Annotated in this window: 56 protein-coding genes and 1 tRNA gene (1 of these 57 running past the window's edge); 29 read left to right on the forward strand and 28 right to left on the reverse strand. The window is 65.9% G+C overall.

Going from position 1 to position 55,517, the window contains the following annotated elements; genetic code table 11:
* Positions 1-415: 415 nt before the first annotated feature.
* Complete coding sequence (locus GVV77_RS15195; RefSeq protein ID WP_159619762.1) at positions 416-787, reverse strand: hypothetical protein; 372 nt, start codon at positions 785-787, stop codon at positions 416-418.
* 707 nt (positions 788-1,494) lie between these two features.
* Between GVV77_RS15195 and GVV77_RS15200 the strand changes: the two genes are divergently transcribed.
* Both GVV77_RS15200 and GVV77_RS15205 read left to right on the forward strand, forming a co-directional pair.
* Positions 1,495-2,412 carry a ribonuclease Z gene (locus GVV77_RS15200; RefSeq protein WP_159619763.1) on the forward strand — a complete coding sequence of 306 codons (918 nt, stop codon included), beginning with the start codon at positions 1,495-1,497 and terminating at the stop codon, positions 2,410-2,412.
* A gap of 374 nt (positions 2,413-2,786) precedes the next feature.
* Entirely contained in the window at positions 2,787-3,701 is a 915-nt protein-coding gene (locus GVV77_RS15205; protein WP_246199858.1) for a glycoside hydrolase family 16 protein, read from the forward strand.
* A gap of 148 nt (positions 3,702-3,849) precedes the next feature.
* Here the strand turns inward: GVV77_RS15205 and GVV77_RS15210 are convergent, their stop codons facing one another.
* From GVV77_RS15210 to GVV77_RS15230, 5 genes are all read right to left on the reverse strand, one after another.
* On the reverse strand, positions 3,850-5,979 hold the full coding sequence (locus GVV77_RS15210) for a glycosyltransferase (RefSeq protein ID WP_159619764.1): 2,130 nt from the start codon (positions 5,977-5,979) through the stop codon (positions 3,850-3,852).
* A 389-nt stretch (positions 5,980-6,368) separates the two neighbouring features.
* Positions 6,369-7,355: a glycosyltransferase family 2 protein gene (locus GVV77_RS15215; RefSeq protein WP_159619765.1), complete on the reverse strand. Its 987-nt coding sequence runs from the start codon at positions 7,353-7,355 to the stop codon at positions 6,369-6,371.
* 499 nt (positions 7,356-7,854) lie between these two features.
* Positions 7,855-8,211: a cupin domain-containing protein gene (locus GVV77_RS15220; protein WP_159619766.1), complete on the reverse strand. Its 357-nt coding sequence runs from the start codon at positions 8,209-8,211 to the stop codon at positions 7,855-7,857.
* Positions 8,208-8,498: a DUF4287 domain-containing protein gene (locus tag GVV77_RS15225; protein WP_159619767.1), complete on the reverse strand. Its 291-nt coding sequence runs from the start codon at positions 8,496-8,498 to the stop codon at positions 8,208-8,210. Before GVV77_RS15225 ends, GVV77_RS15220 begins: the two co-directional genes overlap by 4 nt.
* Before the next feature lie 726 nt (positions 8,499-9,224).
* Entirely contained in the window at positions 9,225-10,571 is a 1,347-nt protein-coding gene (locus GVV77_RS15230) for an MFS transporter (protein WP_159619768.1), read from the reverse strand.
* Between the two features lie 271 nt (positions 10,572-10,842).
* Between GVV77_RS15230 and GVV77_RS15235 the strand changes: the two genes are divergently transcribed.
* The 4 genes from GVV77_RS15235 (at position 10,843) to GVV77_RS15250 (ending at position 14,676) form a co-directional block, all read left to right on the forward strand.
* Positions 10,843-11,439: a TetR/AcrR family transcriptional regulator gene (locus GVV77_RS15235; protein WP_159619769.1), complete on the forward strand. Its 597-nt coding sequence runs from the start codon at positions 10,843-10,845 to the stop codon at positions 11,437-11,439.
* Positions 11,436-12,596, forward strand: coding sequence for an SGNH/GDSL hydrolase family protein (locus GVV77_RS15240; RefSeq protein WP_159619770.1), 1,161 nt, complete (start codon positions 11,436-11,438; stop codon positions 12,594-12,596). The genes GVV77_RS15235 and GVV77_RS15240 overlap by 4 nt, the downstream gene beginning before the upstream one ends.
* Positions 12,597-12,800: 204 nt before the next feature.
* Positions 12,801-13,559 (forward strand): VldE C-terminal domain-containing protein, encoded by a 759-nt coding sequence (locus GVV77_RS15245; RefSeq protein WP_159619772.1) that lies wholly within the window; start codon positions 12,801-12,803, stop codon positions 13,557-13,559.
* An 88-nt stretch (positions 13,560-13,647) separates the two neighbouring features.
* A complete protein-coding gene (locus GVV77_RS15250) occupies positions 13,648-14,676 on the forward strand; it encodes an ion channel (protein ID WP_159619774.1) in 1,029 nt (342 codons plus the stop codon).
* Between the two features lie 72 nt (positions 14,677-14,748).
* On the opposite strand, the gene GVV77_RS15255 is transcribed toward GVV77_RS15250, so the two are convergent.
* The gene (locus GVV77_RS15255) at positions 14,749-16,068 is read right to left on the reverse strand and encodes an alpha/beta fold hydrolase (protein ID WP_159619776.1); all 1,320 of its coding nucleotides are present in this window, start codon (positions 16,066-16,068) and stop codon (positions 14,749-14,751) included.
* A 111-nt stretch (positions 16,069-16,179) separates the two neighbouring features.
* Between GVV77_RS15255 and GVV77_RS15260 the strand changes: the two genes are divergently transcribed.
* Both GVV77_RS15260 and GVV77_RS15265 read left to right on the forward strand, forming a co-directional pair.
* Entirely contained in the window at positions 16,180-17,142 is a 963-nt protein-coding gene (locus tag GVV77_RS15260) for a GlxA family transcriptional regulator (RefSeq protein ID WP_159619778.1), read from the forward strand.
* A 138-nt stretch (positions 17,143-17,280) separates the two neighbouring features.
* Positions 17,281-17,754: a cupin domain-containing protein gene (locus GVV77_RS15265; protein WP_159619780.1), complete on the forward strand. Its 474-nt coding sequence runs from the start codon at positions 17,281-17,283 to the stop codon at positions 17,752-17,754.
* A 53-nt stretch (positions 17,755-17,807) separates the two neighbouring features.
* Here GVV77_RS15265 and GVV77_RS15270 read toward each other — a convergent pair whose 3' ends face one another.
* Entirely contained in the window at positions 17,808-18,206 is a 399-nt protein-coding gene (locus tag GVV77_RS15270) for an MmcQ/YjbR family DNA-binding protein (protein ID WP_159619782.1), read from the reverse strand.
* A 111-nt stretch (positions 18,207-18,317) separates the two neighbouring features.
* On the opposite strand from GVV77_RS15270, the gene GVV77_RS15275 reads away from it, so the two are divergent.
* The 4 genes from GVV77_RS15275 to GVV77_RS15290 all read left to right on the forward strand — a co-directional run bounded on the left by GVV77_RS15275 (position 18,318) and on the right by GVV77_RS15290 (position 21,689).
* A complete protein-coding gene (locus GVV77_RS15275; RefSeq protein ID WP_159619784.1) occupies positions 18,318-19,601 on the forward strand; it encodes an SAM-dependent methyltransferase in 1,284 nt (427 codons plus the stop codon).
* A gap of 259 nt (positions 19,602-19,860) precedes the next feature.
* Positions 19,861-20,601, forward strand: coding sequence for an alpha/beta fold hydrolase (locus GVV77_RS15280; protein ID WP_159619786.1), 741 nt, complete (start codon positions 19,861-19,863; stop codon positions 20,599-20,601).
* Between the two features lie 104 nt (positions 20,602-20,705).
* Entirely contained in the window at positions 20,706-21,380 is a 675-nt protein-coding gene (locus GVV77_RS15285; RefSeq protein WP_159619788.1) for an LmeA family phospholipid-binding protein, read from the forward strand.
* A gap of 120 nt (positions 21,381-21,500) precedes the next feature.
* A complete protein-coding gene (locus GVV77_RS15290; RefSeq protein ID WP_159619790.1) occupies positions 21,501-21,689 on the forward strand; it encodes a bleomycin resistance protein in 189 nt (62 codons plus the stop codon).
* Positions 21,690-21,713: 24 nt separating this feature from the next.
* On the opposite strand, the gene GVV77_RS18540 is transcribed toward GVV77_RS15290, so the two are convergent.
* The gene (locus GVV77_RS18540) at positions 21,714-22,382 is read right to left on the reverse strand and encodes a VOC family protein (RefSeq protein ID WP_343033069.1); all 669 of its coding nucleotides are present in this window, start codon (positions 22,380-22,382) and stop codon (positions 21,714-21,716) included.
* A gap of 210 nt (positions 22,383-22,592) precedes the next feature.
* Positions 22,593-23,096 (reverse strand): hypothetical protein, encoded by a 504-nt coding sequence (locus GVV77_RS15300; protein WP_159619792.1) that lies wholly within the window; start codon positions 23,094-23,096, stop codon positions 22,593-22,595.
* Between the two features lie 201 nt (positions 23,097-23,297).
* On the opposite strand from GVV77_RS15300, the gene GVV77_RS15305 reads away from it, so the two are divergent.
* Positions 23,298-23,897, forward strand: a complete 600-nt coding sequence (locus GVV77_RS15305) for a hypothetical protein (protein ID WP_159619794.1) — start codon at positions 23,298-23,300, stop codon at positions 23,895-23,897.
* An 83-nt stretch (positions 23,898-23,980) separates the two neighbouring features.
* On the opposite strand, the gene GVV77_RS15310 is transcribed toward GVV77_RS15305, so the two are convergent.
* Complete coding sequence (locus tag GVV77_RS15310; protein WP_159619796.1) at positions 23,981-25,522, reverse strand: LTA synthase family protein; 1,542 nt, start codon at positions 25,520-25,522, stop codon at positions 23,981-23,983.
* Between the two features lie 298 nt (positions 25,523-25,820).
* Between GVV77_RS15310 and GVV77_RS15315 the strand changes: the two genes are divergently transcribed.
* Together GVV77_RS15315 and GVV77_RS15320 are read left to right on the forward strand one after the other, a co-directional pair.
* Positions 25,821-26,552, forward strand: a complete 732-nt coding sequence (locus GVV77_RS15315; RefSeq protein WP_159619798.1) for a DinB family protein — start codon at positions 25,821-25,823, stop codon at positions 26,550-26,552.
* An 86-nt stretch (positions 26,553-26,638) separates the two neighbouring features.
* Positions 26,639-27,046 carry a VOC family protein gene (locus GVV77_RS15320; protein WP_159619800.1) on the forward strand — a complete coding sequence of 136 codons (408 nt, stop codon included), beginning with the start codon at positions 26,639-26,641 and terminating at the stop codon, positions 27,044-27,046.
* A gap of 109 nt (positions 27,047-27,155) precedes the next feature.
* Here GVV77_RS15320 and GVV77_RS15325 read toward each other — a convergent pair whose 3' ends face one another.
* Both GVV77_RS15325 and GVV77_RS15330 read right to left on the reverse strand, forming a co-directional pair.
* Entirely contained in the window at positions 27,156-28,718 is a 1,563-nt protein-coding gene (locus GVV77_RS15325) for a multicopper oxidase family protein (protein WP_201293256.1), read from the reverse strand.
* A 23-nt stretch (positions 28,719-28,741) separates the two neighbouring features.
* Positions 28,742-29,167 carry a hypothetical protein gene (locus tag GVV77_RS15330; protein WP_159619804.1) on the reverse strand — a complete coding sequence of 142 codons (426 nt, stop codon included), beginning with the start codon at positions 29,165-29,167 and terminating at the stop codon, positions 28,742-28,744.
* Positions 29,168-29,337: 170 nt separating this feature from the next.
* Here GVV77_RS15330 and GVV77_RS15335 point away from each other — a divergent pair, with 170 nt between their 5' ends.
* Positions 29,338-30,501 carry a sensor histidine kinase gene (locus tag GVV77_RS15335; protein ID WP_159619806.1) on the forward strand — a complete coding sequence of 388 codons (1,164 nt, stop codon included), beginning with the start codon at positions 29,338-29,340 and terminating at the stop codon, positions 30,499-30,501.
* Positions 30,498-31,187: a response regulator transcription factor gene (locus tag GVV77_RS15340; RefSeq protein ID WP_159619808.1), complete on the forward strand. Its 690-nt coding sequence runs from the start codon at positions 30,498-30,500 to the stop codon at positions 31,185-31,187. Before GVV77_RS15335 ends, GVV77_RS15340 begins: the two co-directional genes overlap by 4 nt.
* A 547-nt stretch (positions 31,188-31,734) precedes the next feature.
* Here the strand turns inward: GVV77_RS15340 and GVV77_RS15345 are convergent.
* Positions 31,735-32,172, reverse strand: coding sequence for a hypothetical protein (locus GVV77_RS15345; RefSeq protein ID WP_159619810.1), 438 nt, complete (start codon positions 32,170-32,172; stop codon positions 31,735-31,737).
* 210 nt (positions 32,173-32,382) lie between these two features.
* Here GVV77_RS15345 and GVV77_RS15350 point away from each other — a divergent pair, with 210 nt between their 5' ends.
* The 3 genes from GVV77_RS15350 to GVV77_RS15360 are packed head-to-tail and all read left to right on the forward strand — an operon-like array spanning position 32,383 to position 34,421.
* Entirely contained in the window at positions 32,383-33,090 is a 708-nt protein-coding gene (locus GVV77_RS15350; protein ID WP_159619812.1) for an MSMEG_4193 family putative phosphomutase, read from the forward strand.
* 9 nt (positions 33,091-33,099) lie between these two features.
* Entirely contained in the window at positions 33,100-33,654 is a 555-nt protein-coding gene (locus GVV77_RS15355) for a DUF3090 domain-containing protein (protein ID WP_159619814.1), read from the forward strand.
* Complete coding sequence (locus GVV77_RS15360) at positions 33,654-34,421, forward strand: SCO1664 family protein (protein ID WP_159619816.1); 768 nt, start codon at positions 33,654-33,656, stop codon at positions 34,419-34,421. The genes GVV77_RS15355 and GVV77_RS15360 overlap by 1 nt, the downstream gene beginning before the upstream one ends.
* A 165-nt stretch (positions 34,422-34,586) precedes the next feature.
* Here the strand turns inward: GVV77_RS15360 and GVV77_RS15365 are convergent, their stop codons facing one another.
* A complete protein-coding gene (locus GVV77_RS15365; RefSeq protein WP_159619818.1) occupies positions 34,587-34,808 on the reverse strand; it encodes an LPXTG cell wall anchor domain-containing protein in 222 nt (73 codons plus the stop codon).
* 385 nt (positions 34,809-35,193) lie between these two features.
* On the opposite strand from GVV77_RS15365, the gene GVV77_RS15370 reads away from it, so the two are divergent.
* The gene (locus GVV77_RS15370; RefSeq protein ID WP_246199859.1) at positions 35,194-36,402 is read left to right on the forward strand and encodes a phospholipase D-like domain-containing protein; all 1,209 of its coding nucleotides are present in this window, start codon (positions 35,194-35,196) and stop codon (positions 36,400-36,402) included.
* Between the two features lie 101 nt (positions 36,403-36,503).
* On the opposite strand, the gene ppk2 is transcribed toward GVV77_RS15370, so the two are convergent.
* Entirely contained in the window at positions 36,504-37,376 is an 873-nt protein-coding gene (gene ppk2 / locus GVV77_RS15375; RefSeq protein WP_246199860.1) for a polyphosphate kinase 2, read from the reverse strand.
* A 349-nt stretch (positions 37,377-37,725) separates the two neighbouring features.
* Here ppk2 and GVV77_RS15380 point away from each other — a divergent pair, with 349 nt between their 5' ends.
* Entirely contained in the window at positions 37,726-38,136 is a 411-nt protein-coding gene (locus tag GVV77_RS15380) for a hypothetical protein (RefSeq protein WP_159619820.1), read from the forward strand.
* Positions 38,137-38,374: 238 nt separating this feature from the next.
* Here the strand turns inward: GVV77_RS15380 and nrdF are convergent, their stop codons facing one another.
* The 4 genes from nrdF to nrdH form a co-directional block, all read right to left on the reverse strand.
* Positions 38,375-39,349: a class 1b ribonucleoside-diphosphate reductase subunit beta gene (gene nrdF, locus GVV77_RS15385; protein WP_120168956.1), complete on the reverse strand. Its 975-nt coding sequence runs from the start codon at positions 39,347-39,349 to the stop codon at positions 38,375-38,377.
* Positions 39,350-39,492: 143 nt separating this feature from the next.
* Complete coding sequence (gene nrdE, locus GVV77_RS15390; RefSeq protein ID WP_120168954.1) at positions 39,493-41,658, reverse strand: class 1b ribonucleoside-diphosphate reductase subunit alpha; 2,166 nt, start codon at positions 41,656-41,658, stop codon at positions 39,493-39,495.
* The gene (gene nrdI, locus GVV77_RS15395) at positions 41,655-42,113 is read right to left on the reverse strand and encodes a class Ib ribonucleoside-diphosphate reductase assembly flavoprotein NrdI (RefSeq protein ID WP_159619822.1); all 459 of its coding nucleotides are present in this window, start codon (positions 42,111-42,113) and stop codon (positions 41,655-41,657) included. The genes nrdE and nrdI overlap by 4 nt, the downstream gene beginning before the upstream one ends.
* Positions 42,114-42,156: 43 nt before the next feature.
* Positions 42,157-42,402, reverse strand: a complete 246-nt coding sequence (gene nrdH, locus GVV77_RS15400; RefSeq protein WP_120168950.1) for a glutaredoxin-like protein NrdH — start codon at positions 42,400-42,402, stop codon at positions 42,157-42,159.
* A gap of 660 nt (positions 42,403-43,062) precedes the next feature.
* On the opposite strand from nrdH, the gene GVV77_RS15405 reads away from it, so the two are divergent.
* From GVV77_RS15405 to GVV77_RS15415, 3 genes are all read left to right on the forward strand, one after another.
* Positions 43,063-43,989: a LysR family transcriptional regulator gene (locus GVV77_RS15405; RefSeq protein ID WP_159619824.1), complete on the forward strand. Its 927-nt coding sequence runs from the start codon at positions 43,063-43,065 to the stop codon at positions 43,987-43,989.
* Positions 43,990-44,157: 168 nt separating this feature from the next.
* Positions 44,158-45,135, forward strand: a complete 978-nt coding sequence (locus tag GVV77_RS15410) for an SDR family oxidoreductase (protein ID WP_159619825.1) — start codon at positions 44,158-44,160, stop codon at positions 45,133-45,135.
* Positions 45,136-45,453: 318 nt separating this feature from the next.
* Positions 45,454-46,536: an FUSC family protein gene (locus tag GVV77_RS15415; protein WP_246199861.1), complete on the forward strand. Its 1,083-nt coding sequence runs from the start codon at positions 45,454-45,456 to the stop codon at positions 46,534-46,536.
* Here the strand turns inward: GVV77_RS15415 and GVV77_RS15420 are convergent.
* A complete protein-coding gene (locus tag GVV77_RS15420; protein ID WP_201291432.1) occupies positions 46,533-47,729 on the reverse strand; it encodes an App1 family protein phosphatidate phosphatase in 1,197 nt (398 codons plus the stop codon). The two genes, GVV77_RS15415 and GVV77_RS15420, sit on opposite strands and share 4 nt — an antisense overlap.
* Positions 47,730-47,858: 129 nt before the next feature.
* On the opposite strand from GVV77_RS15420, the gene GVV77_RS15425 reads away from it, so the two are divergent.
* Complete coding sequence (locus tag GVV77_RS15425) at positions 47,859-49,406, forward strand: CYTH and CHAD domain-containing protein (RefSeq protein ID WP_159619826.1); 1,548 nt, start codon at positions 47,859-47,861, stop codon at positions 49,404-49,406.
* Between the two features lie 8 nt (positions 49,407-49,414).
* Here the strand turns inward: GVV77_RS15425 and GVV77_RS15430 are convergent, their stop codons facing one another.
* On the reverse strand, positions 49,415-50,185 hold the full coding sequence (locus GVV77_RS15430) for a TM2 domain-containing protein (RefSeq protein ID WP_159619827.1): 771 nt from the start codon (positions 50,183-50,185) through the stop codon (positions 49,415-49,417).
* Between the two features lie 177 nt (positions 50,186-50,362).
* Between GVV77_RS15430 and GVV77_RS15435 the strand changes: the two genes are divergently transcribed.
* Positions 50,363-51,250 (forward strand): YsnF/AvaK domain-containing protein, encoded by an 888-nt coding sequence (locus GVV77_RS15435; RefSeq protein WP_159619828.1) that lies wholly within the window; start codon positions 50,363-50,365, stop codon positions 51,248-51,250.
* Between the two features lie 62 nt (positions 51,251-51,312).
* Positions 51,313-51,762, forward strand: coding sequence for a GNAT family N-acetyltransferase (locus GVV77_RS15440; protein WP_159619829.1), 450 nt, complete (start codon positions 51,313-51,315; stop codon positions 51,760-51,762).
* A gap of 106 nt (positions 51,763-51,868) precedes the next feature.
* Here the strand turns inward: GVV77_RS15440 and GVV77_RS15445 are convergent, their stop codons facing one another.
* Entirely contained in the window at positions 51,869-52,051 is a 183-nt protein-coding gene (locus tag GVV77_RS15445; protein ID WP_159619830.1) for a PspC domain-containing protein, read from the reverse strand.
* 130 nt (positions 52,052-52,181) lie between these two features.
* On the opposite strand from GVV77_RS15445, the gene GVV77_RS15450 reads away from it, so the two are divergent.
* Positions 52,182-52,442 (forward strand): hypothetical protein, encoded by a 261-nt coding sequence (locus GVV77_RS15450; protein ID WP_159619831.1) that lies wholly within the window; start codon positions 52,182-52,184, stop codon positions 52,440-52,442.
* A gap of 54 nt (positions 52,443-52,496) precedes the next feature.
* On the opposite strand, the gene GVV77_RS15455 is transcribed toward GVV77_RS15450, so the two are convergent.
* The 5 genes from GVV77_RS15455 to GVV77_RS15475 all read right to left on the reverse strand — a co-directional run.
* Positions 52,497-53,273, reverse strand: coding sequence for a hypothetical protein (locus tag GVV77_RS15455; protein WP_159619832.1), 777 nt, complete (start codon positions 53,271-53,273; stop codon positions 52,497-52,499).
* Between the two features lie 209 nt (positions 53,274-53,482).
* Positions 53,483-53,558: transfer RNA gene (locus GVV77_RS15460), tRNA-Ala, on the reverse strand.
* 94 nt (positions 53,559-53,652) lie between these two features.
* Entirely contained in the window at positions 53,653-54,333 is a 681-nt protein-coding gene (locus GVV77_RS15465; protein WP_246199862.1) for a histidine phosphatase family protein, read from the reverse strand.
* Positions 54,330-54,752, reverse strand: a complete 423-nt coding sequence (gene rsfS, locus GVV77_RS15470) for a ribosome silencing factor (RefSeq protein ID WP_120168924.1) — start codon at positions 54,750-54,752, stop codon at positions 54,330-54,332. The genes GVV77_RS15465 and rsfS overlap by 4 nt, the downstream gene beginning before the upstream one ends.
* 18 nt (positions 54,753-54,770) lie before the next feature.
* A protein-coding gene (locus GVV77_RS15475; RefSeq protein WP_159619833.1) for a hypothetical protein crosses the window boundary here: on the reverse strand, positions 54,771-55,517 show its 3' portion. Its footprint extends 618 nt past the window's final position; 747 of the gene's 1,365 nt are visible here — the last part of the coding sequence; the start codon falls outside the window, past its right edge — the gene reads right to left on this strand; the stop codon is at positions 54,771-54,773.

Genomic DNA, 55,517 nt, shown 5'->3' on the forward strand with positions numbered 1-55,517 from the left:
AATCGGCGGCAAATCCCGAGAGTCCGGCGTGGACCGCGGAGAGCAGCTCCCCGGTATCGGAAAGAAACTCCCCGGTGCCCGCATGCTCCTCGACCGGTGCCGTTGCCATACCCCCATTCTATCGAACAGGTGTTCTATTTACCCCTGAGAAGGGCGATTGTGGAGGAAGAGTGGGCCGGAAGATATCCACAGGCGTCCAGCCCACCTAATGCCCGGATTAGGAAGTACCTTCAGGTCCGCCTCGACCAGTTATCGGGAGACGGAGTCGACAACGCCAGGTCCCGTCCCAATGAGAAACTGACGGGAGGAGCACGCCTCCAGTTCGCAGGAAAGTGGTGGATCGGCACCGGCCACTGCCTGTCATGGTTCCGCCTTTGCCGCGCAGCGTGTGAGGGCATCGAACAAGTCACGCAGATTAGCCCGGCTTTGACCGTAGTCCAGAACCGGTGGAGTGATCAACGGCGCCGCCGACGCCGTTGATCCGGGTTCTTGCCGCGTCCATCGGCTCGAACCCCAAGCCGACGACGATGCCCCAGGTCCTGATGCTCGCTCTGGTGAACATTTCAGCGCCACCCGGGTCAGCCGTCTGCAGTTGGAACCGGGGAAGCTCCACCACTGCGGCACGGAGGATCCTCGGCACATCAGCGGCCCTGACGTCGAGCACCAGGTGTCCTGAACTCTGGGCAAGGCGTGAGGAAATCGCAAACCGGTCCCCGGAAACCGCGTACCGTCTCCCCGCCAGCCGCAAGACAATCAGAGCGGCGACGACGGGAACGACGGCGAGCACCGCTGTCAGAATCCACGGCCAGCGCAGGGGTACCCCGTTCGCCAGCACACAGCGCGACGTGGGAAGGAACCGAAGGACCAACGACCACCCTGCCGTCGTGACGTCCGCGGTCCCTAACGTTCATTTGTGCGACGCCGGCGGTCGGCACGCCACTTCACACTGCCTCCAGTCAGCAGCAGGGCGCCGCCCACCAGGACAACGATTGCTCCCTGCGACGTGCCGGGAAGAGCCAGCCACCACAACCCGATGAGCAAAAGGATGAGCCCATTGGTCATCAGCCACGGTCCGGCATTATCGACCCTCACGCGGCCCCGCAGACGCTCGCCAGCGACAGAAAAGGGGAATGAACGGCCCTGCCCCGAGAAGAGTGATGGTAATCCGAAGCCTTCGCTCCTGATCGATCAACTCCCCCTTTTTGCTCGAAATTTCGCGCGGCCCATAAGGCGTTAATCATCATCGCCGCTAGATCCCTATACGCCGCTGCGAATGATACGAGCATCAATCTCCTTCCGGGAGCAAGGGAGGCGCAATACGTGCGGTACGAATTACGGTACGCCCGGTAAACGCCTCCTGCACCCGCAGTTCCATCAGATTTCCTGATACAGGTAAGGGCTGACCAATCGTGGGTGGGCCTTTTGGAACGGCATCAGGCAGGGCTGGGCGGCCCGGCGTCGCAGCGACTACCGGCACGATGGCAGACTGGGGCGATGCGTGAGCTCGTCATTCTCGGCACCGCATCCCAGGTGCCCACCCGGACCCGCAACCACAACGGTTACTTCCTGCGCTGGGAGCGCGAAGGGTTCCTGTTCGATCCGGGCGAGGGAACGCAGCGCCAGATGATCCGGGCGGGCGTATCAGCGAGCCGCATCACGCGGATCTGCCTCACGCATGTTCACGGCGACCACTGCTTCGGCCTGCCGGGCGTGCTGTCGCGCATGGTGCTCGACGGCGTGGCCCACCCGGTCCACCTTCACTACCCCGCATCCGGCGAGGACGTCGTCCGGGCGCTCGTCGCGCTGGCCACGCCGGGTCTCGACCTCCGGCTCCACCCTCACGGTTCTCAGGGCGCTGTTGCGGAGGGCCTCGAGGTGCGGCCCCTGCTGCACCGCATTGAGGCGTACGGCTACCGGCTCACTGAGCCCGACGGCCGCACCCTCCTGCCCGACAGGCTCGCTGCAGCCGGCATTGCGGGGCCCGATGTCGGGGACCTTCAGCGCAGGGGAAGCCTCCGAGGCGTTCGATTAGAGGATGTCAGCGTGCACCGGCCGGGCCGGCGTTTCGCCTTTGTGATGGACACCGCACCATGCGTCGGTGCCGAGGAGCTCGCGGAGGGGGTGGACTTGCTGGTGTCCGAGTCCACCTTCAGGGATGAAGATGCCGCCCTGGCCCTGCAATACCACCACCTCACGGCGGGGCAGGCGGGCGCCCTGGCAGGCACGGCGGGCGCGGGAACGCTGGTGCTGACCCACTTTTCGGCCCGCTACGATGACGCCGGCGTCCTGGCTGCGCAGGCGCAGGACACGGCAGGGTCTGCATCGGTCATTGCCGCCAACGACCTCGACCGAATTCCGTTTCTACCGCGGCGCGGCCCGGAACCCGGCGGCATGGCCGATATCCGCAACTGATCCCCGCGGGGTCGCATCCTTTTCCGAGATACACCGCCGGGGCCGTTGAGCAGCTGAGCTGTGCTTGCCGCTCCATCCGAGTAGGCTCGGATATTTTCCAGTACCGGCCGCTACTGTTCCACTTCGGGCCGCTTCGGTAAATTACTACCATCGGGCCGTTGCAAATCGGCCTGGATGCATCTGCCACGAGGAGCATGACAATGCTCCCCGCGGCACGAAGAGCTCGGGTGGTGCGGGGCGTGCAACACAGGTTGGACGCTCCGCTTCCGCACGATGAGGGAGTCCCTCCCGAGCGACTGGATAATACCAATCGTTTCAGATCGAAGAGATGACCTCCTTTTCGGAGCGGCACCTTGAAGAGGATTGGACATCACGTGCGGGCTCGCATCGTCGTCTTAATAGTCGTTCTGTTCACAGCCACCTACGCCCTGGTCGGTTTCGTCTCGGATTCAATGCCGGGCCAAAGCTCTGACGAGGAAGCAAGGGACCGCCCAAGCGCGGCTTCGAACTCGTCGCAGCCAACCGAAGACCGCCTCGACGACATCTCTGCTGCCACGGCGGCCATGCCGGTCGGTGATCTGCCGGGTTGGAGACAGGTCTTCACCGAAGACTTCACCGACGGAGATGTCCCAATCGGCGAATTCCCTGACCGGACCTACAGGGCGCGATGGAGCGCAAATTATTTCGATGGCACACCGGATACAGCTGCTCAGACTCTCAAGACAAAGTCTGGATATTATCCCTCCAAGGTCCTCAGTGTTCATGACGGTCTCTTGGACGTGTATCTTCACACTGAAAATGGGATTTCGATGGGTGCCGCACCATCTCCTCGATTCGAGAAGGGCGGTAAGCGGCCCTTCAACAGCCAAACCTACGGCCGGTACTCCGTGCGTTTCAAGGCCGACGAATTGAAGGGATTCAAACTAGCGTGGCTGTTGTGGCCTGATAGTAAGCAATGGCCGGAGGACGGCGAGATAGATTTTCCGGAAGGGGATCTGTCGAAAACCATTTACGCTGCCCTGCACGGACCTGGTGAAGAGGACACGATGCTCGATCAGTTCCGTACCACGTCCACCTTCACCTCCTGGCATATAGCTACTATCGAGTGGAGCCCCGACCGCGTGGAATTCTTCCTCGACGGAAAGTTGATCGGCACCAGCACGTCGGCGATACCAGACACCCCGATGCACTACATCCTGCAGACCGAGTCCTGCCTGACGACCTGTCCCGATCCGGACACCCGCGGCCATGTCTACGTCGACTGGGTGGCGATCTGGGCCAAGGACTAGGTGTATCCGGATTTCTCAGGCGTGGACACCGTATCCCTCCGGCGACCTGTCGGCCGCAATGCGCGTCCGGCTGAGCAACCGCACGCGCCGAGGGAGGCAGTCGACTGCGAGGCCCGGCGCCCTCGACTTCTTTCGCATCGTTGCGTTCTCAACCCGTTCGCGCCCCGAAGGCTGAGTCGAGATCTTCTGGGGGACCCAGACGTCCCGTCCCGTTGACCAGACGCCGTAGACGCAACGCGGCAACAACTGCAGCCGACAATTGGGCCAGGAGCCACAGCGCGGCCAGTCCGGGTAGGGCCGAATTTTGAACTACGGCTGCCGCCGGCACCAAGCCGACGGCGGCCGCCAGAACTGCAACCGCCGTGGCTTCCGTGAAGTAGCCATACACCCGGCACACGGCGTAATAGACCTGAGTCACACAGCTCAGTACTACCGCCGGGACCAGCAACGGCAGCAGCACCCATTGCGGGGCATACTGCGGGCCGAGCACTTGCAGGATTGAGGGGCCCGCCGCCAGGAGTATCCCTCCGGCTGTGAAGGTGAGCAACAGGCTGATTCTCAGGGCCCGGTTGATCAGCAAATAGACGGGTCCCGACTCGGCAAGTTTTGCCTGAAGGGAATAACCGGCGGATTGAGGGACGAAAAACACTGCCGTCGTCAGCATCCAGACCACGTACCAGGTCGCCGCGGCCGAGGTGCTGAGTGTCGCGGCGACAATCAGGGGCAGGAGGTAGGCAGGCGCGCGGTCGGCGAGCACGAGGGGATAGTTTCGCAAAGCCGGGCGCAACAGACGCACCACTTCGTCGAACCGGGCGCCGGCCCACCACTGGGGGCCGAGACCGGCGCGACGGATTTGGCGCATGCCGAGTCCCACACTGGCCCCCGCTCCAAGGGCGACGGCGCCGACGACGGCGATCACACTGCGGTACCCCGCCGTCAGGCAGACAATGAGAACCGTGAGCTGGATGAGAGCCTGCAGCACGCTGCGCACCAACACCAGGTCGGCACGCGACAATGCCACACTGATGTGATCAAGCTGGTACGCGGTACTGGCAAAGACGGCGGCAGCCAGGAACGCCGTCGTGACCGCTGGATCGTCCCAGGCCTGACCGACGCCGGGACCGAGGGCACGCGTGATGTTGAGCAGCGCTATAGCAACAATCAATGACGCGAGTCCCACCGTGAGCAGTCCTGTGGCTATCAGCCGGCGCCGCCGGTCGTTCTGGGCAGGCAGCAGCGTTAGCGTGGCCGGGCCAACTCCGAGCATCCCGATCTGTACTGTCAACAGTGCCGACGCCACTACTGCAGAACCCAAACCGAGCTGAGGTGGGGCCAGGAGCAGTGCGGCCAGAATCCAGAAGAGGAAGCCCGCGGCCATGGGCGCGACTCTGGCTGCGGTCAACCACAGTGCGTTGCCGCCGAGGGAGAGACCGCTGTCGGCCGGACGGGAAAGTTCCTTGAACATGGCGCGGTAGGTATAAAAGAGGAACGCCGCCCAATAAGGCAGAAAGCGGGGGGCTCCCAACAGCGCCAGCCCTGCACCACGTGCGGTTGCGAGGAGTGGTGAAGCAGCCAGCAAACCAGCCCAGCGCGGGTGCTTTCGAATGTTGAGAGCCAGTCCAGCGCCATCTTGAAGCCATTGGTCGCGGGCAAAAGCGAAGTCGTCACGAAAGCGGTGTCTCACGAACGTGGAGGTGGACACGCCCAACTGCCGCCCGGCTTCCCGTAGCCGCAACCGCAGGTCTATGTCTTCCCCAGAGGCGAACTCCTCGTCGAAGCCTGCCTGCAAAAGCACATCGCGTCTCAGCAGTGTGGCGCAGACTCCGAACCGCAAGCGGGCCCGGCTGCGATTGTGGTGCCATGCCAGTGCCTCCCCCCAGTACCCGGCTCCATCGGACTCGCTCACCAAGCCCGACTGGAGTCCGTCGTAGCCACCCTGCTCGAATTCAGCGACCAGTTGCTTCAGAGAGTCGCGCGGCAGCACTACGTCGGAATCAATCAGGGCCACAATCGGGCAGGCTGCATTATTGACGCCGAGCATTCTCGCAGCCGACAGGCCGCGTCCCTCGTCGGAAAGGACTAGTGCGCCGTAGGAACGCGCAATCTCCACCGTTGAGTCCTCGGAGCACCCATCGATGACGATCACTTCCCGCGGCCGCTGGGTCCACACCGATTCCAGACATTGGGGCAACCACCGGGCGGCGTTGCGCGCGGGAATTACAACCGAGACATCAAGCGCATCCGGCTTCAAGGCGCACGTCCCTTCCAGATCCTGCATTCAACGCAGCAACCGCGGAACGTGGTTCGAGACACCACCCGCTGGGCTGCGACACGGGCAGAAGCAACCTCCTCAAGGTGAGCCCGAGTTGCTCGGGAGACCAGCACCGGGCAGAAAAGCCGTCCGCGGAGAACGGACAATTACAGGATGCACGGCGAACACCGTTCTGGCTATCGAAGGAGTCTGCCTGCCTGGCGCCGGAGGATTTCGCGTTCCGTCGGAGAATTGCGGGTAAACTGTCCGCTGATGCGGCTCAACGCCATATTCCATCGGAACGCCCGCCCGTGCGCGCAGCCCACCCGGAACCCCTCCCCCGGTGCGCAGTTACGACGTCCGAGCGGTCCGCCGGCGTCACCTGCTGGTACAGCAGTGCTCCGGCTCGGGGCCGCCTACTGCACGTCGCGCCATGGTTGGGCAGGGTGGCGTGGGCGCCTCCTTGACACATGCACAAGCCGGCGGCCCCAGAGGTAACCGGCGGTCGCGGTGACCAGTACCGTGAGGACCACCCCTGCGCGTCCGAGCCCGACGAATTTCCCATGCCGAGCCCAGTCATACAAACCAGCAAGAAAAGCACGGAGCAGGACGCTGCGGACGTACCGGCGTTCGGGACCCAGCGCCCGCTTGTAGCCCACCACATGGCTGACCCGCGCTTTCGAAACGCCCTCGGCCCAGGACCTGGCGAGCACGTAGCGGAAAGTCCCCCTGTTCGCTGGCACATGATGGCGCACCACTGCTGCAGGCTCGTAGACAATCCGGGAACCTGGCGCCCCCATTGTCGACCGTATGCAGATTTCAGTTTCCTCACAGCCCGAGGGGACAGAACCCCGCCGGCCCAGGAAAAGATTGAACCCGCCCACCTGGCGGATGACGCTGAGGCGGAAGGACATGTTCGCGCCGATGACATTACGGACCTCGCAGGCAACCCTTGGCATACCCCGGTGGCTGCATCCCACGATCCAGTCGAGTTCCTGGCCGAAAAAACCAGGGCGTCCTACCTCCCAGATCGGATCCACTCTTCCGCCGACCGCCAGCACGTCAGGGTCGTCATACAGGGCGGTGAGGCGTTCGAGCCAATCCGGCGCGGCCTCAGCATCGTCATCGATGAACGCCACGATGTCGGAGTCCACCGCTTCCAGCGCGGTGTTGCGTGCCCCCGAGAGTCCGCGCGGACGGGTGTTCCTTAGGACGGTGACGTCATCGACGATTCCTGCGAGCCGCCTGTAGAGTGCCTCGTTGTGGTCGATGACCACAACGACTTTTTTTGGGGAGTGGGTTTGGGCGCGTATCGACTCGAGAAGTTTCAGCAGCCAGTCCCAACGCTCGCTCGTATAGGCGCAGATAACCACCGTCACGGTGGGGAATGGAACGTCGGGCATTTCAGCCCGCCCTCATGAGGCGTTCACGGACCATCATCCCCGGCGCCTGCCCGTTCCGGACCGCCCGAAGATTCGCCTCTCCGGAACATGCCGGAGCTCCGGGCCGGGCAGCTATCGAAGACGGGAGCTGGACTGAAACAGGCACATGCCTCACCACTTGCCTCTTTGCCGTATGCAGATCCGGCGAATGTAAACGCCACCCGCCAGGAACACCATGTTGGCGCTCATACAGTCGTCGGATCCCCGGCCCAGCAACTCAGGAGCCACGACGAAGCCGTACTTTTGAAGGTTAAAGCCCGCCACCCATGGCGGTCTAGGACAACTTGTTGCCGCACGGACAAGGAGATGATGTCCTGCCGTCCGGGCCTGACAGACCAGGGATGCATCCCGCATGCTCAGCCGTGATGCTGATGTGCTTTCACCTGCTGCGTGGAGGCCTTGCTACAGCCTGACCGGCGCATGCCGGAGTCAACATGCGGGCACACGGCGGGTGGACGGCCTAGGTTGCACCGGGTGCGGTGGCCACGAACTCCTGGATGATTTCGGGAGAGGCGTGAATACAGATCATCTCCAGGTTTCCGGTACCGCTGCTTCGAAAGCGGTGGTGTGCGCCCGGGTGGACCGTCACAATCGCGCCGGCGCCCGCGCGGAGCTCTTCGCCGTCGGACTCGATGACTGCCTCACCCTGCAGCACCACCCACGTCTCCGTGTAGGGGTGCCAGTGGGTTTCCGGCCCTCCGCCGGGCGGCGTGTCCACCCAGAAGAAAGAAACGCCGGCGCCGTGGTCTGCCCCAACGAACAACGCCGTCCCGGTGGTGTTTCGGCGCAGCTGCTCACGGTCGGTAATCGAGGTCATGAGGGTTTGTTCTCCTTTCCATCGAGCCACAGGGTTTCGGACTCGTCCCTGTGCGTCCCGGTCGTTCCCACGTGCTTTTTGTCGATTCCGGGGCCCTTCTTTAGAACGTGAACCAGCGCCATGCCGTGGCCCCGCCCGAGCCCGTAGTCGGCCTTCAGCCATTCGAGGATCTCGCCGGCCTTCCCGTTCTGCTCGTCGAACCCCTTACTGTTCGCGATGTCCAGCAGCTGGCGGGGCGTAAGCCCAGTCCTGTCTTCGATGGTGTCGAGGTACGCCTGGAATGACATGCCGTGGTCCTTACGTTTGTCTCTCGGCTGGCAGGACGGCCGAGAAAGCTCTGCGCCCAGATTAGGCCCCCATTAGTTGAAGCACAGATGGAGAAATCCCGCCGGCGACGCCTGTATGCGAAGGGTGCGCCCGGAAGACCTGCCTGTCAATGCCGTCCGGTGGATCAGGTACAGATCGACGTAGTCCAGCCCGAGACGCCCGAGGGATCTGGTACACGCCGAAGCCGAGGACCGGCATTTCGGCGCCGGTATTGAGGGGAATGGACTGCAGCTGGTTCTCCTAACGGGAGTCGGAATGAGCGGTTTTCTCGAGGAAGCGGCCCTGCCGCCGGTCCCACCGGTTTGCCCCGTCGTCGAACAGCAGGTACGAGCCGGCGGCCCCTACGGTCAGGAGGAGCGGTCTGCCGATCAACAGGTACCGGGTGTAAGAACCCGGAGCGCCTGCCCGATGCCGTTGTCCCTCACAGGAACGGACCGCCGCTCTGCCCCCTTGCCGACCGTACCCGCCACGTCTCCCCCCCCTTGGTTCGGCTCTCGCTGGGGCCCAGTTTGGCACAAGCGAATTTGGCACAGGCGAAGTGGACCCGGTACTCGGTTGGCTGCTTCCGTACACGCGGGCCCCCGGTCACCACTACCGAGGGCGGCGTGTGCTGGCGCTGTCTGCGCACCCACCGGTCCAGGGTTCCCTGCCTGCTGCGGCCTCAAATGGTCGCCCCACACCCCGGCCTAGGTGGAATTGCCATCATCGGTTCGCTCGGACCGGGCGGCACGCCGTCGTGCTCGTTCCCGCGCCAGCGCCTCACGGAGCGGCGGCACGACCACGCCCTGCTCCGCCATCCGCCGCCGCACGGTGCGCCGGACGATCAGGATCGCCGCAGCTCCTGCCGCAAGGATCACAAGCTGGAAAGCCATCGCGATCCGGAACGAGCCGAGGGCATACAGGTCGCCCCCGGACAGTCCCCGCGCGTACAGGACGTCGAGAATCACCCCGATTCCGTACATCGCGACCAGGGACGCGGCGAATCCGCCGATGTTCACAATGCCCGTGGCCGTTCCCATCCGCGACGACGGGTTGAAGGTGCGTGCGAAGTCAAACGCGATCATCGAGCCGGGACCGCCGAGGGCCAGCGCCACAATGAGCAGTGTGAGCAGCCACAGGGGTGCGGGCCCGGACGCGAACAGGACGGCGAGCCAGCAGCCGGCTATCCCGGACGCGATGGCCAGAACCATGGTCGAGCGGCGCAGGGGGTGCCGAGACACGTAGAGTCCCAGCATCGGTCCCGACACAATGCCCACGCCGACGAACAGCGTCAGGAGCGCCGACGCAGCCACGGGGTCGATCCCTTCGGCCCGCACCAGATACGGGTAGCCCCAGATCAGGACAAACACGGTGCCGGGAAATTGCACGGTGAAGTGGGACCACAGCCCGAGGCGGGTTCCGGGCTGGCGCCAGGCCTGCGCGAGGGAGATCCCGGTCTGGCGCAGCCCGGTCCTTGCCCGGGGTTGGCGCTGCGGGGCATCCCTGATGACGGCCACCGCGAGGACGACGGCGAGCGCCGACAGCCCGGCGGCGGACAGGAACGCTGTGCTCCACCCGGCCGCGCCGAGCAGCGCGGCGAACGGCACCACCGACACCACCTGGCCCAGCTGTCCGATGATGCCCGTGAACTGGGTCAGCACGGGGATCTTGCGGGACTCGAACCAGGCCGGGAGCAGCCGCAGCACCGAGATGAAGGTCAGGGCGTCGCCGGCGCCTACGAGCAGTCTTCCCGCGATCCCTCCGGCGACGGTCTCCGAAAGAGCAAGCTGCACCTGGCCCGAGGCCATCAGCACGGCTCCGGCGAGGATGAGCAGCCGCGGGCCGACCCGGTCGACCAGGACCCCGACAGGAATCTGCAGCGCCGCGTACACGAGCAGCTGCACCACGGTGAAGATGGAAAGTGCGGAGGCGGTGGCCGAGTAGCGTTCGGTCGCTTCAAGCCCCGCGACGCCGAAGCTCGTCCGCTGGGTCACGGCGATGAGGTAGGCGACCACACCGGTCCCCCACACCAACCACGCCCGGCGTTTGCCCACTCCTCCATTATTGGTGCTGGGGTCCGGGCCGCGCACCCGCGAAGCAAGTGATTGTTGTTTCGTTCGGCCAGACCTGAAGCCGGCGGTCATCGCGAGAAGCCGGCGGTCATCGCGAGCCCGCACTGACTGCCGTGCCGCGGTCGGTGTCGCGGACAAGATGAATTTCAATTCGCGTCAACCAGGTCGCTGCTTCCCATCCGGGTCCGATGATCCGACTGGACCATCACTCTATAGTTAGTAGGCAAATGCCTATAGGGTATAGGCTGGTCTTATGCGCTCAGGTCTCACCACGAACTCCGTCACCCTCTGCGCCGCTGACCTCTCTGACGAGCTGGGCTTCGAGTCCTTGTCGATCTCTGCCGTTGCCCGCCGTCTGGGAGTGGCGGCGCCGAGTCTGTATTCCCATGTCCGGGACCTTCCAGCGCTTAGAGCGGGCGTTTCCGCTCTGGCCTTGGAGGAGCTGTCGGACGCTATTTCGACCCGGATAGCCGGCAGAAGCGGGCGGGAAGCCCTTTTCGGCTTCGCCGAAGCACACCGGCTGTATGCGTCGCGCTCACCCGGGCGGTGGCAATCTCTTCAGCATCTCACCGATGGCGGGATGGCCGGTTCCGCTGCGGTGGGACGCCTTGTTGCTCTGACCGAATCCGTGCTGCACCGGTACGCGCTGCATCCCGAGTGGCAGGTGCATGCCACTCGAATGCTCGGAAGCTTCATCAACGGCTTCATTGCGCTGGCTGGATCAGGCAGCTTCAGTCACCGTAGTCCCGGACCGGAATCGTCGTGGGACATTGCGATCGACGCTATGCACGCGCTCTTTTCAAGTTGGCCATCCATTGATGACCCTGACCCTGCAAGGAAGCTTCATTGATCAGCATCCCTCTCACCCCAGCTCATCTGCGCGGCGCGCAGGAAGTGGAAAGCACGCCCCGCGGTCTTCGTCCGCACCGCCTGCCGGCGTGGATACGCACGCGGTTCCCGGACCCGCAGCTCATGATGATGGAGGCGCAGCCTTCGGGAATCAGGGTGGTGGGGAAAACGTCCGCGGGTCATCTGGAACTTGTCACGCATTCGACGCGGCTTGCCTATCGCGGGGTTGATCGCCCGCGCGGACACGTGGACCTCACCAGCAACGGCATCGTGGTTGGAAGTGACGTTCTCTCCGGAGGCGATGTGACAGAAGTGGACCTACAGACGGGGGCATCCAGCTTCACTTCAGGCGTCTCGCATGTCTCGGTCTTCGCGGACCTGCCAGAGGGCGACAAGCTGATTGAGCTGTGGCTGCCTCACAATGAGTCCGTCGAATTGGTGGAACTTCGGGCGGACGCTCCCTTTGCTGCAGTGGCCCCGGCCGGTCCGGTCTGGGTTCACCACGGCAGCTCCATCAGCCAGGGCTCGAACTCGAGCACTCCGACAGGGACCTGGCCGGCAGTCGCGGCGCGCACAGGCGGAGCCCAGCTTCACAACCTCGGCTTCGGTGGAAGTGCACTCGCTGATCCTTTTGTCGCCCGGGTGATCCGTGACACCCCCGCTGATTTCATCAGCGTCAAGCTCGGCATCAACCTGGTGAATCTGGACGTGATGAGGATGAGGGCGTTCGAATCCGCGGTTCACGGGTTCCTCGATACGATCCGCGACGGGCACCCCAAAACACCGCTCCTGCTTATCTCTCCTATCTTCTGCGGCATCCACGAGGACACCCCGGGCCCGGGAGCCATCGATCCTGCCAGCTTCGGCACGGACCAGATCCGGTTCATGGCGACCGGCGACGAGGCGGAGTCCGCGCAGGGCCGCCTCACACTTCGCACGATCAGGGCCTGCCTTGCATCAGTGGTTGAACGCCGATCCGACGACGGAAACCTCCATTTCCTCGACGGCCTTCGCCTGTACGGTCAAGACGATGCCGTCGAGCATCCGCTGCCGGATGCGCTCCATCCCGATACGGCCACCCATCAGATGATCGGAGAACGGTTCGCCGCGTACGCATTCTCTCCCCGAGGGCCCTTCGCCCACAGGAACGGTTCATGATTGAAGCATGGACCGCCACGCCCTCGCAGCTCTGAACCGCTCCCGCTCTGACGGGCTGCGCCCGGGGGAGGTGAGACTCTCGTCGGACCGGCCGGCATTCCCGGGTAGGCAGGCTGGTACGCGAGCTGCCCCGGACAAGCGGAGAAGTCACCGAGATCTGGGCGGTGCACGAGGTTGCAATCCGGTTCGCGGGCGGACACAGCCGTGAACACCAGCAAACCCCTCCGCCGCCGCACGCGGCCGATAGTGGGCCTGCTCCTGCTCGGGATCCTGCTGTCCGTGCTGGTCCTTCTCGGGCCCGGTCTGCTCAGCGGTCTGCGCAACGGGGACGGCTCGCCGCTCGCGGGCCCGGAGTGCATGGTGCAGACTCCGGAGGGAGGGATCGGGCTCAACCGGGAGGAGGCGCGGCTGGCGACGACTGCGGTGGCACTCCGGGCGCGCGGGGCTGAGGCCCCGGACACCTCGGGGATCGACGAAGCGGTGCTGCAGCGGCTGGCCGAGGGGCCGTCCGAGGATGCCGGTCCAAGTCTGAGCTGCCGGGGCTCCGCCGCCGATGGCCTGCCGGAACAGCAACTGACTGCCGCCGGCCTGACGCCGCGCGCCGAGCGGGTGCGGACGGCGATGACCGAGGTGTTCGGTGAGCAGAGCCTGGATGGATTCCTTCCGGGCGGTGTCGACCGGGGGCACGGGGCGGAATCGACTCACTACGACGGGCGCGCCATCGACGTCTTCTTCCGCCCGGTGAGCGAGGAGAACCGGCGCCAGGGGTGGATACTCGCGCATTGGCTCGTCGCCCATGCGGAGGACCTCGAGATCCAGTACGTCATCTTCGACGACCAGTTCTGGAGCGCACATCTTCCCCGAGGCCGGTGGCACGACTACGACGCACCCGATCCCGGCAACGAGATCCTGCGCCACCTCGACCACGTCCACGTGGACGTACTCCGCGGAGGCGCTGGCTGAAGGGCAACGGGCCGGACGGAGATTGGAGGGTAGGGTCAGACGGTATTGTGCAGCGACATTGTCCCGCGACTCGGAAAGGAACGCAGAGGTGCCATTTGTACTGTTCCGCCTGATCCGCCAGCTCGGGCGTGCACGTATCTGGATCCTGCCGGCCTTCATCATCGCCGCGGTCTTCCTCACCAGCTGGCCCCTTATGATCTGGGCCGAGCCGTCGAGCAACTCCATCACCTCCGCTGAGAGTTACTGGTGGTGGTTCCTGGTCACCGCCGCCACGGTGGGATACGGAGATTTCTTCCCGACCACGGTCGGCGGCCGCCTCGTCGGGATTTACGTCATTGTCGGCGGCATCGTCACCCTGACCACCTTGTTCACCAGGATCGCCGTGGCGATCGAGAATGCAAAAGGACAACGCATGAAGGGCAACCGGGCTGTGGAGCTTTCGGACCACCTCGTGATCGTGGGCTACACGCCCGGACGCACCGAACGGCTGATCCAGGAAATCACCGCTGACGATGCCCATTCGGTTGTCCTGTGCGCCGCGGAGGACGTTGGGCAGAATCCCATGCCAGAGCAGGCCGATCTCGGTTTCGTCCGCGGTGACCTCGCCGATGAAGGCGTGCTGCGGCGCGCCGGGGTGCACCGGGCCGCGCGCGTGCTCATCGACGCCCGCGACGATAATGAAGCGCTCGCAGTCACCGTCGCCGTCACGCATGTGAACCCCACCGCGCACACGGTCGTGACGCTGCGCGATATGGGCCGGGCCCGCAACTTCTCCTACGTCGACGACAACGTGCGCTGCGTCCAGTGGCACTCGCCCCGCCTCGCCACCGAGGAGCTCGAAGATCCCGGGATCGCCGTCGTGTACGCCGACCTCATGAGCCACGGCGGCCGCAACACCTACAGCACGCGGCTGCCCGATGCGCTGCCGCCGGTGAACTTCGGACAGATTCAGGAAGCCCTCGGACGCAGCTTCACCGCCACCGTGCTCGCCGTGCAGCACGAGGGCACCATCATCAACCCCGGCTGGGAGACGCGGCTGCCCGAAAGCGCTGTCCTGTTCTACGTTGGAGAACGCAGGCTCTCCAACGAGGAGATCCTCGGCGCCATCGCACGGTAGCCCACGGACGCCGTGGTCACCGATTACCGCCCCGCGCCCGACGGGCTGCGGAAGCTCATTGGCTCTCTGAGCTTATCGCTCACTCCCCGCCGAGCGCCCGGAATCCATGGGGCTTCCGGTCCGCACCGCAGAGACGACGTCGAGAATCCCCCGGGCGGTCGCCGCCGCGTCCTCCCGGTCGGTGACCAGCGACGCATGGGTGGCCCCGTCGATGACCCGGTGCAGGCTGTTGGTCGACAGCGAGGCGAGAGCCTCCTGCGACGCGGCCCAGCCGGGCTCGGTTCCGGTGCCTGCTGTCAGGACCGCCAGCGGCCTGTTCGTGAAGGTCTCAAGGGCCGCAGCCTTCCGCACCGAGGCCCCCGCGTGGAGGTACTCCTCCACCGTGCTCCGCAGGTGGCTGGGTTCGGCCACCCCGACCAACCGGCCGAGGCCAAGGCGCGCAGCCCCCGCCACCAGCGCGGAAATCCGATTTATCGTGTCATCCGGGTCCGCGGCGGCGTGCTGTGCGGGTTCCAGTTCCCGGCCCGCTGCCGGCGCGGTCGAGTCCACGAGGACCAGTCCGGCGACCTCCTCGGGATAACGGGCAGCGAAGGTGAGGGCGTAGGGGCCGCCGAACGAATGCCCCGCCAGCACGTACGGTCCCGGAACCTTTCCGCGCTGGAGCAGCGTGTGGAGATCGGCCACGACCTGCCCGCCGTCCTGGGGAGTCGTCGCCGAATCGCTCCAGCCGCGGCCGGCCCGGTCGTAGACGCACACCCGGGTGTTCCGGGCAACGACCGGCGTCATCCATCGAAGGTCCGAGGAGCTGAGGCCGGCACCCGGTTCGAGGACGACGGTCGGGCTGCCCGCGCCGGTGCAGTTCAGGTACAGGCGGTGTCCGCCGACGTCGATCAGTTCACCCTGCACCGGACGGGCCTGCGCATCAACGGCTCCACGCACGGTCTCGTGGCCGGCGCCCAACGATGCCAGCACCAGCACCGCGATGCCGGGGTAGAGCAAAAGCCGGGCGCCGCGGCTTCGAAGCCGCTGGCTGGCCTTGACGATCATCCAGAGAGCCAGGATCAGGAGTGCGGGGGGCCAGACCCAGGCGAGCGCCTCGTGCGCAGGGGAACCGAACGCCAGTAAAAGGAAGCCCCCCATTCCCAGGAAGAGTGCCGGAGCAAACGCCCAGATCTGTGGTTGATCGGTGAACCTTACCGAGAGCACGGCCAGTATCCCCCAGCCCAGCGCAAGCCCGACCAGAATGGCTCCGGTCACGCCGGCCTCGGTTGCCGGCACAAACGGGGCGGCGGCCAGCAGCAGTGCGGCGAGGACCCCGGTTCCCGCCGAGCCGGCAGCGATCCCGCCGAGTTGATGCTTGGGCGGGGATTGCAGGCTGGGAGAGTCGAACATGGGACAAGACTGCCAAGCGGGAGCAGCCAACGGGAGGGGTGAAAATGACCATTATGAAAAGGATCCTGCAACCTTGGATCCCGGGCGGTCCTCCGTGGGTACAGTGGCCCCATGCACAGTGTCGTTGCCCTGGCCCTGCCGGATGTCGTGGCCTTTGATCTGGCCATTCCCGCGCAGGTTTTCGGCCACGAGGACGAGCGGCAGCGCTATTCCTTTGCGGTGTGCGCGGCCGAACCCGGCCTGGTGCATACGACCACCGGCTACGCCATCCACGCCGCGGAAGGGCTGGACGCCCTTCGATCGGCTGACACCATTGTGGTGCCCGGATTCAGCCCGCTCACCGACCCTCCCCCGGAGGTCACCCAGGCGCTCCGCGATGCTGCGGCGAACGGCGCCCGGGTGGTGTCCGTCTGCACGGGGGCTTTCGCACTGGCGGCCGCCGGTCTCCTTGACGGACGGCGCGCCACCACCCACTGGCGGAACGCAGAGCGTCTGCAGACCCTTTATCCGGCCGTCGCCGTCGACGCGGGCGTTCTCTATACGGACGAGGGCGATGTGAGCACCAGCGCCGGCGTCGCGGCGGGCATCGACCTGTGCCTGCACCTGGTCCGAACCGACCACGGTGCCGAAGCCGCGAACCGCATCGCGCGGCGGATGGTCGTGGCCCCTCACCGGGAGGGCGGACAGACCCAGTTCATCGAACGCCCCGTCGCTGCGCCCCTGACCCATTTCGCCGAAACGTGTGGCTGGGCACTCCAGCATCTGGCCGAGCCGCTGACCGTCGTCGACCTGGCCGCCCACGCAGGCTGGGCGCCAAGCAGTTTCGCGCGGAAGTTCCTGAAGGAGACCGGAACTCCACCCCTGCGCTGGCTTACCAGCCAGCGGATCGCCGAGGCACGCCGTCTGCTCGAAACGACGGACCTGACCGTGCAAGCTGTTGCCGCCAGGACGGGCTTGGGAACCTCAGCCAATTTCCGCCTGCACTTCACGCGCGAGCTCAACACCACGCCTTCCAGCTACCGCCGCCTCTACCAGGGGCGGAACCGATCTGCGCTTGCTCCACGGTCCTCCTGACCGCCTTGCCTCCGCAGGTTCTGGTCCTTCCAGTTGACGCACCGAAACCGCCCGGTCACGCTACGCGCTGCTCCTGAATCGGCGGTGATCGGTCCGGGCGCCTTGGCGTTCGCGGGGCGAATGGGACAGAATGCGGACATGGACATCACTGACAACGGCCCGAAGCCCAACGCCTTTGACATCGAGAGCGCGACGACGGCGAACTCCGACTACCGCCGCGTCGCCTGGACCGGCAAGCACCTGCAGGTGACCCTCATGTCGATCGAGCCCGGAGGTGCGATCGGCCTCGAGGTGCATCACGGCACCGACCAGTTCCTGCGCATCGACGCCGGGAAGGGGCGGGTGAAGATGGGGCCCTCGAAGGACGACCTGTCGTTCCAGCAGGACGTCGGGGACGGCTGGAGCATCCAGGTGCCCGCCGGCACCTGGCACGACGTCGAGAACACCGGGGACGAATTCCTCCGCCTCTACACCATCTACGCGCCCACGCACCACGCGCAGGGCATCGTGCAGGCGACGCCGGAGGACGCCGAGAAGGACGAGGAGCAGGGCCGCGACGAACCGCCGGCTTGGGTCGAGGAGGTCGACGACAAGGGCGAAGAATCCGCCTGAGTCCTGCTACATGAGCCGTCCGCGAAAGTTCGCCGGACGGCTCATGGCGTTTTTCAGGGAGCGCCGGTCGACCAGCCCAGTCCCTCCCGGGCCGTTGCGGGCAGGGATGCGACGATCAGGTCGTAGGAGTCCTCGATCATGTCGTGCACGGTCCCGGCGGACAGGCTCCCGTCGAGCCTCACTCCGTTCCAGTGCCTCTTATTCAGGTGCCAGGCGCCGGTGATCTCCGGGTGCGCTGCGCGGAGCTGGACGGCAAGAGCCGGATCGCACTTCAAGGAAATGGACAGCGGGCGGGCGTCGACGCCGACCAAGGCGAAGATCTTCCCAGGGACAGGCCTCCTGTCCTGCTGCCGCACCCTGACCCGGAACACCGCGGTCTCCGGGCCGAAGGGGTAGTCCTCGTAGGCACCAGGGAAGGACAGGCACGTGGCGCGGAGCCAGTCGAAGTCCATGCGACCACCCTAACTGTGCCTCCTTCAGCGGGACCAGCGCCGGCCGGGTGCGGGATGTCCGCCGCCAAACTGCCTCTGGCTCCCCCGGACGAGTCGTAGTAGACAGAGGGCATGACGAAGAGGACCGGAGTGGCACCCCGCCTGGCCGAAGCCCTGGGGATCGTGCTCGGCACCCAGGAGATTCCGCTGAGGCTCCGGGCGTGGGACGGTTCGGAGGCCGGACCCTCCGGAGCGCCCGTGATCGAGTTCCGCTCCCGGCGGGGGCTTCGGCGAATGCTGTGGTCGCCGAACCAGCTCGGCTTGAGCCGTGCATATGTGGCCGGCGATATCGACGGGCCCGGCGACCTCTTCGAGAGCTTCTCCGCGCTCAGCTCGGTGGGCAAATTTGCCGAACTGAAGGCGTTTCGCCCTCCCACCCTGGGCGAACGTTCCGCGCTGCTCCGCACCGCGGTCCGCGTAGGTGCGCTTGGGCTTCCGCCTGCGCCGCCGCCGGAGGAAGTGAACGTCACGCGGTTTGGAAGACAACACTCCAAGAAGCGTGACGCCGCAGCGATTTCCTCCCACTACGACGTCGGCAATGACTTCTATGCCCTGGTGCTCGGCCCGTCAATGGTCTACTCCTGCGCGGTCTGGAAGGACGAAAACACCGGCCTGGATGAGGCACAGAAGGCGAAGCTCGACCTGGTCTGCCGAAAACTCGACCTTCGGCCCGGCATGCGCGTGCTCGACGTGGGCTGCGGCTGGGGCAGCTTCGCGCTGCACGCCGCCCAGAACTACGGAGTCGACGTCGTCGGCGTCACGCTCTCCAAAGAGCAGGCGGCCCTCGGGCGGAAGCGGGCCGCCGATGCCGGGCTCGCCGACCGCGTCGATATCCGGGTCCAGGACTACCGCGACGTCACCGATGGTCCGTTTGACGCCATCAGCTCGATCGGCATGGCCGAACATGTCGGCCGGGAGCAGATCGTGAACTACGCGTCCCACCTCTTTGGCCTACTGTGTCCCGGCGGGCGCCTGCTCAACCACGCGATTTCATGGAACGCCGGCGACATGCCGCCTGATCCCGACTCCTTTATCCCCCGCTACGTCTTTCCCGACGGCGAAATGCTCAGCCTCACCGTCATGCTCGGGGCGCTCGAGTCGGCCGGCCTCGAAGTGCTCGACGTCGAAGCGCTGCGCCTGCACTACGGGCTGACGCTGCGCGCCTGGGTGCGCAACCTCGAGGAGAACTGGGACGAGGCGGTGCGGCTCACGAGCGAGGGGCGGGCCCGGGTATGGCGGTTGTACATGGCGGCGAGCGCGCTCGGCTTCGAGCGGGGACTGAACGGCGTCAACCAGGTGCTGGTGCGTCGCCCGGGCGGAGAAAACCCACCGCTGCGGCTGCACGAGTGGATCTAGGCGTCCGGTAGGACACCACCGTTACGAGCCGCCCCCTGCCGCCCACGCAGGCCGCCCACGCGGAGATCACGTTGGAGGGGTGAAGGGACCGGCTCGCCCTGTGCCCCTGCAGTTCATCTGCAGTCCTCAAACATTGACGCCTGCTTGAGCGCGTCTTTACATTCCCCGGCCACCATTGAACTCGGGGGCTCATCAATCCCTGGACCGGTTACAGCCTCAGCACAGGCGAAGGCAGCCGTCCTCATTCAAAGGAGACAACATGACGCAGTCCACCCCCGATCCGGCCGCCGGCCCCACCGTGGTCCTGATCCACGGCGCGTTCGCCGACAGTTCCAGTTGGAACGGCGTCGTCGAACGGCTTCAGGACGCCGGAGTACCCGTACAGGCCGTCAGCAATCCGCTGCGCGGCATCTCCCACGACTCGGCGTACGCCGCCAGCGCCATCCGGCAGATCCCCGGACCTGTGCTCGCCGTCGGGCACTCCTACGGCGGCGCGGTCATCACCAATGCGTCCCCGCAGACCGACAACGTTGTTGGGCTGGTCTTCGTCGCGGCCTTCGCCCCCGACGAGGGTGAAACCCTGGAGGGCATCGAAAACGGCTCCACCGACAGCGTCCTCAACACGGCACTGATCCCCACTCAGTACCCCGTGGGGCAGGACTCCGAGACGGCAGTCGAGCTTACGGTTGACCCTGCGAAGTTCCATGACGCCTTTGCCTCCGATGTGTCCGTGAAGGAGGCAGCGGTGATGGCCGCCACGCAGCGCCCCGTCGCCGCCGCTGCCTTCGGCGAGCCGACGGGAACGCCTGCCTGGAAGACCCTGCCGTCCTGGGCCGTCGTACCGACCGGAGACAAGGCCGCCGGCAGCGACGTGCTGCGTTCCATGGCGCAACGGGCTCAAGCGACGATCACCGAGACCGAAGGCTCGCACGTCATCATGGTGTCCCAGCCCCAGATCGTCACCGACGTCATTCTGCAGGCACTGGAGGGCATCCGCTAATTCAGGCCGAGCGGGCACCGCGAACTCCGGACACAAGGTGACCTCCGGCGTGTCCGACCAACAGGGGTATCGCTCCTCAGGCGGTGAGCCATCAGACTGTCCTCATGGAGTGGAAGCGTGCGAAGGACTGGCTGATCGGTGCTGTGGGGATGGTCCTCGTTCTGGGCGTTGCGCTCGTCGTCCTTTGGTGGGCGGCAAGCGACCCGGCGAGCGCAGACAAAGCGGAGCGGATGCCGTCGCCCACACAGGGCGCCCTACCACCGGACGGGCTGCGTGAGGACGAGGTGTGGCTCGCCGACCTTGACCTCGACGCCGGGACGGTGGTGACGGCCGGATCGTTGCTCCACGACGTCCGCGCGGTCGGCCAGGACATCGTCTCGGGCCCCGAGGGGCTTGTCGCCGGCCGGCTCGCCGTGGACGCGACGGTGCCGTTCGAGGTGCTGGCCGACGAGCTCGGCGGCGGGTCGGTGGTCCGGGCCGCCGACGGCGGCCAGGCCACGGTCGTCCGCACGGTCGAGGCCCTGGGCCGCGAACTGCGCGTCACCGCGACCGGTACCGTCGATGTTGAGGATGGCAGGCTGGTTGTCGAACCGCGCTCGATCGACATCGGCGGGCCGGACTTCCTCTCCGATGCCACCGCCGCCGTGGTGCGTAGGTTCGTGACCATTGAGCACGACATCGAGGGACTGCCGGAGGGCCTCGTGCTCCAGAACGTCGCGGTCCGGGACGACGGGTTCCGCGCCAGCCTCCGGGGCGAGGACGTCGAACTCACCCCCTGAGGTGTGCTCGTCCTGAAATATTCTTCCAAGATCCTTCGCAATTCGGGAGAATGGTCCCCCGGCGACCCGCGCTGCGGCTCCCGTTAACCATCAGCGACTAACGTTTGGGAAGGACCAGCAATGGACGTGTCGACACTGACCTCACTTCTCCATGAGGCCGAGGAACACCACGGCAAGTACGAAGCGGAAGCCGCTCCACACGCATGGCCGGACTGGTACGCAGCGTTTATCGTCTCGCGGGACCAGGGCCGCACTCCGGAACAGGCGTACGACGACGCGGTCGCCCACCTCGAGGGAGGTGGGCAGTAACCACCCCCGGGGGCCCTCCCGATGTTATGACGTCTGTTTTTCGCCGCTCTGCTCCTGTGCAAGGTACGAGGCGTACCACTGCGCCCAGTTAGGGTCCTCCTGGGTGTTGCGCTTCTCGAGGTCCTGATAGGCCGCGGCGGCGCGCTCGAGTGCCTGTGCGAGGTCGGCGGGCGAGCCGAACGCCGTCCCGCCTTGGACGCGGCCCGGGAACCGCTGGGTGATCTCCTGCAGGATCCAGCTGTTTCCGTCCGGATCACTGAACGAGACGAATGACCCGTACGTGCCGCGCTCCGGGTGGGGGCCCGGAACGGGCTCGTCGTTGCCGGGGAACCTGCACGCGTAGCCGGACTCGCAGTGGAAGACCTCACTGGCATCGACACCGCGGGAGACGAGGTCCCGGCGCGCTGCTTCGATGTCGGTGACGATCAGGTGCGTGCCCTGGGCCGATCCCGGCTCGGCCAGGGTGACCTGCCTGCCGAACTGGACCGAGCATCCGGAGCCGGGGGGTGTGTATTGAAGGCTCCGGAAGTTCCCGTCGACGCGTTCGCCGTCGAGCCTCCACCCCAGGCTGTCGTAGAACTGTTTGGCGCGGTCGACGTCGGCAACCGGTAGAACGATCACCTCCAGCTTCATGTCCACTGCGGCACTCGGCGCCGCGGTCTCGGGGCTGGTATCGGGTTCTGTCGGGTTCACGTTGGCCTCCCTTGTCGTACCCTCTCAGGTCAGCCTCAGGGTGGCACCGCGGAGCACCCGGCGCAAGGGTCCCCCGCTGGTGTTACGTGCCGGCGAACCCCTGCTCGCCGTTGTAGCTCTGCGGCCCCGGGCAGGTGCTAGGCGTCCGAGCGTCGACGGGCCTGAAGGTCGCCCGGCCGCGTCGACACCTGGAATGGCGCATTTGGGACGCTAGCTGGCACCCTGGTCCTGTTCGGCGATGTCGAGCGTGGTGCAGATGTTCGGGACGTCGTTGACCGTGCACAGCCGATACGGTCCGGGTCGGATGCTGTCCGGGATGGTGAGGCTGTCCGGGCCGGGTCCGGCGATGGCAACGGCCGACCACGCCTTGTTCTCGGCGTCATCGGCGGACCACCACGTTGGGGAACCTGAGCCGGCGTAGCCGGCACTCGTGGCGCTCAGATAGTAACGGACATTCCACGTGTCGCCGTCCTGTTCCTCCAGAACCCAGCCGACGCCCCGCTCGGTTCCCTCCGGGAAGCGCACGTGGACTGTCTGTCCCTGGGTTACCGGCGAAGCCGAGACTTCAAGCAGCTCAGGGCGCATCTGCGCCTCGGGATCATGCGCCCCCGGTCCCCGGGCCCCTGCTGCACCACACCCGGCCAACAACGCACCGAAGAGAACCACGGCAGCCCAGGAGAAGATTGACTTCCATCGGACAGGGTATCCGTTCACGGCACCGACCTCCTTGGTGGGCATCCTAGCCCTCACCGAGGACTGCCGTCACTGTTCCCGGCGGTGATCCTGCCGGTGCCGCGGCCGGCAGTCATGGGAGCACGATCAGGCAGGATCTGCGCCTGCCCGGGCGCGGCTGGGATAGGCTCGATTCGGACCGGATCGCGCATCGATCCCAACTGTCGGGGGCAGGGAAATACCATGGATCTATTGGGTGGCGTAAGCCACGACGTCCTCCGCATCCTTCCCTGGGCCGCGGCCATCGTTTTCGCGCTCGCGGTCGGGCTTTGGCGTCCGCGCAAGCTTCATTGGACCGCGCTTGCTTCGGTCCTCCTTTTCGCGGCCCTCAATGCGGGTGCCGCAATCTACGTCCTGAATTCTTTCGACGATCCGCGGTGGTCTTCAGGGGAGGATTCGTCCCTGAGCGCCCCATCGTTATCCGGGACGCCCATTGTGGGTGAGTATCTGGCCCCCCTGGATTCCGCGCTGGACGACGTGGTCGGCGGGGTGAACGAGTTCCTCGCCTTCAAGCAGGCACTTCCCGTCGCGCTGGATTTCCTTGCCGCGTCCGGCTGGGCCCTCCTGGCGTCATTCCCGCTTGCCATTCTCGCCGCCGGCATCGGCTTCACGATGGCCCGGCGCCGGACGGCTGCCTTCGATCGATACCGCGCCGACGTCGACCTGCTCAAGAAAGAGCTTGAGCTGCTCAAGCGGCAGATTTCCTCGGGTCGTTCCGGCGCCACTGCGCTGCCTTCCGGGCACGAGGACAGCGAGGTACTGCCCAGACCCACGCGGAGCTGAGCATCCAGATGGCTGTCGGCGTTCGCGCGTGACGGAGCTTCGCGGCCGGAGGGGCTGTGCCTCGCCGTCGGGCAGGGAAAGCGCTACCGGGCGTCCCTGCCGGCCCAGGCCTCCGTATAGAACAGCGGGGAACGCGACTCCAGCAGTTCGCCATAGGCGTCAGGCTTCATCGCCTGGGCTGAACCCTCCGGCACCGCCGGAGCGAAGGCGGACACGCCCAGCCCGGCTTCTCGATCCTGCAGGGTCAGCCCGGCGGCTTCGAGAAGCGTGGGGTAAAGGTTTAGCTGATCAATCCGGGGGCGCAGCGCGCCGTCCGGGTCCCCGCCCGGAATCCAGATCCGGTTGAAGATGGTGCGGTTGGGATGGTTGTCCAGCTGCTCGTGAAAGGCGTCATTCGCGCCCATGTGCTTGAGGTGGTCCCCCATGATCACCACGGCGGTGTCGTCAAGGTAGCCCTTCTCCTTCATATGCTCAACGAACCCGGCCACCTGGGTCATGGAGCAGGAGAACACCGAGGTGACCTCCTCCTGGGTATCCACGTCGCAATAGTCGAAGATGTACGCGGGCTCGTGGGTGTCCAGCGTCAGCACCGTGAGGTTGAACGGTTCACCGGTCCTCTCCGCTTCGGCGTGCAACCCGTCGATCTCTTCCTTGGCATAGGCCATCAGGCGTTCATCGCTCAGGCCCCAGTCGCTGCGGAAGTTCTTCTGCGGCTCGCCGGCGGCACGCCAGTCGGAGAGATCCTTCTGCTCGGAGTAGCCATGGCTGCTGAGGAAGGTGCCCTTCGCGGCGAAGGCGGCGTTGGCGCCGCCCAGGAAGACGTTGGTGTAGCCGTGCTCATCCAGGACATCACCCATGCAGGTGAGCCCTCCCAGGTAGGTGTCGAGACCGCCGCCGAGGTCATTGCCCGCGGCGGAGCCCACGCCCTTCAGCGGAACGCCGCACTGCGTCGCGACGAGACCCGACATCGTCCAGCCTCCACCCTCGTACTGCTGGAAATCATCGACGCTTTGCCAGCCGTCCGAGGCCCTGGTCGCCTCCTTCAGCGGAGCGAACGCGTCCTTCTCGAAGAGCCGGTCGTTGGCGAGGGTGGCCTCGCCGGACTCGAGGTAGATCACCACCAGGTTGCGCTTGTCGTCGTTGTTGGTGACGATCGGCTTCACGTAGTAGTCGCCGATGTCGTATTTGGAGTTCGCCGCCCGGATGTAGTCCCCGAGGCCCACCGTGGTGGCGAAGGCCGTGGTACCGCCGACGACGACGGCGGCCACCAGAGCGGTGGAGCCGGTGTGCATCATCCACTGACGGCGACGAGGACGGTCACCGTCGCCGTTGCGGCGGCGTCTGCGGCGGCGGAGGGACTGCCACATCGCCACCCCGACGGTGATGAGGAGGGGCACGACGCCGATTCCCAGGATTCCGGTCCACACGATGGGCCCGCCCCCGCCGTCGGTTTCCACGGATACGAGGTTCAGGAGCATCTGACCGACGGAAATCTCGCCCCAGTACATACGGATGCCGAGGGAGGCGATGAGCAGCGCGAGTCCGGCCCAGATCAGGACGTAGATAACGATGCGGCCCACGACGACGCCGACCCGTCGGGTCACGTGAAGAATCCGGTCAGACATCGTTACACCTCGCATTCCAGCTGCCCGGGCGTTCAACGAACAACCCGTTTTCGGGCCGATCGAAGCCTAGTGCCGCTACCCTACCCGTTCAACAGTCGTTCACCCCTTGGTAACGAGCCGTCTACCCCAGCATGTGGTGGTTCAACGCCCGGGTGCCGGGAATCGTTCGGCGGCGGTTCGGGACAGCCGTGGAATTGTTGCGTTGCATAGTGGGCCGAGCGGACTTCCGCTACCTGTCACGATGCGGATCGCTCCGGAAGGGTGTGAGGTTGAGGTGGCTCTGTCTGATAATGGGGCGATGACGACCTATTTCGGCACGAAGGAGTTTGAGGGGGCGACCTTTGTCAAGACGAGTTTCAAGGGCGCCACTCTGCGATTCTCCGATGTCAGCGGTGTGTCGATGCGCGGCGTCGACGTGGACGGACTCGACATCGACAGCCACGACCTATTCTTCGGCAGCCTCTTAATAAACGGGGTCGACGTGGTGCCGCTCGTGGACGCCGAGCTGAACCGGCAGTTCCCGGGCCGCGAACTGCAGAAGGCACAGACCCCCGAAGGACTGCGCGAGGGGTGGAACGCAGTCCAGTCCGCGTGGCAGCACACGGTAACGAATACGCCGCCGGACTTGGTGGATGCCCCGATAGACGACGAGTGGTCCTTGGCGCAGACCCTGCGGCACCTCATTCTGGCTACCGATGCCTGGCTCGGCGGCGGGATCCTGCAGAAGGAGCAGCCGTTCCACGAGATCGGGCAGATTTTTACCGGTGCAGCTGAGATGGGGTTCGACATGTCGATCTTCCGCGTGGACCCGCCGGCGTACGAGGAGATCCTCGCGGTTCGGGCAGAGCGACAACGGCAGGTAACCGAATTTCTGGGCACGGCCACGGTGGATTTGCTCGCGGAGGAACGCGCGGACCCGTGGGGCGGCGGTGACTGGCGTCCCAGCGTCGGCGACTGTATCCGCGTGATCCTAGAGGAGGAGTGGGCGCACCTGCGCTACATCCGACGGGATCTCGCTCGTATTCGTTGAAGGGAAAACCAGCCGGCCAAGCAGCGTGAGGACATTCTCGGCGCGTCAGGATGTTACTTCGATGGCCGGGGGTGGAAACTCGGTGCATGACCTCCTTCATCTCGCATACGACCATTGATTGCGCCGATGCCTTCGCTCTCTCGACCTGGTGGAAGCCGGTGCTGGGCTATACCGACGTCGAGGGTGATCCCAACGAGGCCGGCGATGAGGAGTGCATGATCCATGACCCAGCAACCGGTCATCGGCTGTTGTTCATCGAGGTGCCGGACGCCGCGGCGGCCAAGCGGCGGTGCGGCAAGAATCGCCTTCATCTGGACCTGCGGCCGCGTGATCGCACCCGTGACCAGGAGCTGGAGGTGCTGCTGGCTCACGGAGCCACGACGGTGGACGACCTCCGCGGCAAGGATGGACCCGGTACGGGGTGGGTTGTACTCGCCGACCCCGAAGGCAATGAGTTCTGCATCCTGCGCTCCAAGGCCGAGGCGGGTTTATAGCCCGTCGCGCAGAGATGAGGCGCTAGATGCCGGTTCATCATTTGCCGGCCCCCTAACCCCGTACGGAGGCTTCTTACACGCCAGAGTGCACCGCTCCATCGAATCAGTGTCAGACCACCTCGAAGTTAGCCATCATCATCATGTCTTCGTGTTCGAGATTGTGGCAGTGAAAAACATACCTGCCCCGGTAGCCGTCGAACCGGATGAGGAGCTCGGCCCGTCCGCCATTGTCAAGATTGACGGTGTCTTTCCATCCATGGTTGTAGCGGCCGGGATCGTCGTTGCCGTTCCGGCCAAGGACTTGGAAGGGTGCGAGGTGGATGTGGAAAGGGTGCTCGACGTTCGCGGCGCGGATCGTCCATTTCTCCGTCGTACCTAACCTGGGTTCCGCTATGAGGGTGTCGGGGCTGAAGGGCTTGCCGTTCACTGTCCACAAGGTCATGCCATGGGCCCGGGCACCACCGCGCGCGAAGACGAACTCCCTCTCAACGGAGACGTCGTCTGGTGAGAGAGTTTCGAGGTCGACGAGCCGGTTAGGCACGGCGCCGGTGTCCGTTCCGCGCCGGGTGACAATGAACCGCATGATGTCGGCGGTCCGGCCCGCACCCCGCTCATTGATCATGGTGATCTCGTCACCGACTTCATGCCCGGAGAAGTCCACAATGACGTCGAAGCGCTCCGCCTGGGCAATGTCGATTTCCTCGTGCTCGATCGGTCTGGCGATCAGCCCGAGGTCGCTTCCGACTTGGATGAAGTGTTGTCCGCCGTCGAGCCTGAGGCGGTAGCGGCGGGCGTTGGAGGCGTTGAGGATCCGGAAGCGGTATTTCACGGCGGCGACTTCCAGCACCGGCCACGGGGCACCGTTGACGAGGAGGCAGTCCCCTAGGACCCCGCTCATGTAGTCCGCGGTGACGCCGGGGGTTCCTTCCAATGAGGGGTCGACGGAGGGGTACAGGAAGGAGCCGTCGGCAGCGAACGCGCGGTCGGTGATCATCAGCGGGATATCACGGTCGCCGCTGGGCAGCCCAAGCGCGTCCTCGACGTCGTCGTGGATGAGATGGAAGCCGGCCAGCCCCCGGTAGACCTGGGGGCCGGTGAAGTCCATTCGATGATCGTGGTACCACAACGTGGCTGCGGGCTGGTTCATTTGGTAGATGTAGTCCCTGCTCCCGGCTGTCGTGGCGCCCTCGTGGTGGGAGTGTCGGTCCCCGCCGACGACGGGCAGGATGAGATCGGTCGGGTATCCGTCATGCTCCGCGGCGGTCCTGCCGCCGTGAAGATGGACACTCACCGGAACGGGGAGCTCGTTGCGGTGTGTGACGATGGTGCGTCTGCCGCGCCGCGAGACGATGGTGGGTCCGGGAAACAGTCCGTCATAACCCCAGACCTCGGTCAGAACTCCGGGGAGGATCGACGCGAGACCGGCCTTCTGGGTGATCTCGTAGTGGTCCGCTGTGCCATCAACGCTCACCGGCTCGAGGACGGGCGGCACCGGCAGACGGGCGCGGAAAGCAGCAGGCAGTGTGAGCCGGCTTTTCAACAGGCGGCCGGCGCTGCCTTCGATACTGTTGTTCGAACCACCGCTGTCGATGGTGCAGCCGGCGAAGAGGTTGGAAAGGGTGAGGCCGGCTACGGTCAGGCCACCTGCTTTAAGGGCGGTACGCCGCGACACTGCGGGCGCCTCGCGCTTGGCCATTAGCGGGCTGCCCGGGACGGGCTGCGGCCCGCGCGCATCCGCTGGAGGAGGAGAGCCAGCCCGCCGGTGATCAGGCCCCAGAGTGCGTTGGTGATGAGCAGCGGGATGATGGCCAGCGGCATTGCGGGGGGTCCCTGCAGCTCGCCGGTGAGGATGGGGGAAAGCACTGCGCTGAGCACGATCGAAGCAAGCGCGTACGTGAGTCCGGCAGCTACGAGGGTGAGGACCGGGTGAGGCACACGGCTGAGGCCCACGATGAGGACCCAGGCCGCGGTGATGGCTGCGGTAAGGATCAATGGAGTTGCCGGTTTGCCGAGGGCATCGCTCAATCCCACGATGGAGAACAGCGGGCGGATCAGCGCCAGGGCGGTCAGGCCGAGGATCAGCGGCCAGTGAAGGCTTTGGAGTGTCGATGATGATTTCATGGCTTCCACGCTATTTCCGGACCGAATCTGGGCGTGTCAGCTCAAGCTCGTCACTTGCTGCGGGGGGCTGCGTCACGAAGCGATGTTCGGTTGTCGCTTTTGGATGTACACCCGCGGGGGTGCTGCGGTGCCACCATTGAAGGACTGGACACCGACATCAGGAGTGGATCATGTCCGCGGAGACAGTTGCGCACGCCGATGAGGTGCCGGCCTGGGTTCTCACCGTGCTGGTCGCCGTGGGACAGACCGTGGTGGTCGCGCTCATTCTTGCCGTCGGCTCGGGTGCCAGCGCGGATCAGAGCTACGGTCCTTACCTGTTCGCGGCCTGCTTCGGTGCGCTTCTGCTGTTCCGCAGGGAACTGCCCGTGGGTGTCCTGGCCCTCAGCATCCTTGGAGTGTTCATCTACTACGCCATCGACTACCCGCCGATCGGTATGGCCCTCCCCGTCGTTGGTGCTTTCTACAGCGCCGCCGAACGCGGACGGGTCCTCACAGCGGCCCTCGCAGGAGCAGTGCTGCTGACGGTGTCGCTCTTCTTCCGAACGAGCGACGGCGAATCAAGCGCCGTCCTCGCCTATGACGTCATCACTAACGCAGCCCTCATCGGGTGCGCCATCGCGCTGGCGTTGGCGGTGAGCAGCCGTCGTTCCCTGCGTGATCAGCACGAACGCATGGCGCGTCTGGAGCGCCGGCACCAGCAGGAAAGGACTGCCCGGCAGCTCGAGGCCGAACGCCTTCGGATCGCACGTGATGTCCATGACTCCATCGGGCATGCCCTGTCGCTCGTCTCCGTACAAGCCCGCGTCGCACAACAAGCCCTGGGCAAGGACGACGACGCAGCCGTCCACGCGCTCGACAATGTTGTCAGTGCCACGGGATCATCGCTGGGAGACCTGCGCCGCACGATCGCCATGCTTCGGACAGATCCCGACACAACCGATCACGCGCCGCTGACCCTGAGCGGCATATCGACCACGGCACAGGCAGCACGTGATGCCGGACTTGCCGTTGACCTCCTGATCGATGTTGGGGCCGCCGCCATCACCGCATCGACGGCAAGCACAGCCTTCCGCATTGTTCAGGAAGCGATCACCAATGTGCTCCGGCACGCACAGGCGACGGCCGTGAATGTGATTGTCCGGGTGAAAGATGATGCGTTGTATCTCCGGGTCCTCGACGATGGCGTGGGCGCCGACACGCGGACCCTCGTTGAGGGCCGGGGCCTGGCAGGAATGCGGGAACGTGCGGCGCTGCTCGGCGGCGATGTCAGGATCGAGGCAGGTCCGTCCGGCTTCACCGTCAACGCCATGCTTCCGATGGGGGACGACAAATGATCAGGGTCGTTATTGCCGAGGACGAGGCGCTGCTGCGCAGCGGCCTGATAGCCCTCGCCGAACACGACGGCGACATCAAGATCGTCGCCGAAGCGGACCAAGGCGGAGCCGCTCTGGCCCGAGTCCGCGAGACGCGACCGGATGTTGTTCTCATGGATATCCGGATGCCTGGACTCGACGGCATCACCGCGACGCAACTCATCACCCAGGATCCCCACCTGGCCACCATCCCTGTCCTGGTCCTGACGACATTCGCCGAAGACCAAACAGTCATCGAGGCACTGAGGGCCGGTGCGGCCGGCTACCTCCTCAAGGACGTAGCTCCCCCCGAGCTGCGCCAGGCCATCCGGACGGTAGCCGCAGGCCGGCCGGTGCTCTCGCCGGAGGTGACCGCCACGCTCATGCGAGCCGCCGCCAGCTCACGCCCCGCCGCTGATTCCGAGCTCATCGCTCACCTGGCCCCTCGGGAAATCGAAGTCTTGGCAGAAATAGGCCACGGAATGAACAACGCAGAAATAGCCGGACGCCTGTTCATCAGTCCCGCGACCGCCCGAACCTACGTGAGCAGACTTCTTCGTAAACTCGACGCCCGCGACCGATCCCAGCTCGTCGTCATCGCCCACCGCAGCGGCCTCATCGACGAGAACCGGTACCGAACGGCGAGTTACGACCCCCTCGGTCAATAATGCGCGGCACTCCTCCGTCGGTGCGATGCGCCTGAGAAGATAGGCACGCAAAAGCGTCGAGAAACAAGGATGATGAACATGCTGAGGACCTCCGGGGGCGGTATGGCCATGGTGGGTGGGGTGGCCCTTCGGGTCTGCTGTGCGCCCCGGCCGATGCCGGCCTCCCCGTGCGCAGTGGACAGATCCCGGAGCTGATCCCGACCAGCGCGTCGACAATATCTCCCGCCCGGGTCTGCAACATCCGCACGCACAACGCCGGCAGAGGCCGATTGTTCCCGATCCTCCTCCACCACAAAGGCGATTCTTCATGCAACCCCTCTCCATCGAGGACATCGGCTCCTCCTTCATCAACGCCACCCGGTCCGAGACCGTAAAGCGCACTCCGCGACGTCTTCTCCAAGGAGGTCGTCCTGCTGTGGCCTCCCGCAGCAGGCAGGACCTTGCCGATAAATCACAACAGGCCTTCGCGCCGGTCTAGATTGAGCGCTGCGGGACCACAGGGGTGAGGTATCAGGGCGTGTCCCGGTCAGCACGTTCCGGGACGGTTTTAGCCCCAGTATTCTGCCTGCGGGCAGAGATTCTCGAGTCTCTCAAAGTCGTAGGTATCGATCTCCGAGTACGGGCTCCAGCCGCCGTCCATGTCGATGAAGGCCTGAAGTGAGGGCCTGTCGGGAGCTTCATATCCTTGTTCTGCAAGGCAGTCCGCTGATTCCATCACGGCTGCGTACATTTCCGACCACTGCCCGTCGTCGAACGTTGCGGGGTTCGGGAGCAGGCCTTCCCCGCAGTCTTCGGCGTCCCTCCGGTACAGGTCCAACTGCTCTTCGGACACGGACGAAGACGAGACCGAGATCGCGCCGTCGTCGGTGATGGAGACCGCCCAACCCCGGTCGCGCAGGCAGGCACTCTGGCGGTTGGTCGCGTCCTCCGCCGAGGTTGCGTGGGACGTGGGTTCGCGTGGCTCCTCGGCGGCGCAACCAGTCAAGAGAGCCAGCGTGGCCGCCGCCATGAGCAGCCCCGCCCGATGCGCCAAGGTTGGCCGGCGGCGCGGCCCCGTTGTATGCGCACGCCCAAAGCCCCCCACGGTCTTCATGCGGGCAAACTAGCATGCGATGCAGGTGAGCGTCAGGAAAATTGCGGAAGCGCTCCCCCGCGTTGGGAGTCTGGCCGTCGAGTGGATGGTTAGGCTGGGTGGATGGCAACAGTTCTTCTCGTGCGGCACGGCCGCACCACAGCCAATGCCACCGGACTGCTGGCCGGTCGGGCCGCCGGCGTCGGGCTGGATCAGACCGGGCGCGATCAGGCGGCCCTCACCGGTGACCGGCTCGCGGCCGTGCCGGTCGTCGGAGTGGTGTCAAGCCCCCTCGAGCGGTGTCAGCAGACCGCCCAGTTCATCCTCGATCGCCAAGCCGGCACCCCTCACGCACCAGTCGATCCGGACCTCACGGAATGCGACTACGGTCAGTGGCAGGGCCGTATGCTCAGTGAGCTCGCGACGGAGGATCTGTGGTCGGTGGTGCAGTCGCAACCGTCCGCCGTCACCTTTCCCGGCGGCGAGTCCATGGCCGCGATGCAGGCCCGGTCGGTGGCAGCGATTCGACGCCACGATGCAGCCTTCGAAGCCGAGCACGGGCCGGGAGCCGTGTGGGTGGCGGTGAGCCACGGCGACATCATCAAGTCGATCCTTGCGGACGCGCTCGGCGTGCACCTCGACCTGTTCCAGCGCATCACGGTCGGTCCGGCCTCGGTGTCGATCGTGCGCTATGGCACGAGCCGGCCGAACGTCCACGCCACCAACACCGACGCCGGAGATCTGTCCTGGCTGGCGAACAGCGCCCCCTCCGGCGATGCGCCGGTGGGCGGTGGCGCAGGGCACACGGCGCCACCGGCTTCCTCAGCCTAAAATAGTCCTATGCCTACAATCGTTCACGAGTTCCCCTGGCCTGACCGGGTCGTCATCGGCACCATCGGCGCTCCGGGGGAACGAACGTTCTACCTGCAGGCGCGCACCGGGAAGCAGATCGTGAGTATCGCCCTGGAGAAGCAGCAGTCCGCGCAGCTCGCGGAGAAGATCGACGAAATCCTCGATCAGCTCAGCACACTCGACGGCAACCCTTTCAGCGTTCCCACGAGTACTCCGATCGAACTTGTCGACAATGACCAGCTCGACGCCGTTGAGGAGCAGTTCCGGACCGGCGCGATGAGCCTGGGCTGGGACCCGACGACGGCTCAGATCGTCGTCGAGGCCTACCCCCTGGCCGACCTCGAAGCCGATGACGACGCCGAAACCCTCGATGACGACGACGCTGACGGCTCCGAAGTGCTGCGGGTGCGGATGCCGGTCGGCACGGCCCGCGCGTTCGCCAAGCGCACCCGCGAGGTCGTGGGTGCCGGGCGTCCGATCTGCCCGCTCTGCGGCTACCCGATGGACGCCGACGGGCATACCTGCACCCTTCCCGAGGACTGATGCCGGCACCCGACCTGGCGGCCGCCGACCTGACACTGACCGGCCGCATCACGACGGCGTCGAATGCCACCTTCCTGGGCAGCATCGCCGGAATCGCGGTCGTCTATAAGCCGATAGCGGGCGAGAGCCCGTTGTGGGACTTTCCCGACGGCACCCTGGCTCAGCGGGAGGTCGCCGCCTACCTCGTCTCCCAGGTGCTCGGCTGGAACGTCGTGCCGAAGACCTGGCTGCGCGACGGTCCGCTGGGCGAAGGAATGGTGCAGCTCTGGCAGGAACAGGACCCCGCCCATAACGCCGTGGACCTAGTCGCGACGGACAAGGTGCCCGAGACCGGGTGGAAGCCCGTTCTCGAGGGCCAGGATGAGGACGGACGGATGGTCGCCCTCGTTCACGAAGACTCGCCGGCGCTCAGGCGCATGGCGGTGTTCGACATCGTCGTCAACAACGCCGACCGCAAGGGCGCCCATATCCTCGCGATGACCGACGGACACCGGCACGGCGTGGACCACGGGCTCACCTTTCACAGCGACCACAAGCTGCGCACGGTGCTGTGGGGGTGGCTGGGACATGCATTGACCGCCGAGGAACTCGACGGCATCGAGCGGGTCAGCGAAGGACTGCACGGTGAGCTGGGCCGCAGCCTGGCGGACCTGCTCACCGAAGAAGAAATCGCTGCACTCGCCGCGCGCTGCACCCGGTTGCGCCGGGCGGCGCGGTTTCCGGCTCCGAGCGGTGGGATGCCGGCAGTTCCCTGGCCGCTGTTCTGAGGGAAATGTCGCCACGGCCTTTGCGCTCCGGCATAGAGGACGTAACGGTCAGTCAACACAACGTCCGACAGTAGGGCGATGATCGCACAAGGGCCCACTCGTGGATGAGTGGGCCCTTGTGTGCGGCGCGTGGATCTTCATTTCAGATCCTCCGAATTATGCGGCCTAGTAACCGGGGCGGGTCGGATCGTTGACGCCGGTGGTGCCCGTCGTGCCTGTCGTGCTTGTGGTTCCGGCGGTGCGGGTGTCACTGGTCGTGGTGCTGCCCACGGTACGGACATGGTCAACGTGCTCTTTCTTGTTCCTCTTCAGCAGGCCTGCCAGTCCGAGAAGGCCCAGGAGGCCCCACAGGCCCGCGTCGCCGTTGTCATCGTCGCTTTGGTTCACATCTGACCCTGTGGCCCCACGGAGAATGACAACACCGTTTGCTGAGTTCGCCGCCGGGGCTTTTTCCGGCGGAAAGTGGGACCTGCTCCCACATACCCTTGCAGTTTCTCGAACTTTCCTTCGCCGCTGACAGAGCGGAGGAACGGGTGCCACGGAAATGATTCATCAGTCTCTTGATGTTTTCGTCCTGTGGGGCGCTGGAATGCTGGGTTGGCGGTCGCTGAAAACTCGTGATCCGCGACCAGAGGTGGGAGGTTCCGGGCAACGAATCATCCGTTGTGAAGTAATATCCGGCCGGCAGAAGCGCTGGTAGTCCGTCGACGGGCGCGGATAGGCTGAACCGGTGGCCCCTCCTTCCTTCTTGCACCCGCGTGGTCTCCGCACCGTGGCTTTGCGCGCCCTCGGAGGCTTCATCGCGGTTCAGGCGACCGTGATCGCCATCCTGATCGCCGCGGACGCGCTCAAGCGCCGATCCCGGGTCCGGCGCTCCAGATTCCCACGGCCTGGCATCTTCGAACACACCGTGGGTGACACGGACACACGCATTCACACCTACGGGGAGGATCTCTACCGCGACATGCTCGCCGCCATCAATGGCGCGCAGCGCCGCATCCTGATGGAGACCTATCTGTGGAAGAACGACGGCGTGGGCCAGCAGTTCCGGGACGCGCTCAACGCTGCTGCAGAACGCGGCGTCGAGGTGTACCTGATCTACGACGGCTTCGGCAACCTGGTCGTGCCCTCCTCGTTCTACCGTTTCCACCCCGCCGTGCACGTCTTCCGCTTTCCCGTCGTGCGCCCGCGTCTGCTCCTTACCCCGTTGCGTGCAACCGGATTGACTCACCGCAAGCTGCTGGTGGTCGATGACGAAACCGGTTTCATCGGCGGATACAACATTGGCTCGCTCTATGCCACACAGTGGCGCGACACCCACGTTCGTCTCACCGGGCCTGCCGCCTTTGAACTGGGGCATTCCTTCACGGCCCTGTGGAACCATCCCTGGGGGCCGCAGCCGAAGCTGCCGCATTCGCATCTTGCGGCGTGGAATTCGCAACTGCACGCCGTCAACAACGTCCCGGCCAATCTGGTCTACCCGATCCGCAGTGTCTATCTTGATGCCATCCACCGCGCCAGGGACCACATCTATCTCACCACCGCCTACTTCATCCCCGACCAGCAAATCCTCACCGCGCTGATCGAGGCAGCCCAGCGCGGTGTGGATGTGAGGGTGATCGTGCCGGAAAACTCGAACCATGTGCTGGCCGACTGGCTCTCGCGCGGGTTCTACTCCGCGCTGCTGGCCGAAGGGATCACGCTGCTTCTCTACCGCCACGCCATGATCCACGCCAAGACCGCGACCATCGACGGTCAGTGGTCAATAGTCGGCACCGCCAACATTGACCGGCTGAGCCTCAGTTTCAACTACGAGAGCAACCTCATCGTCCACGATCCGGACTTTGCCGCGGACATGGAGGAAATTTTCGCGACCGACAGCGCGAACTGCCTGGAATTGTCCGCCCAGATGTGGGAACGCCGCCACCCCGCCGCCTGGTTCGCCGAAACAGTCCTCCGGCCTCTGCGGCCATTCCTCTGAGCGAAGTCCCGTCGCCCTAACGCGATGTAGAAGCAGACCACCGCGCGTAGTGTCGGCACATCCGCTCAGGGTAATCCACTCAGCGGGACTTATTGATCCACTCAACCGGACTTACGCTCGGCGGAATCCTTCTCCTTGCCCTTCGGCGCTTTCTCCGACTTTTCGATCTCGTAGCGCTGGGGCACGAACCGCTGGCGGTCCAACGGCGGCCGCTCGTAGTTCCGGTCCTGGCGGTCGGGCAACTCGATGTCCGGCAACTCCGGCTGCTCGTAAGGCAACAGCGACAGCAGATGGGCCATCAGGTTGAGCCGGGCCTCCTTCTTATTGTCGGCGTCCACCACCCACCACGGGCTGCGCTCGGTGTCACTGAACTCAAACATCTTGTCCTTGGCCTCTGCGTAGTCAACCCAGCGGGCCTGCGCTTCGAGGTCCATGGGGCTCAGCTTCCATCGCTTGGCCGGGTTATCGATGCGGCTTTGGAATCGACGGCGCTGCTCGGAGTCGGAAAGACTCAACCAGTACTTCACCAGGACGATACCGTCGGCAATCAGTGCCTCCTCGAGCAGGGGCACAGTGTCGGCGAATTGGGCATACTGCTCGTCAGTGCAGAAACCCATCACCCGCTCCACCCCGGCCCGGTTGTACCAGGACCGGTCGAAGAGCACCATTTCGCCGGCCGCCGGCAGATGGGCGATGTAGCGCTGAAAGTACCACTGCGACCGCTCGCGCTCCGTCGGCGCCGGGAGTGCAACAACGCGGCAGGAGCGCGGGTTGAGCGCACCGCTGATGCGTTGGATCGTTCCGCCCTTACCTGCTGTGTCGCGTCCTTCGAAGATAATCACCAGCCGCGTCCCGGTTTTGCGCACCCACTCCTGCAGGGCGACCAGTTCTTCCTGCAACCGCAGCAGTTCCTTTTTGTAGTCCTTCTTGGACAGGACCTGGGAGCTTGCCTCATCGGGCGTTTTCTTGACCACACTTCGTATCCTGCCCCAGACCGCACTATTCGGGGAGGTGCTTTCACTGTGCGGACCAAAGGACCACGAGAATTGACATTCTGGGAGAACCCGTCGCACGGGTACTCGGAGTTTCTTATGACGCCTTTGCAGTAGCCAGGCGCTGACGGGAGCCAGCATCGGACCCGACCGGGGAAGCGCGGCTGAGGGACGGCGTACAGGCAGAATCCCGAACGATTCCACATCCGCTACTCCTCGAGGATAGGATCCGAGTTCGGTCCTTCACCATCGCGTCCCATGGGCTCCTACTCAGCGGGCGTGGAAGCTTCCTGGGGTTGGGTTGTGGAATTCGACGCATGGGGGATGAACGATGAAGGCTGACGGGGCGGTGACCGCAGGGTTTCTGCTAGCCGGGGCTCTTTTGATGAGCGCCTGCGGGGTTGGAGCTGGACCGGCTGTAGGCGCCGCCGGAGGCTCCGCCTTCTCGCCGGAGCCCACCGTTGGGGGCTATGAAGGGTGGTGGAACAGCACCCCTGTCTCGGGCGATACCTCCGGCCTGCCCAAGGAAACCGTGGCGGTCCGCACCGACACCGGCGAGGTCGTGGACGCTTCCACCCGGGACGAGAACGGGCGGGCCGCGGCTGTCGATCCGGATGACGTCGAGTACTCAGTGGTAGTGAACCCTGCATGGCCCCAACAGTCGGTGGTCATCATCGACACCGAAACCGATGAAGTCATCGAGAGTTTCCGGGTCGACTCGTCCGGCACGCCCGTTCGCTAGGGACCGGAGCGCGCAGGTCGGTGCAAACCCCGCAGCGGGCCCCGGCTCGCGGCCGCCATCCCAGCTCATCGACTCACGTATCTGCGTGCAGCACGACTGCCTGTTCACGGAGACCGCCCGAAATCGATGCACCTCGTCGAACGAAAAAGCGCACCTAGTTGGATGACTTCCAACTAGGTGCGCCGCATCTTCCAGCTAGACCGTCATTCTTTCAATGGGGCCTACATATCCGATCAGACTAGAAGTCCCAGTCGTCGTCCTCGGTGTTGACTGCCTTACCGATCACGTACGACGAGCCAGAACCGGAGAAGAAGTCGTGGTTCTCGTCCGCGTTCGGTGAGAGCGCCGACAGGATCGCCGGGTTCACATCGGTGACGGTGGAGGGGAACATCGCCTCGTAGCCCAGGTTCATCAGCGCCTTATTGGCGTTGTAGTGAAGGAACTTCTTGACGTCCTCGGCCAGACCGACGGAGTCGTAGAGGTCGTGCGTGTACTGGACCTCGTTCTCGTACAGCTCGAACAGCAGCTCGTAGGTGTAGTCCTTGATCTCCTGCTTGCGCTCCTCCGACTGGCCCTCAAGGCCCTTCTGGAACTTGTACCCGATGTAGTAGCCGTGCACGGCCTCGTCGCGGATGATCAGGCGGATCAGGTCGGCCGTGTTCGTCAGTTTCGCCCGTGAGGACCAGTACATGGGCAGGTAGAACCCGGAGTAGAACAGGAAGCTCTCAAGCAGCGTGGAGGCGACCTTGCGCTTCAGCGGATCATCGCCCTGGTAGTAGTCCATGACGATCTGCGCCTTCTTCTGAAGGTTCACATTCTCGGTGGACCAGCGGAAGGCCTCGTCGATCTCCTTGGTGGAGGCCAGCGTGGAGAAGATCGAGGAGTAGCTCTTGGCGTGCACCGACTCCATGAACGCGATGTTGGTGTACACCGCCTCTTCCTGCTGCGTGATGGCGTCCGGGATCAGGCTGACGGCACCTACGGTGGCCTGCACCGTGTCGAGCAGGGTGAGCCCGGTGAACACGCGCATGGTGAGCTGCTGCTCGTCCGGGGTCAGCGTGGCCCAGGACTGGACGTCGTTGGACAGGGGCACTTTCTCCGGCAGCCAGAAGTTGTTGACGAGGCGGTTCCAGACCTCCACGTCCTTTTCGTCCCGGATGCGGTTCCAGTTGATCGCCTCAACATGGCTGAGAAGCTTCAGTTTTTCGGTCATGACTCCGACTCGCTTTCTGAGGTAAAACTTGGTTCGGCTGAGTCTTCGATGCAATACCTGCAGTCGGCTTTCTCAATGCCTTCGTTGTGGGAGGTCCGGTGGGTGGGTCATCCCCTCGGGAACGACCCACCCAATCTAGGTGACTAGAGCATGCAGCTGACGCAGCCGTCCACCTCTGTCCCTTCCAGCGCGAGCTGGCGGAGACGGATGTAGTAGATGGTCTTGATGCCCTTGCGCCAGGCGTAGATCTGCGCCTTGTTGATGTCGCGGGTGGTGGCGGTGTCCTTGAAGAACAGGGTCAGGGACAGGCCCTGGTCCACGTGCTGCGTCGCCGCAGCGTACGTGTCGATGATCTTCTCGTAGCCGATTTCGTACGCGTCCTCGTAGTACTCGAGGTTGTCGTTCGTCAGGTACGGAGCCGGGTAGTACACGCGGCCCAGCTTGCCTTCCTTGCGGATCTCGATCTTCGAGGCCACCGGGTGGATCGAGGAGGTCGAGTTGTTGATGTAGCTGATCGAACCGGTCGGCGGCACGGCCTGCAGGTTCTGGTTGAAGATGCCGTGCTCCATGACCGAGGCCTTCAGCGCACGCCAGTCCTCCTGCGTGGGAATGTGCACGTCCTTGAACAGCTCCGCCACGCGCGGGGTCTGCGGAACCCACGTCTGGTCGGTGTACTTGTCGAAGAACTCACCCGAGGCGTACTTGGACTTTTCGAAGCCGCCGAAGGTCCGGCCGGTCTCGATCGCCAGCAGGTTCGAGGCGCGGATGGCGTGGTAGACCACGGTGTAGAAGTAGATGTTCGTGAAGTCCAGGCCCTCTTCGGAACCGTAGTGGACCCGCTCGCGGGCCAGGTAGCCGTGAAGGTTCATCTGGCCCAGGCCGATGGCGTGCGACTGCTCGTTGCCCTTGGCGATCGAGGGAACCGAGGTGATGTTCGACATCACGGAGACGGCCGAGAGGGCGCGGATCGCAGTCTCAATGGTCCGCCCGAAGTCCGGCGAGTCCATCGTCTTCGCGATGTTCAGCGAACCCAGGTTGCACGAGATGTCCTTACCGGTATCGGCGTAGGACAGGTCGTCGTGGTACGTGGTGGGCTCCGAAACCTGCAGGATCTCCGAGCACAGGTTGCTCATGATGATCTTGCCCTCGATCGGGTTCGCCCGGTTCACCGTGTCCTCGAACATAATGTACGGGTAGCCGGACTCGAACTGGATCTCCGCGAGGGTCTGGAAGAACTCGCGCGCCTTGATCTTGGTCTTCTTGATCCGCGCGTCGTCGACCATCTCGTAGTACTTCTCGGTGACGTTCACGTCGGAGAACGGCATGCCGTAGACCTTCTCGACGTCGTACGGGGAGAACAGGTACATGTCCTCGTCGCGCTTGGCCAGCTCGAAGGTGATGTCGGGGACGACGACGCCGAGGGACAGGGTCTTGATGCGGATCTTCTCGTCGGCGTTCTCGCGCTTGGTGTCGAGGAACCGGTTGATGTCCGGGTGGTGGGCGTGCAGGTACACCGCGCCGGCTCCCTGGCGGGCTCCGAGCTGGTTGGCGTAGGAGAAGCTGTCTTCGAGGAGCTTCATCACGGGGATGACGCCGGAGGACTGGTTCTCGATCTGCTTGATCGGCGCGCCGACCTCGCGGATGTTCGTCAGGGCGAAGGCGACGCCGCCGCCGCGCTTGGACAGCTGCAGGGCGGAGTTGATGGAGCGCCCGATGGACTCCATGTTGTCCTCGATGCGCAGCAGGAAGCAGGAGACGAGCTCGCCGCGCTGGGCCTTGCCGGCATTGAGGAAGGTCGGGGTGGCCGGCTGGAATCGGCCCTCGATAATCTCGTCGACGAGCTGGGTGGCGAGCGTCTCGTCGCCGGCGGCCAGGTGCAGGGCCACCATGCAGACACGGTCCTCATAACGCTCCAGGAAGCGTTTGCCGTCGAACGTCTTGAGCGTGTACGAGGTGTAGAACTTGAAGGCGCCGAGGAAGGTCTCGAAGCGGAATTTCTTGCTGTAGGCGCGCTTGTAGAGGTCCCGGATGAAGTTCATCGTGTACTGGTCGAGGGTTTCCCGCTCGTAGTACTCGTTCTTCACCAGGTAGTCGAGCTTCTCCTCGAGGTCGTGGAAGAAGACAGTGTTGTTGTTGACGTGCTGCAGGAAGTACTGGTGTGCGGCTTCCTTGTCGGCCTCGAACTGGATCTCTCCGTCCGGCCCGTAGAGGTTAAGCATCGCGTTGAGCTCGTGGTAGCCCAGATCCTTGTAGCGGGCATCGACGCTGTGCTTTGTGGCCCCAGCGGTGTCCGTCTCAGCAACACTCATGTCCAAAACTCTTCCAATCCTTGATGTACCCGGTCTACGTCATCGGACGTCCCCATAAGTTCAAACCGATATAGGACGGGGACCCCGCACTTGGCGGCGACGATGTCGGCCGCCAGACAGTAGGTTTCCCCGAAATTCGTATTGCCCGCTCCAATGACTCCCCGGAGGAGCGAGCGGTTTCCTTCATTGTTCAAAAACTTGATGACCTGCCGCGGCACCGCTCCCCTGCCGGACTCTCCCCCGTAGGTGGGCAGGACCAGCACGTAAGGCTGGAGCGCCTTGAGGGTAGGATCCTTCGTGAGCAGCGGGAGCCGGGCCGAATGCATGCCCAACTTGGTGACGAACCGGTGCGTGTTGTCCGAGACCGACGAGAAGTAGATCAGCGGCGCATCGGTAACCCCGCCAGAAGCCGTCTGCTCCAGGCGGGGTGTCTCGGTATCCACGGTGGTTGTCATGAGCGGCGGGATAGGCCGGCCCGGTCCTGCGAAGGCAGGAAAATCAGGCGACGGAGGTGACGGACAGCTCGGCCAGCTCGTTGATCTTGTCGGGGCGGAAACCGGACCAGTGGTCCTTGTCAGTGATGACGACCGGTGCCTGCATGTAACCCATCGAGCGGAGGCGCTCCAGTGCGGCCGGATCCTGTGAAATATCGACGCTCTGGTAGGTGATTCCCTTCTTGTCCAGAGCCCGGTAGGTGGCGTTGCACTGTACGCATGCTGGCTTGGTGTAAACCGTTACGGTCATGTCCCTGTCCCCTTCTTGATGCTGCTGTATTGCCGTGTCCGTGGGTGGTGGTGGAGCGTCCCGATAAGGGGGAAATTCCGGGGAATTTCCGGCCCTGCGGTCTCTGCCCGGCCAGCGGTTGATTCGATATCTAGATACTACATCTAGTGCGGGCCACCGATACAGACCCCAACATGATGTATTACAAGTATGTCATTCACCCGCTCCTGAGTCCACATGAAATCCACAGGCGGGGCCCTCTCGGACCCGCGGATTTACGCCGATCTGCACCCCTGGGTGCACACCCTGTGGAGTACTTGCACACAGCAAAAAATTGCCTGTGTCGTCCTTTTCTCGGCGTGTCGCGGTGACCTTCCGCGGGGTGTCCGAGGGCACACCCCTGGGCCGCCGCGGGCCCTACGGCCGGCGGTCGATGAGGAACTGCTGCACGTCGAGTTACCCGGCCTGGAAACCTGCCCCGGAGTAGCAGAGGTAGAAGCGCCAACCCGCACCCGGCTCCCGTCCCGGCCGCGCAGGGCACGACACATTCCGTGCGGAGCACCGCGGGCTCGACTTAGCGGGCACCGGCTCGGCTAAAGTTCGGAGTCCCCCCACCTGTGGATCGCTCCGCCGCCCCACGCACCGGAGCATCGCGCCATCGTTCGCCGGAAAGGACCGCCCATGGTCAATCCCGTCCATCTGAGGACGCTGCTCGAGGTGATCCGCCACGGGTCCTTCGCAGGAGCCGCCACCACCCTCGGCTACACCGCCTCTGCGGTGTCCCAGCAGATGTCGGCGCTGGAGAAGGACACCGGTGCCACCCTCTTCGAACGCAGCGCCCGCAGCGCCGTGCCCACGGAGGCCGCCGTCGTCATGTCCCGGCATGCGGCAAAGGTGCTCACGGACATCGACGCGCTGCTCGCCTCCACGGCCCGCGCCCAGGCCGAGACGTCCCAGGAGCTCCGCCTGGGCCTGTTCCCCTCACTGGCGACCTATGCGCTGCCCCGGCTGCTCAGCACCCAGCAGTGGAAGTCCCTCGGGATCCACCTGAAGGTGTACGTCGCCGAACCCGCACAGACCATCCAGGGCCTGCGCACCGGCGGGGAACTCGACCTCGCCCTCGTGTACCAGGTGGGCCAGGCGGGCCTGGCCTGGCCCTCAAGCGTCAGCCGGCAGTGGATCGGCGACGACGATTTCCGGGTGGTCCTGCCCGAGGCCTGGGGCATCCGGGCCGGATCCACGGTCAGTGCCGACCAGCTGGCCGACATGCCGTGGATCCTCCACCATCCCGGCACGGCCGACGCCACGGTGATCGAGCGCCTGTTCGCCGGCTGCAACCTCCATCCGCGGGTGGTGGCATACTGCGACGACTTCAACGCCAGCCTCGAAATGGCCGCCGCGGGGCTCGGCGCCGCACTGGTTCCAGATCTGGCGATGCTGAACCGGCCGCCCGGCATCGTCGCCCTGGACGTCCCGGAGATCCGGCTCGCCCGGAGCATCTTCGCCCTGCAGACCGGGGACCGCCAGAACGTCCGGGTGCGGCTCTTCATGGACCAGCTGGCCGACATCCTTCGCCAGCGGAGCATCGAACCGAAACACATTTCCTGACGATCCGCACCCCCTCCTGCGGACCTCTAAAAGCGTTGTCGGGCCCTCCGTGCCTCGGTAGCCTCGGAGCGGGTGGGCGGCCCCCAGCCGTCCACCCGCTCCACCGGCCGTGCCGGGGTCCATACCGCAGTTCATGCCGCAATTCATGCCCAAGGTAGGGAGAACCCAGTGAGCAAGAAGCAGCCAGTCGTCGTGATCACCGGTGCATCGAGCGGGATCGGACGCGCGACAGCCCTCCACTTCGCCCGCAGGGGCGCGGACCTCGTCCTGGCCGCCCGACGGGAGGAAGCCCTCGAGGGGCTGATCGAGGAGTGCGAGGCCTACGGTTCCCGGGCCTTCTCGGTGCCCACCGACACCAGCGACCCCGAGGCCGTCCAGGAACTGGCCGCGCGGACCGTGGAGGCCTACGACCGCATCGACGTGTGGGTCAACAACGCCGCTGTCTCCTTCTTCGCGCCCTTCCTTGAGGTCCCACTGAAGGACTTCAACCGGGTGATCGACGTCAATATCATGGGCTACGTGCACGGCGCCCGGGTGGCGCTGCAGCACATGCGCAGCCAGGGCTCGGGCGTGCTCATCAATGTGGCCTCGATCGTGGGCGTCGTCCCCCAGCCGTACACCTCCGCCTATTCGATGTCCAAGGCCGCAGTCCGCGCCCTCGGAGTGAGCCTGCGCTCGGAACTGCTGCTCGCCAAGGCCCGCAGAATCCACGTCTGCACGGTGCTTCCTGCCACCATCGACACCCCCTTCTTCAACCAGGCGGCCAACTACACCGGCCGCCGGGCCCAGGCGATGCCGCCGGTGTACAGCCCGCAGAAGGTGGCCGTCGCCATCTACAAGCTTGTCGACTCGCCGCGCGGCGAAGTGGTCGTCGGCAGGATCGGCCGCTCGATGGTGCGCCAGCACCGGTTCGCCCCCGCGAAGGTGGAGACCGCAATGGCCCACCAGGTGGAGAAGACCCACCTGTCGAGGAAACAGTCGGCCGAGGCCACCAGCGGCAACCTCTACGAACCCTCCGCGGACCGGCGCGACACCGCGGTGACCGGCGGGTGGAGCGGCAGGCGCCGGTCGGTGCAGCGCTCGCTGCTCGGCACCGCCGCCCTGGCGACAGCAGGCGGAGTCCTCGTCCGGCGGATGCGCGGCTGACCACGGGGCACAGAATCCAGGACAGGGACGTCGAAGGCACGCCGAGCGGGCAGTGAACACCGATGCTCCGGGACGTTCCCCGGCGCTGAGGGACCTGGTCCTGGACAGCACCGATGTGAAGGACTTCCTCTACGACCTCGCCAACCTCGCTGTCCACCGGCCCGGAACATCCAGCTGCGCGACATTGCGGCGAGGGTCGCAGCGTCGGCCGGACAAGGCGCCGCAGAGGCCTGAAGGGCACCGCCACGGCTCCCCGGCCGGGCCCCCGACCGGGCCGCCGGTCGAACCGGGCCCACTCCGCATTGCAATACTGGAGGGATGGCTTCACCACTTCCCACCGTCCCCCGGCCCCTGCCACGACGCCTCGGCGCGTACCTGCGTCATGGGCGCGTCCTGCTCGCCCTGAAGGCGGCCATCGCCGCCGGCATCGCCTGGTGGGTGGCCCTGCTGGTCCCCGGAGTGGCCTCCAGCTACCCGTACTACGCGCCGCTCGGGGCGCTCGTGTGCATGTACCCCACGGTGGCCGGCTCGGCGCGGACGGGCCTCCAGACCCTCATCGGGCTCGGGGCCGGAATCCTGCTGGCCTTCCCGGTGATCCTGCTTGGCAACCCCACCAGCCTGACGGTCGGACTGGTCGTCGGGCTCGGTGTGCTGCTGGCCGGGCTTCCGCGCCTGGGCGCCGGACGGGACTGGATACCGATGGCGGCGCTCTTCGTGCTGCTGCTGGGCGGCGACCACGCCAACACCTATTCACTGGGGTACTCGATCCAGATGCTCGTCGGCGTCGCCGTCGGGCTTGCGGTGAACGCGTTGGTCTTCCCCCCGCTGCACCTCAACGGCGTTATCCAGAGCCTCGAGGAACTTCGCTCCGCCCTGGCGCTCCAGCTCAGCGACATGGGGGCAGCCCTTGAGGAACGCTGGCCGCCCGAGCACGAGGAGTGGGCCTCCCGGCAGGACCGGCTCCGCCGGCTGGGCCGGGACGCACGCAGCGCGGTGCAGCTGGCCGATACGAGCCGCCGGGGAAACCTCCGCCGCTACCGCAACGGCCGGGACCTTGAGGCCGACTACCACGCCCTGCGGTCCCTTGAACGGATCACCTTCTACGTCGAGGACATCACCGAGGTGCTCTCCGGCGCCATCTGGCGCTCGGAGACCGCGGCGCCGCTGCCCGCCGCCCTGGGCGTACCCCTCGCCGAGGCCAGCCGGCTGACCTCGGAGGCCATTGGCGCCTGGGATCCCGAAGCGTCAGCCCAGGCCACCGCGGAAGACTCGGTCGAGTCCCTCATCCGCCAGGTACACGCCAGCGCCGTCAACGAACGGATCGACGCCGCGGCGACCTTCGGCATGGGGCTCCGGCGGATCCTCTTGACGATCCGCCTCGACTCGGTTCCCGCCCGCTAGCTGTCCTCGCGGTGAGGAAAGGGCTCGGGGACGGGGTCCGGGTCGGGATCCGGGGCAATGATGCCAAGCTTCTCCAACTGCTTGGACATCCCGGCGCCATCCGGGGCGTACACCCACTCGATGTCCGGGGTCAGCTCGGCGGCATTGGTCTTCGACCGCCCGCCGGCGAGCACCGCCTCGCTGGCCGAGAGCTGCCGGATGGCGATGGCACGCACCCGGTCTGGATGCCGCTGCGCGAACTCGGCGTAGATCGCCTCATCGTGCTGGCCGTCGTCGCCCACCAGGAGCCACTTCACCGACGGGAACTCCCCAGCCAGGCGCTCGAGGGAGGTGCGCTTGTGGTCCTGGCCGCTGCGGAACCAGCGGTCGCGGGTGGGGCCCCAGTCGGTGAGCAGTTTCGGGCCGGCCGGGTAGAGGTTGCGTGAGAGGAACCGGGTCAGGGCAGGTGCCACGTTCCACGCCCCCGTCGAGAGGTACAGCACCGGCGCCGACGGCATGCTGCGGGTGATCCGCTCGTACAGCACAGCCATGCCGGGGGTCGGCGTCCGGGCGTGTTCGTCCACCACGAACGTGTTCCAGGCGGCCAGGAAGGGCCGCGGAAGGGCTGTGACCATGACGGTGTCGTCGATGTCGGAGACCACCCCGAAGTCCACTGAGTCGTCGACCACCCGCATGGGCGCGTCGGCGAGCCGCGAATCGCCCGACCGCAGCCGGACCGTGTGCCAGCCGGGCGTTAGTTCCACATCGATGCGGGCATCGATCACCCCGCCGTGGTCGGCCTTGACGGTGTGCGTGCTTCCATTGATCTGCACCTGCACGACGGCGTCGCGCACGGGAGCGCTGGTGAAGTTCCGCCACCCGCGGATGCCCTCCTTTAAGGGCTTGAGGGGGCCGCTGTCCTCTACCGGACCGCTGTCGCGGGGATCGGTCAGCACCACCCGGGCCAGCACCCGAACCCACTTGGTCGTCCCATAACCGGTGTACGGGATGACAGTCTGCACGTGCCCTCGGCGGATGGCGAGCCGGCGCTGGAAGCCCAGCCAGGCGTCGTCGATTCTCATGCCCAGGTGGGTGCGTTCCTTCACCTCAACGCCCGGTACCTTAGCCGCCGGCACCTCGGTGGCCGGGGTGCTCTCGATGATTTCGGCCTTGTCGGCTGGACGGTCTGTTGGCTGTTCAGCAGGAGTCGTCATGGGTTCAGTGTGTCACGAGTACGCTCCGGAAACCCTCCCTTCGTGCCCTCCTGTGCACCGTCGGCGCAAGAGCCCGCACATGGAGGGAAGCCCGTGGCCCTCCGGCGCCGGGCGGCACCATAATGGCTCATGACCCAGGGGAAAGAAGCGCCCGCAGCGCGCCGGTATCTTGCCGACGCCGCCGCCGTCCTGCCGGAACTGCCAGGCGGCGCGGGGACACCCCCGCAGGGCGGGACCACAGTTCTTCGGCGCGTCCACTGGGATCTCGACGACCAGGAGCTGGCGCACGCGGGGATCACCGTGGCCGTCATCGGTGAGGGGCCGGCGGCCCGCTGGGACCTGACCTTTCCCGCGGCGTTGAGCCAGCTGGACTTCTCGGTTGCGTCCCCGGAGGCCGGCGGCGTCCCGCCGGAGGTTCTTGAGCGGGTCCGGGTCCATGTCCGCGACCGGGACCTGCGGCCGGTGGCCGACCTCGCCCTCCGGCGTCGGGAGGTCACCCTCCCGGGATCCGACGGCATCGGGCTGCAGGTGCGGGACGACGCCGTCGAACTAGCTGACGGCGCCGGCTGGCGGGAATGGACGGTGGAGGCACTCCCTGACCCGGCGGCGCACGGCGGACCTGGGCACGGCGGCCACGGCGATGGCGACGTCGACGGCAACGGCAATAAGGCCGGGGAGCTGCTTGACACCGTCGAGGCCCTGCTGGTCGCGGCGGGTGCCTCCCCCGGCGGGCCCGCGGAGCGGCTCGCACCGCCCGCGGCGGGCCGCAGCACCGTCCCGGAGGCCCCAACGGACACCGGCACGCCGATCGGCGCGGTCCTCGCCCCGGTGTTTACGACACTCGCGGCCGAGCTCAAGACCTGGGACCTCCGCGTACGGGTGGACGAAGAGGACGCCGTCCACCAGTTGCGGGTGCGCTCCCGCACCCTGCGGAGCGTGCTCAAGACGTACGAAAAGCTGCTCGATGAAGCCGCCGTCCGGGACCTTGAGGGCCGGCTACAACGGCTCGGACATACCCTTTCCGTCGCCCGCGATGCCGACGTGATCCGTGGCTGGGTGCCTGGAAGCGTGAAGGCCCTTCCGGACGGATCGATTCCCGCCCACGTTGCCCGCCGGCTTCAGAGGACGGCCTCGGCCCAGTACCGGCGGGCCTACGGGGAACTGCTTGGGGAATTGAGCTCCCCTGACTATTTCCGGCTCCTTGCCGTGCTCGACGAATTTTCCGCCCGGCCGCCGCTGGCGGCCGAACGGGAGGGGCACAGCGCACGGAAGGCCATCCGGCGGGCCGCCAAGCGCCAGCAGCGCAAGGTGCTCGAACTCGTTGACGCTGCCGCCGGGGAGGAGGACGCCGCGGCGCGGATCCATCTCCTTCATGAGGTGAGGAAGCGGTCCAAGCGGCTTCGGTACGCCATTCGATCGGTCTCCACGGCCACCGGCTTCGACTTCGGCAGCAAGCTCGCTGCCGTCCTGGCGACCGCCGAGGACATCCAGGACGCCCTCGGCGTCCACCGCGACAGCGTCATGTTCCAGGAATTTGTCACCAGAACCGCCCGCGCGGCACACCGCTCCGGCGAAAACACCTTCGCGTACGGCGTGCTTCACCAGGCCGAGGCATCCCGCCAAGAGATGGCGGCCGAGGCGTACCGGGAGGCGGCGGAGCGCCTTCGGCAGGGCTGAGGCGGGGACTATTCGATGCTGCCTCCGGTGAAGCTGTCGATGGTGGCAGACCAGCGGGTCCCGGCCGGAAGGACCATCAGCGTCCACTCCCCCGGATCCACCCGCCGGGTGTAGGTGCCCGAGCCCGCCTCAAGCTTCGAGAGCAGCGGTTCCTCCCCCTCGGGCACCCCGCGCGTCCCCTCCGCCAGCAGGTAGATGAATCCCGGCCCGTCGAGGGTGTATTGAATCCGCGCAGCGCCTCCGGTGAGGGTGAATGGTTCGGGCGCCGGCCGTCCGGGCCCGCCGGCGAGCACTGCCACCTCGGTCCACCGGGGCGGAGGCTCCTTGGTCGGAAGGACGGAACTGAGGGCTGTCATGGCCGACCCGCCACCGGCGCGCAGCAGGGTCAGCGCCGGACCCGAGGCGAGGGTGAAGGCGGTAAGGATCACCACCAGTGAAGCTACGAGCGCCGCGGCACGGTGGCTGCGGCGCCCCGCCAGGGGGTGGCCGCCGCCGTCGACCGCGGATCCCAGGGCGAGGGCCAGAACATCGGCCGCCCACCAGAAGCCAGCGCCGCCCAGGGTGAGCAGCTTGATGACCCCCGACACCGGGCGCCGAAGGTTGAACCGGTCGACACCGAAGAACCCTCCCAGCAGCGACAGCACCCACGGTCTGCGGAAGTCGATCAGGCGCACTTCGGGAACCGAATCGGCCCGGGCCTTTCCAGCGGAGCGCGCCCGGGCCGCGGCGGTCAAACGGTTGGACCACCGCTTCGCTGCAGGCCCGGCCTCCGCGTTCATGGCTGAACACTATGCCTGCGGCGGCGGCCGGGGTAGGGCGGAGGCCGCTTGCTTAGTACGCCGCCATCGGCGCGGCGTAGCCCGCTGTGTACTAAGCATGCTTGGTATATTGTTGGGAGCCTCGGGACAGAAATGCATTAGGCATCCCGGACCATCTCCACTGCGGAAAGAGACCCCATGATCACTCAGGAACAGATGAAGGAGCTCATCAGCGCCGGCGGCAACGTCCTGAGCGCGGACGGGCAGATCCTCGGCCCGCTGGGGCGCCTGTATGTCGACGATGCGACGGGCCGGCCCACCTGGGTCACCGTGGACACGGGGGCCTCCGCCGCCGAGTCCTTCGTACCGCTTGATGGTGCCACCACGTCGGGCGGCGACGTCCAGGTCGCCTACCCCCGAGAATCGGTGCTCGCAGCCCCGGGCATGTCCCAGGACGGACACCTGAGTCAGGCGGAGGAGAAGCACCTGCTGCGCCACTACGGGCTCCTCCCCGGCGTCGACGAGGTCTCCGATGACCGGTCCGATGAGCACGCCACGTCCCGGCTTGAGAGCGACCACGTGATGATCCGCTCCGAGGAGCAGCTCCGCGCGGGCACCGAGATCCGGGAGACCGAGCGGGTACGCCTGGTGAAGAGGATCGTCACGGAGGAGGTCACCATCACGGTGCCGGTCCGGCGGGAAGAGCTCTCCATCGAGCGCGTCCCCCTCGACGATGTGCCGGGCCACCGCAACGGCAACGGCAACGGACACACCAACGGGGCGGCCTCCACCGGCGGCGGGTCGTACACCTACGTGGAACGCGACGAGGATACCGCCGCGGACCGGGACGACCTGTATGCCGCCGTCGGCTCCGCGTTCAGCGGGGACGAGGTCACCATCGTGCTCTACCAGGAGCGCCCCGTGGTGCAGACCGAGATCGTCGCCGTCGAGCGGATCCATGTGCTCAAGGAAATCATCACGCACGAGGAAACCCTCAGCGGGGAGGTCCGCAAGGAGGTCATCGAGGCCGAATCGTTCGATGCTCCCGGCCGGGCCGCGGCGGCACCACGCAGGACCGGTGGCTGACCCCTTCCCCACCGGTTGACCGCACCGGCGCCGCCTCGGCGCGCGGAGAACAGGAAAAGGCAATGTTGATACGCCGCGCCGAACCGGCGGACGCTGCCGAAGCGATCCGCGTCTTCCGGGGCTCCCGCACGGCCGCCGCCGCCTACCTGCCCTCGGCCGCCCATACTGAGGCGGAGGACGAGGAGTTCGTCCGCGGGGTCCTGATCACGGAACGGCAGACCTGGCTTGCGGTGGATGGGGACAGCCGTGCCGCCGGCCTGCTCAGCCTCAGCCCCGGGTGGATCGATCAGCTCTACGTCGCCCCCGAATCCTGGGGGCGCGGGGTGGGCACGCTACTCCTCGGCCACGCCAAGGCGCTGCAGCCCTCCGGACTCCAGCTGTGGACCTTCGAGTCAAACCTCGGCGCCCAGCGGTTCTACGAGAGGCACGGGTTCGTCGCCGTCGAACGCACGGACGGCACCGGTAACGAGGAGCGGGCACCGGACATCCGGTATGCGTGGTCGGGTCCCTGACCGGGCCGGAGTTTGTCCGGTCAAGCCGGACCTGACCGGACTTCCGACCGGTCAGTGGCCGCCCGGCGATGCCGGGTCGGCCTGCCCGTCCAGCCAGTTCGTCGTGTCAGTACGACTTGGGGATCACGATCCACAGGATGATGTAGGCGATCTCCCCGGCCCCGACCAGGCCGAAAATCACGAACAGCAGCCGTACCAGGGTCTTGGAGATGCCAAAGCGGGCGGCAAGGGCCGCACAGACCCCCGCGATCACCTTGCCGTTGCGCGGACGTACAAGTTGAGAAGTCATGCCCGTACCCTACCAACGCGGCCGCATGGGTGGACAGGACCAACTACCGCGGGCTCCGGGATAGGCCTTGTGCGCGGTGGACCGAGCGCGCACCATTGCTGCATCAGCTGAAACCACCCGAGGAGCTGATGTGTTCGGAAACGCGGACAAACCGCCGCAGGTTGACTTCTACCCCTGGCCCAGCGGCCTGACGTCCCGGCATTTTTCCCTCCTGAGGAGGAGCGCCTTCGTCGTCCTCGTCACGGTGCTGATCTTCGGCGCCTACAGCACCGAACTGACCCTGATGCGGGTCATCACCAACTGCCTCGTGGTGTACGTGGTGGTGATCTGGTCGCGGCGCTGGCTGTCCGAAAACCGGGACGGACCGGGCCGGCCGGGGCCCGCCCGGTAGTACCACCGCCGACGCCGGGCCGCCCCGCGGCGGGACGCCGAGCCTGGCGGCGGCCTACTCCGCCGGGCGCAGGGACGTGATCATGGTGCGGATCTTCCCGAACTCCTCCGTCTCCGCGTACACCTGCGGCGTGTCGGCGTGCGGCGGGTTGCCGGGCGTCGTGTCGAACGGGTCGTAGATGCCTCCGAATGCCGCGCCGCTGGGAGGCCAGGTAAAGAAGTGCGCAATCGGGCACGCCGTCGGGCCCACCGGCTCCGGCGCCGAGGTGATGCCATAGGCTCCGCTGAATCCCTTCTGCGGGTCGGCCTGCGCTGGGTCGCTGCGGATTTCAAAGACGAAGCGGGGAGTGCTACCGGCCTGGGCCAGGGCGGGCAGCGGCCGCGACTCGATCACCCCGTAGGGGCTCTTCTGGGCGCACTCGGCGCCGGTGACCAGATTGGTGCGCAGCGTCGCGATCGACTTTCCGGTGTCGCTGACCACCTCGATAAAGACCCCGCCAGGTGCTGCCCCTTCCGCGGCGACGATCGTCCAGTTCTCGGGATAGTCGAAGGCGAGCTCGCCGTCGAGGGTCGTGTAGGTGTTCCAGCCGGGCGCCGTGGGCGGGTCGGTCGGCGGTGCGGTGCCTGTGGGTGCCGTGGCACCCGGCGTGGAGCCTGGCGCGGTGGTCCCCGCGGGCGTCGGGGTTGGCGTCGAGGACGCCGCGATGCTGTTCGAAGCCGACTGGGTGAGCCCGGGGGCCGGCCCCGAGGCGGCCGGAGCGCATGCTCCCAGCACGACGGCGAGGCCGAGGGCCCCGCTGACGGATAAAACGGACGTGCGCCTCTTGTTCATGTGGACCTCCCGGACGGCCGCTGATCTGTCCATAGTGCATCGATCGGTAGTGCATCGATCGGTCCATTGTGGGGCCCGGCGGCGCGTCGTGGGCAGGGGCGCCGGAATCGTTCCAAAACTGTTGCAGGTTCCGGTCCGCGCCGCGCAGACTCCCGGGCACACAAAAGCCGCCAGGTCTCGGGGGTGATTCCCGGAACCTGGCGGCGGATTGGTGGAGCTGAGGGGACTCGAACCCCTGACCCCCTGCATGCCATGCAGGTGCGCTACCAGCTGCGCCACAGCCCCAATCCGTTGTTTCCCTCCGGCTAACCGGCTGAAGCAACTCGTTTAGTTTAGTAAAGTTTTCCGCTCCTGCAAAATCGGCCGGAACCGGCCCCCGCTAGCCCTCGATCGGCTCCGCCGGGAAGGACCCGAGACCCACATTGTGTTCCCGCAGCTGCCAGGAAAAGAGCGCCTCCGGGGTGCGGACCTGCTCGTCCAGAAGTGACCAGTGGCAGTTGGATACCCCGGCCAGCGCACCCCAGGTGGTTGAGGGCAGGCCCATCAGGGCGGCCAGTCCGGCGCGGATCGCTCCGCCGTGGCTGACCACCACGAGGGTCTGCCCAGGGGCGAGGTCCTCCACCGCTTCGAGGGTGGCCTCGCTCATCCGGCGGCCGACTTCCTCCCGGTTCTCCGCACCGCCGGCCCGGACCAAAGGGTCGCCCCCGCGCCAGGCGGCATTGTCCTCGGGGAACCGCTCATCGATCTCAGCGAAGGTGAGACCCTGCCACGCACCGGCGGCCGTCTCCCGGAAGCGCTTGTCCAGCCGCACCTTCAGGCCGGTGATGGAGGCCAGGGCGTGGGCGGTGTCGGCGGCCCGGCTGAGGTCGGAGGACACAATGCGCACCGGGTGGCGCTGGGCGAGCAGCCCGGCGGCCCGGGAGGCCTGGCGCCGGCCGGTCGCATCGAGCGGAACATCTTCCTGGCCCTGGAACATCCCGCCGTGGTTCCAGGCTGTTCTCCCATGCCGCCAGAAGATCACCCTGCGGGCGGCAGGGTCATCGTGCCGGTGTCCCGTCACTCCGCTTCGGTGCTGACGGCGCTGGGCGCATCGGGGTTCTGCGGTGAGCTCTGCAGGGAGCCTTCAAGCTGCAGGTCGACGGACGGGCAGTCGTTCCACAGCCGCTCCAGGGCGTAGAAGACGCGGTCCTCCTCGTGCTGGACGTGGATGACCACCTCGGCGTAGTCGAGCAGCACCCAGCGGCCCTCGCTGCGGCCTTCACGCCGGACAGGCTTCAGCCCCTGCTTTGACAGTTCCTCCTCGATGCCGTCGACGATGGCGTTGACCTGCCGTTCGCTCGGCGCCGAGGCAATGAGGAAAACATCGGTGATCGCCAGGCGCTCGCTTACATCGATGGCAACAATGTCCTGGGCAATCTTGTCCACTGCGGCGTGTGCCGCGGTGCGGGCAATCCCGATGGACGATTCGGTAGCGCTCACTGATCTCCTTGTGTGTGGTCAGCCGCCGAGGCCGCTGACAATCATTAGAATTCCGGCCAGGAGTGCAAGCACGCCCAACCCGAGTATTGAAAACTGCAGGTACCTCATCCGCCGAACCCGGGCCAGGCCCGCGGTCATCGCGTCAAGGGGGTCAAGCCCGTGGGCGCTTTGGGCACGCACGGGAGTGGCGCCGTCGTCGGTGGCCCGGCCGTGGTTGCGGGCGAGGGCCTCGGCCTGCGCCAGCACCTGCGACCGCCGCTCGGGGCCCTTGCCGGCGGAGGCCGAACCTTGGGCGGGAGCCGCAGGGTGTGCCGATGGCTTCGACGGAAGGGGACGGCGGACGACCGGAACGTGGGAGGTGGTCGGGGCCTTCAGGACCGGGCCGCCTACCCCGGGCACCTGAACGTATTCGGGCGGCGCGACGATCGAGAGGTTGTGCGCGGTGGTTGGGTCGCTCGACTGCGGACGCCGCTGGGAATTTTCCTCGGAAAGCTTCTGGATCTTCTGCGCCCGGCTGTTGAGGACGGCGGCGCGTTCGGCCAGGGCCTTCTGCTTCGCCAGGATGGCGGGGTCGACGGCGAACGGATCGGTGCCCTGCGCCGCCTCGATCAGAGCGACCTGGTCCCGGGCCTGCGCAGCGATGGCCTCGCGGGCCGCGAGGGCCTGCTCGACGCTCAGGTCCTCCCCACCGGCTCCCTGGCCGGCGGCGGGGGCAGCGCCGGTTGCCTGCGGCTCACCGGCCGCGCCTGCCCCCTCGGTGCTCAC

Source organism: Arthrobacter zhaoguopingii, assembly GCF_009828605.1.
In the GTDB taxonomy this organism is placed as follows: domain Bacteria; phylum Actinomycetota; class Actinomycetes; order Actinomycetales; family Micrococcaceae; genus Arthrobacter_D; species Arthrobacter_D zhaoguopingii.

Excerpts from the sequence above, each read along its gene's own strand:
- GVV77_RS15260 (WP_159619778.1), top strand. The coding sequence starts at position 16,180 with ATGCACAGTGTCGTTGCCCTGGCCCTGCCGGATGTCGTGGCCTTTGAT.
- GVV77_RS15430 (WP_159619827.1), bottom strand. The coding sequence starts at position 50,185 with ATGAACGCGGAGGCCGGGCCTGCAGCGAAGCGGTGGTCCAACCGTTTG.
- GVV77_RS15235 (WP_159619769.1), top strand. The coding sequence starts at position 10,843 with ATGCGCTCAGGTCTCACCACGAACTCCGTCACCCTCTGCGCCGCTGAC.
- GVV77_RS15200 (WP_159619763.1), top strand. The coding sequence starts at position 1,495 with ATGCGTGAGCTCGTCATTCTCGGCACCGCATCCCAGGTGCCCACCCGG.
- GVV77_RS15415 (WP_246199861.1), top strand. The coding sequence starts at position 45,454 with ATGGCTTCACCACTTCCCACCGTCCCCCGGCCCCTGCCACGACGCCTC.
- GVV77_RS15225 (WP_159619767.1), bottom strand. The coding sequence starts at position 8,498 with ATGTCATTCCAGGCGTACCTCGACACCATCGAAGACAGGACTGGGCTT.
- GVV77_RS15270 (WP_159619782.1), bottom strand. The coding sequence starts at position 18,206 with ATGGACTTCGACTGGCTCCGCGCCACGTGCCTGTCCTTCCCTGGTGCC.
- GVV77_RS15330 (WP_159619804.1), bottom strand. The coding sequence starts at position 29,167 with ATGAAATCATCATCGACACTCCAAAGCCTTCACTGGCCGCTGATCCTC.
- GVV77_RS15455 (WP_159619832.1), bottom strand. The coding sequence starts at position 53,273 with ATGAACAAGAGGCGCACGTCCGTTTTATCCGTCAGCGGGGCCCTCGGC.
- GVV77_RS15360 (WP_159619816.1), top strand. The coding sequence starts at position 33,654 with ATGCCGGCACCCGACCTGGCGGCCGCCGACCTGACACTGACCGGCCGC.
- GVV77_RS15350 (WP_159619812.1), top strand. The coding sequence starts at position 32,383 with ATGGCAACAGTTCTTCTCGTGCGGCACGGCCGCACCACAGCCAATGCC.
- GVV77_RS15380 (WP_159619820.1), top strand. The coding sequence starts at position 37,726 with ATGAAGGCTGACGGGGCGGTGACCGCAGGGTTTCTGCTAGCCGGGGCT.
- GVV77_RS15335 (WP_159619806.1), top strand. The coding sequence starts at position 29,338 with ATGTCCGCGGAGACAGTTGCGCACGCCGATGAGGTGCCGGCCTGGGTT.
- GVV77_RS15275 (WP_159619784.1), top strand. The coding sequence starts at position 18,318 with ATGACGAAGAGGACCGGAGTGGCACCCCGCCTGGCCGAAGCCCTGGGG.
- GVV77_RS15435 (WP_159619828.1), top strand. The coding sequence starts at position 50,363 with ATGATCACTCAGGAACAGATGAAGGAGCTCATCAGCGCCGGCGGCAAC.
- nrdE (WP_120168954.1), bottom strand. The coding sequence starts at position 41,658 with ATGAGTGTTGCTGAGACGGACACCGCTGGGGCCACAAAGCACAGCGTC.
- GVV77_RS15445 (WP_159619830.1), bottom strand. The coding sequence starts at position 52,051 with ATGACTTCTCAACTTGTACGTCCGCGCAACGGCAAGGTGATCGCGGGG.
- GVV77_RS15220 (WP_159619766.1), bottom strand. The coding sequence starts at position 8,211 with ATGACCTCGATTACCGACCGTGAGCAGCTGCGCCGAAACACCACCGGG.
- GVV77_RS15440 (WP_159619829.1), top strand. The coding sequence starts at position 51,313 with ATGTTGATACGCCGCGCCGAACCGGCGGACGCTGCCGAAGCGATCCGC.
- nrdH (WP_120168950.1), bottom strand. The coding sequence starts at position 42,402 with ATGACCGTAACGGTTTACACCAAGCCAGCATGCGTACAGTGCAACGCC.
- nrdI (WP_159619822.1), bottom strand. The coding sequence starts at position 42,113 with ATGACAACCACCGTGGATACCGAGACACCCCGCCTGGAGCAGACGGCT.
- GVV77_RS15265 (WP_159619780.1), top strand. The coding sequence starts at position 17,281 with ATGGACATCACTGACAACGGCCCGAAGCCCAACGCCTTTGACATCGAG.
- GVV77_RS15215 (WP_159619765.1), bottom strand. The coding sequence starts at position 7,355 with ATGCCCGACGTTCCATTCCCCACCGTGACGGTGGTTATCTGCGCCTAT.
- GVV77_RS15340 (WP_159619808.1), top strand. The coding sequence starts at position 30,498 with ATGATCAGGGTCGTTATTGCCGAGGACGAGGCGCTGCTGCGCAGCGGC.
- GVV77_RS15255 (WP_159619776.1), bottom strand. The coding sequence starts at position 16,068 with ATGTTCGACTCTCCCAGCCTGCAATCCCCGCCCAAGCATCAACTCGGC.
- GVV77_RS15280 (WP_159619786.1), top strand. The coding sequence starts at position 19,861 with ATGACGCAGTCCACCCCCGATCCGGCCGCCGGCCCCACCGTGGTCCTG.
- GVV77_RS15310 (WP_159619796.1), bottom strand. The coding sequence starts at position 25,522 with ATGTCTGACCGGATTCTTCACGTGACCCGACGGGTCGGCGTCGTCGTG.
- GVV77_RS15405 (WP_159619824.1), top strand. The coding sequence starts at position 43,063 with ATGGTCAATCCCGTCCATCTGAGGACGCTGCTCGAGGTGATCCGCCAC.
- GVV77_RS15210 (WP_159619764.1), bottom strand. The coding sequence starts at position 5,979 with ATGCAGGATCTGGAAGGGACGTGCGCCTTGAAGCCGGATGCGCTTGAT.
- GVV77_RS15355 (WP_159619814.1), top strand. The coding sequence starts at position 33,100 with ATGCCTACAATCGTTCACGAGTTCCCCTGGCCTGACCGGGTCGTCATC.
- GVV77_RS15285 (WP_159619788.1), top strand. The coding sequence starts at position 20,706 with ATGGAGTGGAAGCGTGCGAAGGACTGGCTGATCGGTGCTGTGGGGATG.
- GVV77_RS15290 (WP_159619790.1), top strand. The coding sequence starts at position 21,501 with ATGGACGTGTCGACACTGACCTCACTTCTCCATGAGGCCGAGGAACAC.
- GVV77_RS15320 (WP_159619800.1), top strand. The coding sequence starts at position 26,639 with ATGACCTCCTTCATCTCGCATACGACCATTGATTGCGCCGATGCCTTC.
- GVV77_RS15420 (WP_201291432.1), bottom strand. The coding sequence starts at position 47,729 with ATGACGACTCCTGCTGAACAGCCAACAGACCGTCCAGCCGACAAGGCC.
- GVV77_RS15425 (WP_159619826.1), top strand. The coding sequence starts at position 47,859 with ATGACCCAGGGGAAAGAAGCGCCCGCAGCGCGCCGGTATCTTGCCGAC.
- GVV77_RS15315 (WP_159619798.1), top strand. The coding sequence starts at position 25,821 with ATGACGACCTATTTCGGCACGAAGGAGTTTGAGGGGGCGACCTTTGTC.
- GVV77_RS15305 (WP_159619794.1), top strand. The coding sequence starts at position 23,298 with ATGGATCTATTGGGTGGCGTAAGCCACGACGTCCTCCGCATCCTTCCC.
- nrdF (WP_120168956.1), bottom strand. The coding sequence starts at position 39,349 with ATGACCGAAAAACTGAAGCTTCTCAGCCATGTTGAGGCGATCAACTGG.